Source organism: Streptomyces sp. NPDC001530 (assembly GCF_042894545.1).
Taxonomy (GTDB): Bacteria; Actinomycetota; Actinomycetes; order Streptomycetales; family Streptomycetaceae; genus Streptomyces.
In genome coordinates, this window is sequence record NZ_JBIAVS010000015.1 from 1 (window position 1) to 57,243 (window position 57,243).

General features: G+C 70.3%; 49 protein-coding genes, 1 tRNA gene and 1 rRNA gene (1 of these 51 only partly in view). 33 read left to right on the forward strand and 18 right to left on the reverse strand.

Features of this window, described 5'->3' with window-relative positions:
• The 3 genes from rrf to ACFY0T_RS29435 all read left to right on the forward strand — a co-directional run.
• A 5S ribosomal RNA gene (gene rrf / locus ACFY0T_RS29425) occupies positions 1-95 on the forward strand; the annotation flags it as partial.
• Between the two features lie 114 nt (positions 96-209).
• Positions 210-872, forward strand: coding sequence for a DegT/DnrJ/EryC1/StrS family aminotransferase (locus ACFY0T_RS29430; RefSeq protein ID WP_388877537.1), 663 nt, complete (start codon positions 210-212; stop codon positions 870-872).
• 84 nt (positions 873-956) lie between these two features.
• Positions 957-1,032: transfer RNA gene (locus ACFY0T_RS29435), tRNA-Thr, on the forward strand.
• 48 nt (positions 1,033-1,080) lie between these two features.
• Here the strand turns inward: ACFY0T_RS29435 and ACFY0T_RS29440 are convergent.
• Positions 1,081-3,828, reverse strand: coding sequence for a SpoIIE family protein phosphatase (locus tag ACFY0T_RS29440; protein WP_388876873.1), 2,748 nt, complete (start codon positions 3,826-3,828; stop codon positions 1,081-1,083).
• 342 nt (positions 3,829-4,170) lie between these two features.
• Here ACFY0T_RS29440 and ACFY0T_RS29445 point away from each other — a divergent pair, with 342 nt between their 5' ends.
• From ACFY0T_RS29445 to ACFY0T_RS29490, 10 genes are all read left to right on the forward strand, one after another.
• Positions 4,171-9,672, forward strand: coding sequence for a HAMP domain-containing protein (locus ACFY0T_RS29445; RefSeq protein WP_388876877.1), 5,502 nt, complete (start codon positions 4,171-4,173; stop codon positions 9,670-9,672).
• A gap of 342 nt (positions 9,673-10,014) precedes the next feature.
• A complete protein-coding gene (locus ACFY0T_RS29450) occupies positions 10,015-10,698 on the forward strand; it encodes a two-component system response regulator (protein ID WP_388876880.1) in 684 nt (227 codons plus the stop codon).
• A 269-nt stretch (positions 10,699-10,967) separates the two neighbouring features.
• The gene (locus tag ACFY0T_RS29455) at positions 10,968-13,697 is read left to right on the forward strand and encodes a DNA translocase FtsK (protein WP_388876883.1); all 2,730 of its coding nucleotides are present in this window, start codon (positions 10,968-10,970) and stop codon (positions 13,695-13,697) included.
• A 265-nt stretch (positions 13,698-13,962) separates the two neighbouring features.
• On the forward strand, positions 13,963-14,817 hold the full coding sequence (locus tag ACFY0T_RS29460; RefSeq protein WP_388876886.1) for a helix-turn-helix domain-containing protein: 855 nt from the start codon (positions 13,963-13,965) through the stop codon (positions 14,815-14,817).
• Between the two features lie 92 nt (positions 14,818-14,909).
• Positions 14,910-16,382 (forward strand): 30S ribosomal protein S12 methylthiotransferase RimO, encoded by a 1,473-nt coding sequence (gene rimO / locus ACFY0T_RS29465; protein WP_388876888.1) that lies wholly within the window; start codon positions 14,910-14,912, stop codon positions 16,380-16,382.
• Complete coding sequence (gene pgsA, locus ACFY0T_RS29470; RefSeq protein ID WP_388876891.1) at positions 16,379-17,101, forward strand: CDP-diacylglycerol--glycerol-3-phosphate 3-phosphatidyltransferase; 723 nt, start codon at positions 16,379-16,381, stop codon at positions 17,099-17,101. Before rimO ends, pgsA begins: the two co-directional genes overlap by 4 nt.
• A complete protein-coding gene (locus tag ACFY0T_RS29475; protein ID WP_388876894.1) occupies positions 17,098-17,643 on the forward strand; it encodes a CinA family protein in 546 nt (181 codons plus the stop codon). The genes pgsA and ACFY0T_RS29475 overlap by 4 nt, the downstream gene beginning before the upstream one ends.
• Positions 17,644-17,752: 109 nt before the next feature.
• On the forward strand, positions 17,753-18,130 hold the full coding sequence (locus ACFY0T_RS29480) for a helix-turn-helix domain-containing protein (RefSeq protein WP_028802355.1): 378 nt from the start codon (positions 17,753-17,755) through the stop codon (positions 18,128-18,130).
• A 325-nt stretch (positions 18,131-18,455) separates the two neighbouring features.
• A complete protein-coding gene (locus tag ACFY0T_RS29485) occupies positions 18,456-18,926 on the forward strand; it encodes a Dps family protein (RefSeq protein WP_388877540.1) in 471 nt (156 codons plus the stop codon).
• Positions 18,927-19,024: 98 nt separating this feature from the next.
• Positions 19,025-19,246, forward strand: a complete 222-nt coding sequence (locus tag ACFY0T_RS29490) for a hypothetical protein (protein ID WP_388876898.1) — start codon at positions 19,025-19,027, stop codon at positions 19,244-19,246.
• Between the two features lie 197 nt (positions 19,247-19,443).
• Here ACFY0T_RS29490 and ACFY0T_RS29495 read toward each other — a convergent pair whose 3' ends face one another.
• The 3 genes from ACFY0T_RS29495 to ACFY0T_RS29505 form a co-directional block, all read right to left on the reverse strand.
• Entirely contained in the window at positions 19,444-20,205 is a 762-nt protein-coding gene (locus ACFY0T_RS29495; protein ID WP_388876901.1) for an SDR family NAD(P)-dependent oxidoreductase, read from the reverse strand.
• Between the two features lie 32 nt (positions 20,206-20,237).
• Positions 20,238-21,095: an Fpg/Nei family DNA glycosylase gene (locus ACFY0T_RS29500; protein ID WP_388876904.1), complete on the reverse strand. Its 858-nt coding sequence runs from the start codon at positions 21,093-21,095 to the stop codon at positions 20,238-20,240.
• A gap of 104 nt (positions 21,096-21,199) precedes the next feature.
• On the reverse strand, positions 21,200-26,236 hold the full coding sequence (locus ACFY0T_RS29505) for an ATP-dependent helicase (RefSeq protein WP_388876907.1): 5,037 nt from the start codon (positions 26,234-26,236) through the stop codon (positions 21,200-21,202).
• A 322-nt stretch (positions 26,237-26,558) separates the two neighbouring features.
• Between ACFY0T_RS29505 and ACFY0T_RS29510 the strand changes: the two genes are divergently transcribed.
• The 4 genes from ACFY0T_RS29510 (at position 26,559) to ACFY0T_RS29525 (ending at position 29,922) form a co-directional block, all read left to right on the forward strand.
• The gene (locus ACFY0T_RS29510) at positions 26,559-27,605 is read left to right on the forward strand and encodes an AraC family transcriptional regulator (protein WP_388876910.1); all 1,047 of its coding nucleotides are present in this window, start codon (positions 26,559-26,561) and stop codon (positions 27,603-27,605) included.
• On the forward strand, positions 27,557-28,240 hold the full coding sequence (locus ACFY0T_RS29515) for an AzlC family ABC transporter permease (RefSeq protein ID WP_388877543.1): 684 nt from the start codon (positions 27,557-27,559) through the stop codon (positions 28,238-28,240). Before ACFY0T_RS29510 ends, ACFY0T_RS29515 begins: the two co-directional genes overlap by 49 nt.
• Positions 28,237-28,545, forward strand: coding sequence for an AzlD domain-containing protein (locus tag ACFY0T_RS29520; protein ID WP_388876912.1), 309 nt, complete (start codon positions 28,237-28,239; stop codon positions 28,543-28,545). Before ACFY0T_RS29515 ends, ACFY0T_RS29520 begins: the two co-directional genes overlap by 4 nt.
• 117 nt (positions 28,546-28,662) lie before the next feature.
• Positions 28,663-29,922 carry a PucR family transcriptional regulator gene (locus ACFY0T_RS29525; RefSeq protein WP_388876915.1) on the forward strand — a complete coding sequence of 420 codons (1,260 nt, stop codon included), beginning with the start codon at positions 28,663-28,665 and terminating at the stop codon, positions 29,920-29,922.
• Between the two features lie 2 nt (positions 29,923-29,924).
• On the opposite strand, the gene ACFY0T_RS29530 is transcribed toward ACFY0T_RS29525, so the two are convergent.
• Positions 29,925-30,869, reverse strand: coding sequence for a hypothetical protein (locus ACFY0T_RS29530; protein WP_388876918.1), 945 nt, complete (start codon positions 30,867-30,869; stop codon positions 29,925-29,927).
• Positions 30,870-30,949: 80 nt separating this feature from the next.
• On the opposite strand from ACFY0T_RS29530, the gene ACFY0T_RS29535 reads away from it, so the two are divergent.
• The gene (locus ACFY0T_RS29535; protein WP_189188176.1) at positions 30,950-31,144 is read left to right on the forward strand and encodes a DUF3046 domain-containing protein; all 195 of its coding nucleotides are present in this window, start codon (positions 30,950-30,952) and stop codon (positions 31,142-31,144) included.
• A gap of 60 nt (positions 31,145-31,204) precedes the next feature.
• Positions 31,205-32,419 carry an AI-2E family transporter gene (locus ACFY0T_RS29540; RefSeq protein WP_388876922.1) on the forward strand — a complete coding sequence of 405 codons (1,215 nt, stop codon included), beginning with the start codon at positions 31,205-31,207 and terminating at the stop codon, positions 32,417-32,419.
• Between the two features lie 31 nt (positions 32,420-32,450).
• Here the strand turns inward: ACFY0T_RS29540 and ACFY0T_RS29545 are convergent, their stop codons facing one another.
• A complete protein-coding gene (locus ACFY0T_RS29545) occupies positions 32,451-33,245 on the reverse strand; it encodes a hypothetical protein (protein ID WP_388876925.1) in 795 nt (264 codons plus the stop codon).
• Positions 33,246-33,591: 346 nt separating this feature from the next.
• On the opposite strand from ACFY0T_RS29545, the gene recA reads away from it, so the two are divergent.
• The 4 genes from recA (at position 33,592) to ACFY0T_RS29565 (ending at position 39,050) form a co-directional block, all read left to right on the forward strand.
• Complete coding sequence (gene recA / locus ACFY0T_RS29550; protein ID WP_388876928.1) at positions 33,592-34,716, forward strand: recombinase RecA; 1,125 nt, start codon at positions 33,592-33,594, stop codon at positions 34,714-34,716.
• Positions 34,717-34,719: 3 nt separating this feature from the next.
• Positions 34,720-35,634, forward strand: a complete 915-nt coding sequence (recX, locus tag ACFY0T_RS29555) for a recombination regulator RecX (RefSeq protein WP_388876931.1) — start codon at positions 34,720-34,722, stop codon at positions 35,632-35,634.
• Positions 35,635-35,832: 198 nt separating this feature from the next.
• Complete coding sequence (locus ACFY0T_RS29560) at positions 35,833-36,519, forward strand: ArsR/SmtB family transcription factor (RefSeq protein ID WP_388876934.1); 687 nt, start codon at positions 35,833-35,835, stop codon at positions 36,517-36,519.
• Positions 36,516-39,050, forward strand: coding sequence for an FtsX-like permease family protein (locus ACFY0T_RS29565; RefSeq protein ID WP_388876937.1), 2,535 nt, complete (start codon positions 36,516-36,518; stop codon positions 39,048-39,050). Before ACFY0T_RS29560 ends, ACFY0T_RS29565 begins: the two co-directional genes overlap by 4 nt.
• A 123-nt stretch (positions 39,051-39,173) precedes the next feature.
• Here ACFY0T_RS29565 and ACFY0T_RS29570 read toward each other — a convergent pair whose 3' ends face one another.
• From ACFY0T_RS29570 to ACFY0T_RS29610, 9 genes are all read right to left on the reverse strand, one after another.
• Positions 39,174-39,572, reverse strand: coding sequence for a rhodanese-like domain-containing protein (locus tag ACFY0T_RS29570; RefSeq protein ID WP_388876940.1), 399 nt, complete (start codon positions 39,570-39,572; stop codon positions 39,174-39,176).
• Positions 39,569-40,102 (reverse strand): cysteine dioxygenase, encoded by a 534-nt coding sequence (locus tag ACFY0T_RS29575; protein ID WP_388876943.1) that lies wholly within the window; start codon positions 40,100-40,102, stop codon positions 39,569-39,571. Before ACFY0T_RS29575 ends, ACFY0T_RS29570 begins: the two co-directional genes overlap by 4 nt.
• 105 nt (positions 40,103-40,207) lie before the next feature.
• Positions 40,208-40,396, reverse strand: a complete 189-nt coding sequence (locus ACFY0T_RS29580; protein WP_388876946.1) for a putative leader peptide — start codon at positions 40,394-40,396, stop codon at positions 40,208-40,210.
• A gap of 398 nt (positions 40,397-40,794) precedes the next feature.
• The gene (locus tag ACFY0T_RS29585) at positions 40,795-42,513 is read right to left on the reverse strand and encodes an FAD-dependent monooxygenase (protein WP_388876949.1); all 1,719 of its coding nucleotides are present in this window, start codon (positions 42,511-42,513) and stop codon (positions 40,795-40,797) included.
• Between the two features lie 172 nt (positions 42,514-42,685).
• Entirely contained in the window at positions 42,686-42,841 is a 156-nt protein-coding gene (locus tag ACFY0T_RS29590; RefSeq protein WP_388876952.1) for a hypothetical protein, read from the reverse strand.
• 437 nt (positions 42,842-43,278) lie between these two features.
• The gene (locus tag ACFY0T_RS29595) at positions 43,279-44,187 is read right to left on the reverse strand and encodes an amino acid ABC transporter permease (RefSeq protein WP_388876955.1); all 909 of its coding nucleotides are present in this window, start codon (positions 44,185-44,187) and stop codon (positions 43,279-43,281) included.
• Positions 44,184-44,849: an amino acid ABC transporter permease gene (locus ACFY0T_RS29600; RefSeq protein ID WP_388877545.1), complete on the reverse strand. Its 666-nt coding sequence runs from the start codon at positions 44,847-44,849 to the stop codon at positions 44,184-44,186. The genes ACFY0T_RS29595 and ACFY0T_RS29600 overlap by 4 nt, the downstream gene beginning before the upstream one ends.
• Positions 44,850-44,924: 75 nt before the next feature.
• Positions 44,925-45,770: a glutamate ABC transporter substrate-binding protein gene (locus tag ACFY0T_RS29605; protein WP_388876958.1), complete on the reverse strand. Its 846-nt coding sequence runs from the start codon at positions 45,768-45,770 to the stop codon at positions 44,925-44,927.
• Between the two features lie 81 nt (positions 45,771-45,851).
• Entirely contained in the window at positions 45,852-46,628 is a 777-nt protein-coding gene (locus ACFY0T_RS29610; RefSeq protein ID WP_388876961.1) for an amino acid ABC transporter ATP-binding protein, read from the reverse strand.
• A gap of 283 nt (positions 46,629-46,911) precedes the next feature.
• Here ACFY0T_RS29610 and ACFY0T_RS29615 point away from each other — a divergent pair, with 283 nt between their 5' ends.
• Both ACFY0T_RS29615 and ACFY0T_RS29620 read left to right on the forward strand, forming a co-directional pair.
• Positions 46,912-47,598: a response regulator transcription factor gene (locus ACFY0T_RS29615; RefSeq protein WP_388876964.1), complete on the forward strand. Its 687-nt coding sequence runs from the start codon at positions 46,912-46,914 to the stop codon at positions 47,596-47,598.
• Positions 47,599-47,607: 9 nt separating this feature from the next.
• Positions 47,608-49,014 carry an ATP-binding protein gene (locus ACFY0T_RS29620; RefSeq protein WP_388876968.1) on the forward strand — a complete coding sequence of 469 codons (1,407 nt, stop codon included), beginning with the start codon at positions 47,608-47,610 and terminating at the stop codon, positions 49,012-49,014.
• Positions 49,015-49,041: 27 nt separating this feature from the next.
• Here ACFY0T_RS29620 and ACFY0T_RS29625 read toward each other — a convergent pair whose 3' ends face one another.
• Entirely contained in the window at positions 49,042-50,037 is a 996-nt protein-coding gene (locus ACFY0T_RS29625) for a TAXI family TRAP transporter solute-binding subunit (RefSeq protein ID WP_388876971.1), read from the reverse strand.
• Positions 50,038-50,120: 83 nt separating this feature from the next.
• Between ACFY0T_RS29625 and ACFY0T_RS29630 the strand changes: the two genes are divergently transcribed.
• Genes ACFY0T_RS29630 through ACFY0T_RS29645 form a run of 4 tightly spaced genes read left to right on the forward strand, consistent with a single transcriptional unit; the run spans position 50,121 to position 53,157 of the window.
• Positions 50,121-50,525, forward strand: a complete 405-nt coding sequence (locus ACFY0T_RS29630) for a MazG nucleotide pyrophosphohydrolase domain-containing protein (RefSeq protein ID WP_388876974.1) — start codon at positions 50,121-50,123, stop codon at positions 50,523-50,525.
• Between the two features lie 39 nt (positions 50,526-50,564).
• Positions 50,565-52,088 (forward strand): tRNA (N6-isopentenyl adenosine(37)-C2)-methylthiotransferase MiaB, encoded by a 1,524-nt coding sequence (gene miaB, locus ACFY0T_RS29635; RefSeq protein WP_388876977.1) that lies wholly within the window; start codon positions 50,565-50,567, stop codon positions 52,086-52,088.
• 36 nt (positions 52,089-52,124) lie between these two features.
• Positions 52,125-52,394 carry a hypothetical protein gene (locus tag ACFY0T_RS29640; RefSeq protein WP_388876980.1) on the forward strand — a complete coding sequence of 90 codons (270 nt, stop codon included), beginning with the start codon at positions 52,125-52,127 and terminating at the stop codon, positions 52,392-52,394.
• 34 nt (positions 52,395-52,428) lie between these two features.
• Positions 52,429-53,157 carry a class III extradiol dioxygenase subunit B-like domain-containing protein gene (locus tag ACFY0T_RS29645; RefSeq protein WP_388876983.1) on the forward strand — a complete coding sequence of 243 codons (729 nt, stop codon included), beginning with the start codon at positions 52,429-52,431 and terminating at the stop codon, positions 53,155-53,157.
• A 299-nt stretch (positions 53,158-53,456) separates the two neighbouring features.
• On the opposite strand, the gene ACFY0T_RS29650 is transcribed toward ACFY0T_RS29645, so the two are convergent.
• Both ACFY0T_RS29650 and ACFY0T_RS29655 read right to left on the reverse strand, forming a co-directional pair.
• On the reverse strand, positions 53,457-53,720 hold the full coding sequence (locus ACFY0T_RS29650) for an antitoxin (RefSeq protein WP_388876986.1): 264 nt from the start codon (positions 53,718-53,720) through the stop codon (positions 53,457-53,459).
• Between the two features lie 24 nt (positions 53,721-53,744).
• Positions 53,745-54,002, reverse strand: a complete 258-nt coding sequence (locus ACFY0T_RS29655; protein WP_388876989.1) for a hypothetical protein — start codon at positions 54,000-54,002, stop codon at positions 53,745-53,747.
• A gap of 183 nt (positions 54,003-54,185) precedes the next feature.
• Here ACFY0T_RS29655 and miaA point away from each other — a divergent pair, with 183 nt between their 5' ends.
• The 4 genes from miaA to ACFY0T_RS29675 all read left to right on the forward strand — a co-directional run.
• Entirely contained in the window at positions 54,186-55,124 is a 939-nt protein-coding gene (gene miaA, locus ACFY0T_RS29660) for a tRNA (adenosine(37)-N6)-dimethylallyltransferase MiaA (RefSeq protein WP_388876992.1), read from the forward strand.
• Positions 55,125-55,231: 107 nt separating this feature from the next.
• Positions 55,232-55,771, forward strand: a complete 540-nt coding sequence (locus tag ACFY0T_RS29665) for a hypothetical protein (protein WP_388876994.1) — start codon at positions 55,232-55,234, stop codon at positions 55,769-55,771.
• Positions 55,772-55,870: 99 nt separating this feature from the next.
• Positions 55,871-56,740: a diaminopimelate epimerase gene (dapF, locus tag ACFY0T_RS29670; RefSeq protein ID WP_388876997.1), complete on the forward strand. Its 870-nt coding sequence runs from the start codon at positions 55,871-55,873 to the stop codon at positions 56,738-56,740.
• A gap of 412 nt (positions 56,741-57,152) precedes the next feature.
• A protein-coding gene (locus ACFY0T_RS29675) for a RelA/SpoT family protein (protein ID WP_388877000.1) crosses the window boundary here: on the forward strand, positions 57,153-57,243 show its start. The gene runs 2,159 nt beyond the window's last position; 91 of the gene's 2,250 nt are visible here — the first part of the coding sequence; it begins with the start codon at positions 57,153-57,155; its stop codon lies beyond the right edge, outside the window.

Genomic DNA, 57,243 nt, shown 5'->3' on the forward strand with positions numbered 1-57,243 from the left:
AAACGCCCGGTTACATTCCGAACCCGGAAGCTAAGCCTCACAGCGCCGATGGTACTGCAGGGGGGACCCTGTGGGAGAGTAGGACGCCGCCGAACAATTATTCAAAGAGCTGGTCACTGAACTTCGGTTCAGGGACCAGCTCTTTTTTGTTTTGCGTCACTTGGCGTTCACATTGCGCGACCAGCATCCGCAGCATGGGTACTGCTGCAATGCTCAGGGCCGCGGGTGTCGGCGCCGGTGACGAGGTCATCGTGCCGGCGTTCGGGAACGTCGAGGTCGCCGAGGCCGTGACGCAGGCCGGCGCGACGGCCGTGTTCGCCGACATAGACCCGTCGACGTACTGTCTCGACGCAGGCGCGGTCGACGCCGTCGTAACTCCCCAGTCGGTGGCGCTGGTTGTCGTGCACCGCTTCGGTCGCTCGGCCGACATGGTGCGGCTGCGGGAGGTCGGGAAGCGGCATGGCCTTCTGGTGCTGGAGCAGGGCGAGTCCGAGGCGCCGTACGACGAGATCGCGCAGCGCCGGGAGCGGGCCGCCTACCTTGACGGGCGGTTGAATGGCGTGCGGACGCCCGACGGCGGCGACGGGCACACGTACCAGCAGTACGTCGTGCGGGTGCCGGGCAATGGGCGGCCGGATCGGGACGCCTTCGCACGGGCCGTGAGGGCCAGGGGAGTTGAGTGCCGGGTGCCGGTGAAGACGCCCGTGCACCGCATGCCCGCTTTCCGTCGGGACGTGCATCTTCCGGAGACCGAGCGGGCCGCGGACGAGACCCTCGCGCTGCCCGTGGACGGGTCGCTGACGAAGCGGGAGATGCAGCGAATCGTCTCTGCATGCAACGCTCTCGGTGGACTGCTTCAGCCTGCCTTCTGACCCAACGAGCGCGGTTGGGAGCACGCTTCTGTTCGGGGTATGATCTATTCCGTTGCCGCGAGGAAAACCTCGAAAAGGCGACTGGCCCCCATAGCTCAGTCGGCAGAGCGTCTCCATGGTAAGGAGAAGGTCAACGGTTCGATTCCGTTTGGGGGCTCCAGCAGAAAGGCCCCCGCCCTATCGGGCGGGGGCCTTTTGCATGCCCTCATCAGTCCTTGTGGAGCCCCGGCACCCGCATCGCCAGAATCGCCATGTCGTCGGACGGGGCGTCGGAGGCGAAGCGCTCGACCGCGCGCATGATGCGGGCGGCGACCGCGCCTGCCGTGAGGCCCGTGCAGGTCGTGAGGACGTCCGTGAGGCCGTCGTCGCCCAACATGCGTGTGCCCTCGCGGCGTTCGGTGACGCCGTCCGTGACGCACAGCAGGACGTCGCCCGGATCCAGCGTGACCGTCTGCTCGTACAGCTCCAGGTCCTCCATGACGCCGAGGAGCGGCTGGGGTTCGGCGGCCGGTTCGACCGTGCCGTCCTGGCGCAGGCGCAGCGGGAGCGGGTGGCCGGCGCAGACCACCTTCAGGACCGCCGAGCCGTCCTCCTGGGGCCACAACTCGCCGTACAGGAGCGTCAGGAAGCGGCTGCGGGCGCCCTCGTCGAGGATCGCGGAGTTCAGGCGCTCCAGGACGGCCGGGCCGCCGTAGCCCTCGCGGGCCAGCAGCCTGAGCGCGTGCCGGGCCAGGCCCGTGACCGCCGCCGCCTCCGGGCCCGTACCGCAGACATCGCCGATGGCGAAGCCGTACGCGCCGTCGCGGATCGGGAAGAGATCGTAGAAGTCGCCGCCGACCTCGTTGCCCTCGCCTGCGGCGCGGTAGATGACCTCGACCTCGACGCCCTCGATGTGGGGGAGCTCCGGAGGCAGCAGGCTGCGCTGGAGGGACTGGCTGATGGCCATGCGCTCCGAGTACAGGCGGGCGTTGTCGAGCGCCAGGGCGGCCCTGCGGGACAAGTCCTCGGCCAGCTCCAGGATTTCCTGGCGGAAGTGTTCGTCCGACGGCTTGCCGAGCGTCAGCATGCCGATGACGCGATTGCGGGCCACCAGGGGGAGTACGACCGTCTCGCCGCCGACCGCCGAGGCCGTCGCCAGTGTCGTACCGATGCCGGACGTCACCGTCGCGGGCTCGCCCAGGCCCAGGCGGCGCATGGAGGTGCGCAGGGCGGCCTCATGGGCCGCTTCGGCGGGTGCCGACCAGACGCGGGCGCCCGGGGTGGGGACCGGGTCCGGTGGGGCGATCTTCGACAGCAACGCCTTGAGGCCGTCGATGCGTTCCTCGTCCTCGTGCAGGACGTAGGAGAGATACGGATCCGAGGCCTGGTCGGCGATCGTGTAGACGGCGCACCAGGTGGCCAGGGTCGGGACCGTCATCTGGGCCATGAGGGCCAGTGTCTGGTCGCGGTCCAGGGTGCCGGCGAGGAGGTCGGAGGCCTCCACGAGGAAGGACAGCGAGCCGCGGCGCAGGCGTTCCAGCTCGCCCAGGCGGGCCGATTCCACCGCCAGTGCGATGCGGTCGGCGGCGAACTGCAGGCGCAGGGCCTCCTCGTTGGAGTATCGGCCGGGCGATTCGGCCGCGACGCCGAGGGAGCCGGTGAGGCGGCCCTCGACCTTCAGCGGGACCGTGACGACCGAGCGCATGCCCGTACCGCTGAGGAGGGGGACGGCGCCCGGGACGACCGTCAGGTCCTCGTGCACGGCGGGCATGCGGGCCGAGCCGTAGCGGCCGGGGCCCGCCTCGACGGGGACGCGGGCGAAGCGCTGGCGGGCGGAGGGGAGGCCCGTCGAGGCTCGTACCTCCAACTCCGTTTCGTCGTCGGTCGCGAGGAGCAGGAAGGCGGAGTCGCCGTCGAGCATGTCGCGGGCACGCTCCACCGTGCGCTGGAGGAGGCCGTCCAGGTCGTCGGGGGCCGGAGAGCCGATGAAGACCTCGAAGGGGTCGGAGGCCTGACCTTCGGAGCTGGTGGTCGTGTCGGTGGCCGAGACGCGCAACGGGGTCTGCAGGACGGCGCGTTCGTGGTCGCGTACGAGGAGACAGACCGTGGAGGGTTCGCCGCCCGTGTCACGGACCCGGAGGTGTGAGGCGTAGACGGGAGTTACCCGGCCGTTGGCGCCGCGGATGCCGTAACTGCCTTCCCAGCGCGAGAGTTGGAGGGCCTCGGCGATGCCGGTGCTGGTGCCGGGGGTGTGCGGCCAGGCCGCGAGGTCGGTGAGGGGCTTGCCGGTGACCTGCTCGGCGTCGTACCCGAAGAGTTCCTCCGCGTCCTCGTTCCAGGCGTTGATGGCGCCGGCGCGGTCGATCTGGACGACCGCGACGCGGACGCGGCCATCGGCGAGGGGGAGGAGATCGGCGGGAAGGGAGGGGCCGGCGGCGCGGGTGCCCACCGGGCGCTCGGGGAGGTGGAGCTGGAACCAGACCTGCTTGTGGGTGGGCGTGTACTCGACGCCCCAGCGGCCGGCCAGCGCCGCGCAGAGTTGAAGGCCGCGGCCGCCCTCGCGGTCGGGGCTGCCCATGTTCACAGCCGTCGCCTGGAGTGGAATTTCACGTTCCGGGTAGCGGTCCGCCACCTCGATGCGTACGCCGTCGTCGCTGCGCAGACACAGGACATCCGCGGAGGTGCCCGCATGAACGACAGCGTTGGTGACGAGTTCGCTGGTGAGGACCACGGCGTCGTCGACGATGTCGGCGAAGCCCCAGCCCTGGAGGGTGTCGCGGACGAAGGAGCGGGCGGTCGCGACCGATCGCCCCACGGGATCGAAACTGGCGGCCGCGCGCGCGGTGATCACAGAACTCCTTGTCCGGTTGTCGGCGATCAGGGTTCCGTGGCCGACCTGCTCCTGCTGTGGCAAAGCGTGGTTCCCCGTCGGCCGAGGATCCTGGGAGGGTCCCCCAGGATGCAGTCCGGTGGTCATGGTGCGGTGCCCCTCCGATGCCTGCCCGCTCGTGCTCGTGCCACCGCCCAGGCCGGACGGGACCGGCACGGCTGGACAGCCGCATGCAAGGTTACTTACCTTCGCCGTCCATGCGGATGCCGGTCACCAGTGTTTCCGTCCGAAGAGGTGCGGTCTTTTCCGTCCGGACGGTGTGCGGACGATGTGCGAAGCTGCCGAACTGTTATGGCCTGGTTCAGCCAGGGTGAAACACTGGGCAAGCTCCAGGAGAAGGTCCGGGCAGGCTGAGTGCCTTCCAGCACGCCGAGCAGAAGTACCCGAGTACGCCGAGCAGTAATGGTCGACCCTTGCGGGAGGGACACAGTGGAGTCTGGCGCAGCGACGCGGGGCACTAACACGCGCGCGAAAGGCGGACAGTCCCTGAACAACGTGCGCACACCGCGCAATGGCACCACTGAGGTGGACACGGCGGTCCTGAACCGGCTGCTGGCCGCCCTGGTGTCGATGCGGGACGGGAACTTCCGCAAGCGGCTCACGGTCTCCGGCGACGGTGTGATGTCCGAGATCGCGGCGGTCTTCAATGAAGTGGCCGACCGCAATCTGCATCTGACGGGCGAGCTGTCGCGCGTACGGCGCATGGTGGGGCGTGAGGGAAAGCTCACGGAGCGGCTGGAGACGGGTGCCTGCGAGGGCTCCTGGGCGGCCGCGATCGACGCCTCGAACGCGCTCGTGGACGATCTCGTACGGCCTGTCTCCGAGGTCGGCCGGGTGCTGTCCGCGGTCGCCGAGGGTGACTTGTCGCCGCGCATGGAGCTGCGGGCGCAGGCCGCGGACGGCAACGGACATCCGCTGCGCGGGGAGTTCCTCAAGGTCGGGCGGACGGTCAACAATCTGGTCGACCAGCTGTCGACGTTCACCGACGAGGTCACGCGGGTGGCCAGTGAGGTGGGCACCGAGGGCAAGCTGGGCGGGCAGGCCCGGGTGCGCGGAATGTCCGGTTCGTGGAAGGACCTCACGGATTCGGTCAACACCATGGCGTACCGGCTGACGGCCCAGGTACGTGACATCGCTCTCGTGACGACGGCGGTCGCCAAGGGTGACTTGTCCCGGAAGGTCACGGTTCACGTGGCCGGCGAGATGCTGGAGCTCAAGAACACCGTCAACACGATGGTGGACCAGCTGTCCTCCTTCTCCTCCGAGGTGACGCGAGTCGCGCGCGAGGTGGGCACCGAGGGCGAACTCGGCGGCCAGGCGCAGGTGCCCGGTGTGGCCGGTGTGTGGAAGGACCTCACCGATTCGGTGAACCTGATGGCCGGAAACCTTACGGCCCAGGTGCGGGGTATCGCGCAGGTGACGACGGCGGTCGCGAGTGGTGACCTGTCGCAGAAGGTGACTGTTTCCGCGCGCGGTGAAGTCGCGCAGCTCGCCGAGACGATCAACCAGATGACCGAGACACTGCGGACGTTCGCCGACGAGGTCACGCGCGTGGCCAACGAGGTCGGCGGCGAGGGGCGGCTCGGCGGCCAGGCGAACGTGCCGGGCGCGGCGGGGACGTGGAAGGACCTGACGGACTCCGTCAACACGGTCTTCCGGAACCTCACCACCCAGGTGCGCGACATCGCCGCGGTGACCACGGCCGTGGCCAACGGTGACCTCTCCCAGAAGGTCACCGTCGACGTCGCCGGCGAGATGCTGGAGCTCAAGAACACCGTCAACACGATGGTCGATCAGCTGTCGTCCTTCGGCGACGAGGTCACGCGGGTGGCGCGCGAGATCGGTGTCGAGGGTGAACTGGGCGGCCAGGCACAGGTTCCGGGCGCGGCGGGGACGTGGAAGGACCTGACGGACTCCGTCAACACGGCGTTCCGGAACCTCACCGGACAGGTGCGCAACATCGCGCAGGTGACGACGGCGGTCGCCAACGGTGATCTGTCGCAGAAGGTCACGGTGGATGTCTCCGGCGAGATGCTGCAGCTGAAGAACACCGTGAACACCATGGTGGATCAGCTGTCCTCGTTCGCCGACCAGGTGACGCGGATGGCCCGTGACGTGGGTACGGAGGGCCGCCTCGGCGGTCAGGCCCGCGTGGACGGCGTATCCGGTACGTGGAAGGAACTCACCGACTCCGTCAACTTCATGGCGGGGAACCTGACTTCACAGGTACGGCAGATCGCCCAGGTCACCACGGCGGTGGCCCGGGGCGATCTCTCCCAGAAGATCGACGTGGACGCGCGCGGCGAGATCCTGGAGCTGAAGAACACCATCAACACGATGGTCGACCAGCTCTCCGCCTTCGCCGACCAGGTGACCCGGGTGGCCCGCGAAGTGGGTACGGAGGGCCGCCTCGGCGGTCAGGCGCAGGTGCCCGGCGTCGCCGGTGTGTGGCGCGACCTGACCGACTCCGTGAACGGCATGGCCGGCAACCTCACCGCGCAGGTACGGAACATCGCGCAGGTCGCGACCGCGGTGGCCCGGGGTGACCTGTCGCAGAAGATCGACGTGGACGCGCGCGGCGAGATCCTGGAGCTGAAGAACACCCTCAACACGATGGTGGACCAGCTCTCGAACTTCGCCGAGCAGGTGACGCGGGTGGCCCGCGAGGTGGGCACGGAGGGCATGCTCGGCGGGCAGGCCGAGGTGCAGGGTGTCTCCGGCACCTGGAAGGACCTCACGCAGTCCGTGAACTTCATGGCGAACAACCTGACCATTCAGGTGCGCAACATCGCCGAGGTCACCACCGCGGTCGCCAAGGGCGACCTGTCGAAGAAGATCACCGTCGACGCCAAGGGCGAGATTCTCGAACTCGTCACCACCGTCAACACGATGGTCGACCAGCTGTCGTCCTTCGCCGAGCAGGTGACGCGGGTGGCCCGTGAGGTGGGCACCGAGGGCATCCTCGGCGGACAGGCGCACGTGCCCGGTGTCACGGGCATCTGGAAGGACCTCAGCAACAACGTCAACCTGATGGCCAACAACCTGACCATGCAGGTGCGCAACATCTCGCAGGTCGCCGCGGCCGTCGCCAACGGCGACCTGACCCGTACGGTGACGATCGAGGCGCGCGGGGAGGTCGCGCAGCTCGCCGACACCTTCAACACCATGGTGAAGACCCTGAGTTCGTTCGCCGACCAGGTCACCAAGGTGGCCCGCGAGGTGGGCACGGACGGCATCCTCGGCGGGCAGGCGCACGTACCGGGGGTCGCCGGTACGTGGAAGGACCTCACCGAGTCCGTGAACGGCATGGCGTCCAACCTGACCGGCCAGGTGCGCAACATCGCGATGGTCACCACCGCCATCGCCAAGGGCGACCTGACCAAGAAGATCGACATCGATGCCCGCGGCGAGATCCTGGAGCTGAAGACCACCATCAACACGATGGTCGACCAGCTGTCGTCGTTCGCCGAGGAGGTCACCCGAGTCGCCCGCGAGGTGGGTACCGAGGGGCAGCTGGGCGGCCAGGCGCGCGTACGCGATGTCGACGGCACCTGGCGCGACCTCACCGAGTCGGTGAACGAGATGGCCGGGAACCTGACCCGGCAGGTGCGTGCCATCGCGCGCGTGGCGACCGCGGTGACCCGCGGCGACCTCAACCTGAAGATCGACGTGGACGCCTCGGGCGAGATCCAGGAACTTCAGGACTACATCAACAAGATGATCGCCAACCTGCGCGACACCACGATCGCCAACAAGGAGCAGGACTGGCTCAAGGGCAACCTCGCCCGTATCTCGGCGCTGATGCAGGGGCGGCGCGACCTCGACGACGTGGCCTCGCTGATCATGAGCGAGCTGACGCCCGTCGTCTCCGCACAGCACGGCGCGTTCTTCCTCTCCATGCCGCTCATCGACGGCAAGGAGTCGGGCGCCGAGGACGAGGACGCGTACGAGCTGCGCATGCTCGGGTCGTACGGCTACTCGATGGGCTCCATGCCGACGTCGTTCCGGCCCGGCGAGGCGCTGATCGGGACGGCCGCCAAGGAGAAGCGCACGATCCTCGTGGAGAACGCGCCGAGCGGCTACCTGAAGATCTCGTCCGGGCTCGGCGAGGCGCCCCCGGCGCAGGTGATCGTGCTCCCGGTGCTCTTCGAGGGGACCGTGCTCGGTGTCATCGAGCTGGCGTCGTTCACGCCGTTCACGCAGATCCAGAAGGACTTCCTGAACCAGATCGCCGAGATGATCGCGACGAGCGTGAACACCATCTCCGTCAACACGAAGACGGAGGTGCTGCTCAAGCAGTCGCAGGAGCTCACCGAGCAACTCCGTGAGCGCTCGGCCGAGTTGGAGAACCGGCAGAAGGCCCTCCAGGACTCCAACGCGGAACTGGAGGAGAAGGCCGAGCTGCTGGCCCAGCAGAACCGCGACATCGAGGTCAAGAACACCGAGATCGAAGAGGCCCGGCAGGTCCTGGAGGAGCGCGCCGAGCAGCTCGCGGTCTCCATGCGCTACAAGAGCGAGTTCCTGGCGAACATGTCGCACGAGCTGCGTACGCCGCTCAACTCCCTGCTGATCCTCGCCAAGTTGCTGGCCGACAACGCGGACTCGAACCTCACCCCGAAGCAGGTCGAGTTCGCCGAGACGATCCACGGCGCCGGCTCCGATCTGCTCCAGCTGATCAACGACATCCTCGACCTGTCGAAGGTCGAGGCGGGCAAGATGGACGTGTCGCCGACCCGCATCGCGCTCGTCCAACTCGTCGACTACGTAGAGGCCACTTTCCGTCCGCTGACCGCAGAGAAGGGCCTCGACTTCTCCGTACGGGTCTCCCCGGAGCTGCCCGCCACGCTGCACACCGACGAACAGCGGCTCCTCCAGGTGCTGCGCAACCTGCTCTCCAACGCGGTGAAGTTCACCGACTCCGGAGCGGTCGAGTTGGTGATCCGGCCCGCCGGGGCGGACGTGCCGGTGGCCATCCGGGAGCAGCTCCTGGAGTCCGGTTCGCTGCGGGACGCGGACGCCGATCTGATCGCGTTCTCCGTGACGGACACCGGCATCGGGATCGCGGCCAGCAAGATGCGGGTCATTTTCGAGGCCTTCAAGCAGGCGGACGGCACGACGAGCCGGAAGTACGGCGGTACGGGTCTGGGGCTGTCCATCTCGCGGGAGATCGCCCGGCTGCTGGGCGGTGAGATCCACGCGCAGAGCGAGCCGGGCCGCGGCTCCACCTTCACGCTGTATTTGCCGCTGCACCCGAGCGAACTGCCGCCGCAGGGCTACGGGCAGCTCGCGCCGGCTCTGGAGGCCGGGGAGCTGCTGGCCTCCGAGGCGGAGCTGTCCGGGGCGGACATCGAGACGCCGGCCGAGGTGAAGTCGTACCAGGAGACGCAGAACGGGCCCGCCGCGCTCTTCAGGAGGCGTCGCAGGGCGGTGTCCGCGGCCGAGCAGCGCAGCGCGCTGCCGGGGCAGCCCAACGGCGCCACGGGCGCCGCTCAGGAGCAGTGGGCGGCCGCGGGCCAGCAGGACGCGGCACCGCAGGCGCACCGCGGCATCCGGTTCGAGGGCGAGAAGGTGCTGATCGTCGACGACGACATCCGCAACGTGTTCGCGCTGACCAGCGTCCTCGAGCAGCACGGGCTTTCGGTGCTGTACGCCGAGAACGGCCGCGAGGGCATCGAGGTCCTGGAGCAGCACGACGATGTCACGGTCGTCCTGATGGACATCATGATGCCCGAGATGGATGGATACGCCACGACGACGGCGATTCGCCGGATGCCGCAGTTCGCCGGGCTGCCGATCATCGCGCTCACCGCGAAGGCGATGAAGGGCGACCGGGAGAAGGCCATCGAGTCGGGCGCTTCCGACTACGTGACGAAACCGGTCGATCCCGATCACCTGCTCTCCGTGATGGAGCGGTGGATGCGTGAGGAGTGACAAGCTCGCGTCCGGCGAGCCGGTCGCTACGCGGTGTCAGCGACCGGACCGTCGGGCCGTGCGTGCCGAAGCGGCGGCGTGGCGGGCCCGGCGGTGCATAACTGACTGTGGCCGAAGCCGTGTAGAAGTCCGGGATTCGGGGAACCTTCTGGTCTCCCGCTACGTTTCTGCTACGTGCACAGTGACATCGCGGTGACAGGGTGTGGCGACGGGCGGGGTGCGGCTACCATGACCGGCACAAGGACGGGCGGCGCAAGGGAGTCGTCCCCTGGGGCGGCGCCCGGTGCTTCCCCAAGTCCTGCGGACAGGGGAGGCCCCATGCCGGGGCGAGGAGGGCGGGCCATGGTGCAGAAGGCCAAGATCCTCCTGGTCGATGACCGGCCGGAGAATCTGCTGGCGCTGGAGGCGATCCTCTCCGCGCTCGATCAGACACTGGTGCGGGCATCGTCCGGGGAGGAAGCGCTCAAAGCACTACTCACGGACGACTTCGCGGTCATTCTGCTGGACGTCCAGATGCCGGGCATGGACGGTTTCGAAACCGCCGCGCACATCAAGCGGCGAGAACGGACCCGGGACATCCCGATCATCTTCCTCACCGCCATCAACCACGGCCCGCACCACACCTTCCGGGGGTATGCGGCGGGTGCGGTGGACTACATCTCCAAGCCGTTCGACCCATGGGTGCTGCGCGCCAAGGTCTCCGTGTTCGTCGAGCTCTACATGAAGAACTGCCAACTCCGGGAGCAGGCGGCCCTGCTGCGGCTCCAGTTGGAGGGCGGCGGCAAGGCGGCGCTCGGCGGGAGCAAGGAGCCCGCCGGACTCCTCGCCGAACTCTCTGCGCGGCTCGCGGCCGTTGAGGAACAGGCCGAGGCGCTGTCCAAGCAGCTCGACGACGACTCGGCCGACGCGGCGGCAGTGGCGACCGCGGCCCATCTCGAACGCAAACTCACCGGGTTGCGCAGGGCACTGGACGCATTGGAGCCGGGCACGGGGAGCGGGGCACCGTCGGTGCCGTCGCAGAACTGAGCTTTCCCCAAGGGGTGCTGGGCCGTGCGTCTGGCGTGACTCGGGCGGTGCCTGGGCCGCGGGTCCGGCACGAGTTGGATGGTGCTGGGCCGCGGGTCCGGCGTGAGTTGGATGGTGCTGGGCTGTGCATCCGGCACGAGTTGGACGGTGCTGGGGTCGCGCGTCCGGCGTGAGTCGGCGTCAGTTTCCTGACCCGCCAGGGGCGACACGAACGGGTGAAGCAGTAGGCACACGTGTCCGCTGTCGTCTCCACCGGTAACCTCACACACATGGCCTCACGTCAGTCCGCAGCCAAGAAGCCGCCCGCGAAGAAGGCGGCCGCTCCGACGAAGGCTCCGGCGAAGAAGGCCCCCGCGAAAAAGGCAGCCGCCAGGAAGGCGCCCGCCAAGAAAGCCGCGGCGAAGAAGCCCGCTCCCGCGCCGGCGCCCAACCCGACCGCGGGCGTGTACAAACTCGTACGCGCCGTGTGGCTGGGCTTCGCGCACGCCGTCGGCGCGATGTTCCGCGGCATAGGGCGGGGCGCGAAGGGGCTCGACCCGGCGCACCGCAAGGACGGTGTCGCGCTCCTGCTGCTCGGCCTCGCGCTGATCGTCGCGGCGGGTACGTGGTCCAATCTGCGCGGCCCCGTGGGCGACCTCGTCGAGATGCTGGTGACCGGCGCCTTCGGCCGCCTCGATCTGCTCGTCCCGATACTGCTCGGCGTCATCGCGGCCCGGCTCATCCGGCACCCCGAGAAGCCCGAGGCCAACGGCCGCATCGTGATCGGCCTGTCCGCGCTCGTGATCGGCGTGCTCGGCCAGGTCCACATCGCGTGCGGGGCGCCCGCGCGCAGCGACGGCATGCAGGCGATAAGGGACGCCGGCGGGCTCATCGGCTGGGGCGCGTCCACCCCGCTGACGTACGCGATGGGCGACGTCCTGGCCGTACCGCTGCTGGTGCTCCTCACGATCTTCGGACTGCTGGTCGTCACGGCGACCCCGGTCAACGCGATTCCGCAGCGGCTGCGGCTGCTCGGCCAGAAGCTGGGTGTCGTCCAGGCCGACGTCGACGAGGACGAGCTCAGCCAGGACGACGAGCGCTACGACGAGCAGTGGCGCGATGCGCTCCCCACGCGCTCCCGGAAGCGCTCGCGCGCCCCTGAGGCGTACGACCCGGACAGCGCCGAGCAGGAGGCGCTCACCAAGCGCCGGAGCCGCCCCAGGCGGCCCGCCGTGCAGCAGCCCGACATGAGCCGGCCGATGGACGCGGTGGACGTCGCCGCGGCCGCCGCTGCCGCCCTCGACGGTGCCGTCCTGCACGGCATGCCGCCCTCGCCGCTGGTCGCCGACCTGACCCAGGGCGTCACCGTGGAGCGCGACGGCTACGAGGAGACGACGCCGGTACCGGCCGCGCGCTCCAAGGGCACCAAACCGCCCAAGCAGGAAGCCCTGCCGGTGGAGTCCGTCGTGCCCGACCTCACCAAGGCCGCGCCCGACGCGCCGCGCGAACTGCCCCCGCGCGCCGAGCAACTGCAGCTGTCCGGCGACATCACCTACGCCCTGCCGTCGCTCGACCTCCTGGAGCGCGGCGGCCCCGGCAAGACGCGCAGCGCCGCCAACGACGCGGTGGTCGCCTCGCTCCAGAACGTCTTCATGGAGTTCAAGGTCGACGCCGCCGTCACCGGCTTCACACGCGGTCCGACGGTCACGCGCTACGAGGTCGAGCTCGGCCCCGCCGTGAAGGTCGAGCGGATCACGGCGCTCACCAAGAACATCGCGTACGCCGTCGCCAGCCCCGACGTGCGGATCATCAGCCCGATCCCCGGCAAGTCGGCGGTCGGCATCGAGATCCCGAACACCGACCGGGAGATGGTCAATCTCGGTGACGTGCTGCGCCTCGCGGACGCCGCCGAGGACGACCACCCCATGCTGGTCGCGCTCGGCAAGGACGTCGAGGGCGGCTATGTGATGGCCAACCTCGCCAAGATGCCGCACGTCCTCGTCGCCGGAGCCACTGGTTCCGGTAAATCCTCGTGCATTAACTGCCTGATTACGTCGGTCATGGTCCGCGCGACTCCCGAGGACGTCCGCATGGTCCTCGTCGACCCCAAGCGGGTCGAACTGACCGCGTACGAGGGCATCCCGCACCTGATCACGCCGATCATCACCAACCCGAAGCGGGCCGCCGAGGCGCTGCAGTGGGTCGTACGGGAGATGGATCTGCGCTACGACGACCTCGCGGCGTTCGGCTTCCGGCACATCGACGACTTCAACGAGGCCATCAGGAACGGCAAGGTGAAGCTGCCCGAGGGCAGTGAGCGCGAGCTCCAGCCGTACCCGTATCTGCTGGTCATCGTCGACGAGCTCGCCGACCTGATGATGGTCGCGCCGCGCGACGTCGAGGACGCCATCGTGCGCATCACGCAGCTCGCGCGCGCGGCCGGCATCCACCTGGTGCTCGCCACGCAGCGGCCGTCCGTCGATGTCGTCACCGGTCTCATCAAGGCGAACGTGCCCTCCAGGCTTGCGTTCGCCACCTCCTCGCTCGCCGACAGCCGCGTCATCCTCGACCAGCCGGGCGCCGAGAAACTGATCGGCAAGGGTGACGGGCTCTTCCTGCCGATGGGCGCCAACAAACCCACCCGCATGCAGGGCGCCTTCGTCACCGAGGACGAGGTCGCGGCCATCGTCCAGCACTGCAAGGACCAGATGGCGCCGGTCTTCCGGGACGACGTCACCGTGGGCACCAAGCAGAAGAAGGAGATCGACGAGGACATCGGCGACGACCTCGACCTGCTGTGCGCGGCCGCCGAACTGGTCGTCACCTCCCAGTTCGGGTCCACCTCGATGCTCCAGCGCAAGCTGCGCGTCGGATTCGCCAAGGCCGGACGGCTGATGGACCTCATGGAGTCCCGCGGCGTCGTCGGTCCCAGCGAGGGCTCCAAGGCGCGTGACGTTCTTGTGAAGGCCGACGAGCTGGATGGAGTGCTCGCCGTGATTCGTGGGGAAGCTGAAGCATAAGGAAATCGGGACAGGTCGGTCACGCGACGGGTGGGTCGGCGGCAATAAAGTATTCAAACGTGACCCACCCGTAAGTGATCGGCGAGCAACCGTTTCCCTTCGTCGTACGTCAAGTTGAGCGAGGGGACACGTCCATGTCCCAACATCGGGATGACCGGCCATTCTGATGGCGTACAAAGTCCTACCGCCCGGTTGCCCCACCCTTTCGTACCCCCCCTAGACTGAACCTCCAGCACAGGTGGCTACACGCTCGAAAGGCGCCCCCGTGTCCATCGGCAACTCCCCTGACGGCAACTTCCCTGAAGACGAGCGTCCGTTCGAAGACGACCGCGAGGCCGAGCAGCTCTCGATCGGCCGTGCCCTGCGGCAGGCACGCGTCGAAGCCGGGCTGACCGTCGACGACGTCAGCAACGCCACCCGGGTCCGCATCGCCATCGTCCAGGCGATCGAGCAGGACGACTTCGCCCCTTGCGGCGGCGACGTCTACGCGCGCGGTCACATCCGGACCCTGGCCCGTGCCGTCCACCTCGATCCGGCCCCGCTGCTCGCCCGGTACGACGCCGAGCACGGTGGGCGCCCCGCACCGACGCCCGCGGCCCCGCTCTTCGAGGCGGAACGCATCCGCCCCGAGCGGCGCGGGCCGAACTGGACCGCCGCCATGGTCGCCGCGATCGTCGCCGTGATCGGCTTCGTCGGGTTCACCGTGGTCAAGGGCAGCGACAGCGGGGACGGCACGAAGACGCAGGTGGCCGAGGGGTCCACGCCGACCACCAGCAAGCCCGTGGCCAAGCCGACCGACACCAAGCCGGCCGACCCGAAGCCGGACCCGTCCGACAGCGCCATCGCGGCCGCCCCGCAGGACAAGGTGACCGTGCAGGTCAGCGCCGTGGACGGGCGCAGCTGGATCTCGGCCAAGGACCACAACGGCCGGATGCTCTTCGACGGGCTGCTCAAGAAGGGCGACTCCAAGACTTTCCAGGACAACTCGAAGATCAACCTCATCCTCGGTGACGCCGGCGCGATCCAGCTGTATGTGAACGGCAAGAAGATCGAGGACGACTTCCAGCCCGGCGCGGTCGAGCGCCTCACGTATACGAAGGGCGACCCCCAGGTCGGGTAAACGGTCCGAAGGGGTAAGCAGGTACGGGGTTGGCCAAGATCGGCCAACCCCGTCGACGTGGGCTGTCAGTGGGACGAAGTAGTCTTGAGCCCATGCCTGAACGCCGTACCGTCGCACTCGTCACCCTTGGCTGCGCCCGTAACGAGGTGGACTCGGAGGAGCTCGCAGGCCGCTTGGAGGCGGACGGCTGGCACCTTGTGGAGGACGCCGAGCAAGCGGACGTCGCCGTCGTCAACACCTGTGGCTTCGTCGAGGCCGCCAAGAAGGACTCCGTCGACGCCCTCCTCGAAGCCAATGACCTCAAGGGCCATGGCAGAACCCAGGCCGTCGTGGCGGTGGGCTGCATGGCCGAGCGGTACGGCAAGGAGCTCGCCGAAGCGCTGCCCGAGGCCGACGGCGTGCTCGGTTTCGACGACTACGCCGACATCTCCGACCGCCTCCAGACCATCCTGAACGGCGGCATTCACGCCTCGCACACCCCGCGCGACCGGCGCAAGCTGCTGCCGATCAGCCCCGCGGAGCGGCAGGAGTCGGCCGCCGAGGTCGCGCTGCCCGGGCACGGCCCGGTCGACCTCCCGGACGGACTCGCGCCCGCCTCGGGCCCCCGTGCACCCCTGCGCCGCCGACTGGACGGCTCACCCGTCGCCTCGGTGAAGCTCGCCTCCGGCTGTGACCGGCGCTGCTCCTTCTGCGCCATCCCGTCCTTCCGCGGCTCGTTCATCTCGCGCCGCCCCAGCGACGTACTGAACGAGACCCGCTGGCTCGCCGAGCAGGGCGTCAAGGAGATCATGCTGGTCTCCGAGAACAACACCTCGTACGGCAAGGACCTGGGCGACATCCGCCTCCTGGAGACCCTGCTGCCCGAACTGGCCGAGATCGACGGCATCGAGCGCGTGCGGGTCAGCTATCTCCAGCCCGCCGAGATGCGCCCGGGACTCATCGACGTCCTGACCTCGACGCCGAACATCGCGCCCTACTTCGACCTGTCCTTCCAGCACTCCGCGCCCGACGTGCTGCGCGCGATGCGGCGCTTCGGCGACACCGACCGCTTCCTGGAACTGCTCGACACCATCCGCTCCAAGGCCCCGCAGGCCGGTGTGCGGTCCAACTTCATCGTGGGTTTCCCCGGCGAGACCGAGGCCGATCTCGCGGAGCTGGAGCGCTTCCTCACGGGCGCGCGCCTCGACGCGATCGGCGTCTTCGGGTACTCCGACGAGGAGGGCACCGAGGCGGCGACGTACGAGAACAAGCTCGACGAGGACGTCGTGGCCGAGCGCCTCGCGCGCGTGTCCCGGCTCGCCGAGGAACTGGTCGCGCAGCGTGCGGAGGAGCGCGTGGGCGAGACCGTGCACGTGCTCGTCGAGTCGATCGACGACGAGGAGGGCGCGGTCGGCCGCGCCGCCCACCAGGCGCCCGAGACGGACGGCCAGGTGCTGTTCACGAGCGGCGCAGGTCTGACCGTCGGCCGTATCGTCGAGGCCAAGGTGGTCGGTACGGAAGGTGTCGACCTGGTGGCCGAGCCGCTCCCGGGCTCGCTCCCGTGTACTGAGGAGGCGGGCAGATGACCGGAGTCCCGGCATCCGCAGCGGGCGGCTCTCCCAGCGCGAAAGGTGCGGCGGGGGCACCTGGCGCATCCGGTGCTCCGGGGGGCGCGAAGCCGGCTCGGGGCGGGAAGCTGGGCGCTGCGGCCGTCAACCAGGCCAGCCTCTGGAACATCGCCAACATCCTGACCATGATCCGGCTCGTCCTCGTGCCGGGCTTCGTGGCCCTGATGCTGGCCGACGGCGGATACGACCCCGCCATGCGCGCCTGGGCCTGGGCGGCCTTCGCCGTCGCCATGATCACCGACATCTTCGACGGCCATCTGGCCCGCACGTACAACCTCGTCACCGACTTCGGGAAGATCGCCGACCCCATCGCCGACAAGGCGATCATGGGCGCGGCCCTGATCTGTCTGTCCTACCTCGGCGATCTGCCCTGGTGGGTGACGGGAGTGATCCTCGGGCGTGAGCTCGGCATCACCCTGCTGCGCTTCCTGGTGATCCGCTACGGGGTCATCCCGGCGAGCCGCGGCGGCAAGATGAAGACGCTGGCCCAGGGCACGGCGGTCGGGATGTACATCCTGGCGCTGACGGGATGGCTGGCCACTCTGAGGTTCTGGGTGATGGCCGTGGCGGTCGTCCTGACCGTGGTCACCGGGCTCGACTATGTGAGACAGGCCATTGTGCTGCGCAGGCGCGGAATCGCCGAGCGGCAGGCGGCGGCCGAGGAGGCGGAGAGGTGAGTTCCACGGCCGCCGAAGTGCTGCGACTACTCAGAGTGAGGGGCGAGACGCTCGCCGTCGCTGAGTCGCTCACCGGTGGTCTGGTGGCCGCGGAGATCACGGCGGTGCCGGGTGCCTCGAAGGCCTTCCGCGGCTCAGTGACCGCGTACGCCACCGAGCTCAAGCACCAGCTGCTCGGGGTCGACGCCACTCTGCTGGCCGAGCGCGGCGCGGTGGATCCGCAGGTCGCGGCCCAGATGGCGGTCGGCGTGCGCAAGGCGCTCGGCGCGGACTGGGGGATCGCGACCACGGGCGTCGCCGGTCCCGAGCCCCAGGACGGACAGCCGGTCGGCACCGTCTTCGTGGCCATCGAGGGGCCCTCTGAAGCATCTCCTTATGCCGCTGGTGGCGGGAAAGTGATACCGCTGAGGTTGAACGGCGACCGGGCGGAAATCCGTATGGAGAGTGTACGGAGCGTACTCGTACTGCTCCTGAAGGAGCTTGCGGGCGAACAGACCGGGAATGAGCGGGCACAGGATACGGAACAGAACGGGGGGTTTTGATGTTTGCAGCCCTGAGTGAACACGACATCGCTCCCCGCACGGCCGCGGCGCAAGGCGGTACGGTGGGGCGTGAAGGATGCGGCTACGCGGTCCGAGGAGGGAGCCACCGATGATTCTGCTCCGTCGCCTGCTGGGTGACGTGCTGCGTCGGCAGCGCCAGCGCCAGGGCCGTACTCTGCGCGAAGTCTCCTCGTCCGCCCGAGTTTCACTCGGCTATCTCTCCGAGGTGGAGCGGGGGCAGAAGGAGGCATCCTCCGAGCTGCTCTCCGCGATCTGCGACGCGCTGGACGTACGGATGTCCGAGCTCATGCGGGAAGTGAGCGACGAGCTCGCCCTCGCCGAGCTGGCACAGTCGGCTGCGGCCACCGAACCGGTGCCCGCACCGGTGCGTCGCCCGATGCTCAATTCCGTATCGGTGACCGGTGTGCCACCGGAACGGGTCACGATCAAGGCGCCTACGGAGGCGGTCGACGTCGTCGCCGCCTGACCCTCACGAGCTCTTGCTCATGAGTTGAGGATGCTTGTGCGAAGCCCCGGCCGGGGCTTTTCCGGGGAGACCTGGAGAAGTGCGGCCGGGGTTTTTGCGCTGTGCGGGTGTCCTGTATGGGTCCATTTGCCGGTATCCGGTGTGACGGCCATGGTGGAGGGACACGGCGGGGACCGGCCAGCGGAATGCCGGTAGTACGTCGAGATCGTCTTGGACGCCGAGATCGTCGTGCGCGTTGTGGCCGTCGTGGTCATTGCGGTCGTTGCGGTCATCGTGATCGTCCCGGTCGTCGCCATCGCGTGATCGTCGTCATCGGAGGATGCGGATGTACGTCGTGAAGAGCCCCTTGTCCGACGCGGACCTGAAGACCGTGGCCGAGGCCCTGCAAGGCGCCCTGGTCGACCTGTTGGACCTCTCCCTCGTGGCGAAGCAGGTCCACTGGAATGTGGTGGGACCGCGCTTCCGCTCCATCCACCTCCAGCTCGACGAGGTCGTGGACAGCGCGCGGCTGCACTCCGACACCGTGGCCGAGCGCGCCTCGACGCTGGGTGTCCCGCCGGACGGCCGGGCCGCGACCGTGGCCGCCAGCAGCGGCATCGGCAAGACGCCCGAGGGCTGGGTCAAGGACACCGACGCCGTGAAGACCCTCGTGGACGCCCTGGGCGCGGTGATCGCGCGCATGCGGGAGCGGGTGCAGGCGACCGGGGCGGCGGATCCGGTGAGCCAGGACATCTTCATCGGGATCACTGCCGACCTGGAGAAGCACCACTGGATGTTCCAGGCGGAGAACGGGTGACCGCCCTCGGGTGCTGCCCATGGTGCGCCTGTGTGCCGCTGGTGCGCCCTGCCGGTGCGTGAGGGCCGCGGTCTAGCGTCGGGCTGGAGGTGGGCGGCATGGCAGGGCGGATAGTGCGCTGGGGGGCCGCACTGGGCCTCGGTGCGCTGTGGTGGTGGAGCGTGCTCCGGCTCGCGCTGGTGCCCGATGCCGGGGTGCTGGAGGGCGCGGTCGCTGCCGGGGGGTGGGGGCTGAGCCTGCTGCCGGTGCACTGCGTGCCGAAGGCCCGGGCGGTGGGGGCCGCGGGGCCGGATCGGTGGCGGGAGTCCGGGCGGGGGTGATGGGCTCGCGGGGCGTGCGGGGCGCGCGGGGCGTACGCAGGGCGGGCGGTAGGGGAGCCGGGCGTAGGGGGGTGCTGGAGGCGCACGGGAGGGCGGTCGTAGCGTGCGGGCGCGTGGGGTGCGGGAGGGCGGTGGTAGCGCTGGGCGAGCGGAATGCCGGCGTGCATGGTTGGGGGCAACGGCGCGTGGATGACGGGCTACCAAGGCATGGCGACCCCTCCGTTGGGGCGGAGGATCTGGCCCGTCGTGAACGTCGAGGCGTCCGAGGCCAGGTGCAGTACGGCGTGGGCGATGTCCTCCGGTTCACCGACCCGGCTCAGCGGTGACAGCCGTGCCATGAACGCCTCCGTCTGCGCCTGTGCCTCCCCGTGGCGGTCGGTCATCGGTGTACGGATCCAGCCGGGCGCGACCGCGTTGACGCGGATGCCGTGCGGGCCGACCTCGGTCGCCAGAGTCTTCGTCAGTTGCACGACGGCCGCCTTCGCCGCGCCGTAGCAGAGCAGGCCGGGGCCGCCGGTGTCGACGGCACCCGACGCCATCGTGATGATGGTGCCGCGGATGCCCTTCGCGATCATGAGGCGGGCGGCTTCCTGGCAGGCGTACAGCACGCCCTTGAAGTTGACGCTCAGTACCCGGTCGAGGTCCTCGTCCCGGGTCTCCAGGACCGGGCTGCTGTGCATGATCCCGGCGATCGCCGCCATGACGTCCAGGCGTTCGCAGGATGCGACGGCCTGCTGGACCTGGGAGCGGTCGGTGACGTCCAGCGGGTGGGTGTGCGCGGTGCCGCCCTGGCCCTTGATCAGGGTCGCCGTCTCGTGCAGGCCGTGCGCGTCGCGATCCGCGCAGTGGACGGCGGCGCCCGCCTCCGCGAACAGAACGGCCGAGGCGCGGCCGATGCCGCTGGCGGCGCCAGTGACGAATGCGGTGCGTCCGGTGAGGTCGTACGCCTTGAGGGGCATGAAGGGACGGTACGAGGATTTCTGACGGATCGTCAATTAGTCGTGCGCCGGGGACTCATACGGCGTTGGGCGGCGCCTCGCGGCGGGGTGGTGCCCGGCGGCGTGGGCCCTGCCTGACATGCCGGGCACCAATAGGTGGGGCGCTCGCGGGATCCGTCGCCCTGGTCCGCCGAACGGATCGGGGTGCGGCAGCGCAGGCACGGGCGGGGTGTGCGGCCGTACACGAAGAGGTTCTGGTCGCGGCGGCCCGTGGTGCTGCGGGCCGGACGGTCTCGGTTGGCTTCGAGGAGCTTCTTGGCGAGGGCGGGCAGCTGGGCGGCGCGGTGGGCGGGCAGCTCGCCGATGGGGAGCCAGGGGGTGACGCCGAGGAGGAAGCACAGTTCGCTCTTGTAGACGTTGCCGATGCCGGCGAGATTGCGCTGGTCGAGCAGGGCCTCGCCGAGGGGGCGGGCCGGGTCGCGCAGAAGGTTCTCCAGGGCTTTGTCGGGGTCCCAGTCCGGGCCGAGGAGGTCGGGGCCGAGGTGGCCGACGGCGCGGTCCTCGTCGGTGCTGCGGAGCAACTCCAGTACGGGGAGCCGGTAGCCGACGGCCGTGCGGTCCGCGGTGCCGAGGATGACCCGGATCTGATGCGCGGGGCCGCCGCTCCAGCGCTGGCCGGTGGCGTACACCTTCCACGAGCCGTCCATCCGCAGATGCGAGTGCAGCGTCAGCCCGCCCTCGATCCGGGTGAGGAGGTGTTTGCCGCGCGGGGTGACGTCCAGGACGACGCGACCAGTGAGGTCGGCGGTGGCGTACTTGGGCACCCGCAGGTCGGAGCGGGTCAGCACCTTGCCCGCGAGGGCTGTGTGCAGTCGCCTCGCGGTCTGCCAGACGGTATCTCCTTCGGGCATGGGTCCAGGGTGGCACGGGGCGGACAAGGCGTGTCGCGGCACTGCGGGGGGCGCCGAGCCAGGGCGTGCCGGGCGCCTGCGGGTGACGCGTGGGCCGGGTGGGGTCAGGCGCGGAGGCGCAGTCCGCGGGGGGTCGCGATGAAGCCTGCTCCTTCCAGGAGGGTGCCGAGGGGGGATGTCAGCGCGGAGGCGCCGTTGACGCGCTCCACCGTGACCGTGCCGAGGGAGCCCGCACGGGCCGCCGCGGCGAGGGCTTCGGCGGCGGTACGCAGTTGTGTGTCCTCCATGACCGCGCCGTCCGGTTCGGCGGGCCAGGCCAGCAGGGTCTTGCCGCCGCGCTCCATGTACATGGCCAGCTCACCGTCGACGAGCACGACCAGGGAGCCCGCCTTGCGGCCCGGCTTGTGCCCGGCGCCGGTCGGGGGCTCGGGCCAGGGAAGGGCCGCGCCGTAGGCGTTGGCGGGGTCGGCGGCGGCCAGAACCACGGCTGACGCGGTCGCGCGGGTGCGGGAGCCGGTGCGGCTGGCCGAGAAGGCTGGGCCGTTGGGGTAGGCGGGGTTAGTGGCGGGGGTGGCGGCATTGCGGTGGGCAGAGCGGGCGGAGAAGGCCGAGTCGGGCGAGAAGCCGTGGTCGTCGGGGGAACCAGAACGGTCGGGGAAGCCGGAGCCGTCGGGGAAGCTGGAACCGTCGGGGAAAGCGGAGCCGTCCTGGAAGCCGGAGGCGTCCGCCGGGCCGAGGTCGGGTGGGTAGCCGAGGGTGTCCATCGGGTCTTGGCGGCCAGGGAAGCCCGAGGCGTGCGTAGAGGTGCGGTCGCCGGGGAAGCCGGGACCGCGGTCGCCCGGGAATCCGAGGGTGCCGGGGAATCCGTTCGGGAGGCTCGGGTCCGACAGGGCTTCGCCCCGGTCGCGCGCGTTCGCCGCCGCGCGCAGCCGGTCCACCGCGCCGTCCATCGCGAACTGGGCGGCGCCGAGACCCTCGACCACATAGCCGCGGCGCGCCTGGCCGCTGTCCTCGAAGGCGGACAGGATGCGGTACACCGCGGAGAAGCCGCCCTCGACGCCCTCCGCTGCGACGGCGCCCCGGGTCACCACACCGTGCCGGTCGAGCAGGGTGCGGGCCAGGGCGTGGGCGCGCACGGTGGCGTCGGGTTCACGGGCGGGGAGCAGCGACCAGCGGCCTGCCACGGTCGGCGGGCCGGTACGGGACTGGGGGCGCGCGGCGCCGGTCAGGGAGCCGTAGCGCCCGCGCGGGACCGAGCGCTTGGCGCGGTGGGCCGTGGACCCCGCGGTGCGGCCCGAGCCCAGGAGGGAGCGCATCGGCGCGAGCGTGTCGTTCGTGAGGCGTCCGGACCAGGCCAGGTCCCAGACGGCGTCGGCCAGTTGGGGATCGGTGGCGTCGGGATGCGTGGTGGCGCGCACCTGGTCGGCGATCTGGCGGAAGAACAGTCCGTAGCCCCCGGAGAGGGCGTCCAGTATCGACTGGTGGAGCGCGGTCAGCTCCAAGGGGTGCGGGGCCGGCAGGAGCAGTGGGGCCGCATCCGCCAGATACAGCGAGACCCAGCCGTCCTTGCCGGGCAGTGCGCCTGCCCCGGCCCAGACGACCTCCCCGGCGGCCGTGAGCTCGTCGAGCATCGCGGGGGCGTAACCGGCGACCCGGGACGGCAGGACGAGCTTCTCCAGCGCGGACGCGGGCACGGACGCGCCCTGCAACTGCTCGATGGCGCGCACCAGTCCGTCGATTCCGCGCAGCCCGTGCCCGCTGCCCACGTGCTGCCACTGCGGCAGGAACTGCGCGAGCGCGGCGGGCGGCACCGGCTCCAGCTCGTGGCGCAGAGCCGCCAGCGAACGGCGCCGCAGCCTGCGCAGCACCGCGGCGTCACACCACTCCTGGCCGATGCCCGCCGGATGGAACTCCCCTTGTACGACACGGCCGCTCGCGGCAAGTCGCTGCAGCGCTCCGTCCGTCACGGCCGTACCGAGGCCGAAGCGGGCGGCGGCCGTTGTCGAGGTGAACGGGCCGTGGGTGCGCGCGTACCGCGCGAGGAGGTCGCCGAGCGGGTCCTTCACCGGCTCGGTGAACGCCTCAGGGACACCGACGGGCAGCGCCGTACCGAGTGCGTCGCGCAGGCGGCCGGCGTCCTCGATCGCCGCCCAGTGGTCGGCCCCGGCGATCCGGACCCGGATGGCGCGGCGGGCGCCTGCCAACTCCTGGGCCCACTGCGGCTCGGCGCCCCGCTCGGCCAACTCGGCCTCCGTGAGCGGGCCCAGCAGGCGCAACAGGTCGGCGACACCTTCGGTGTCCTTGGCGCGACGGTCCTCCGTGAGCCACTGGAGCTCCCGCTCCAGCTCGGTCAGGACGTCGGCGTCGAGGAGCTCGCGCAGCTCGGCCTGGCCCAGCAGCTCGGCCAGCAGCCGTGAGTCCAGGGACAGGGCGGCGGCGCGCCGCTCGGCGAGCGGTGAGTCACCCTCGTACAGGAACTGGGCGACATATCCGAAGAGCAGGGAGCGGGCGAACGGTGACGGCTCCGGTGTGTTGACCTCGACGAGGCGCACCTTGCGGGACTCGATGTCGCCCATCAGCTCCGTGAGGCCCGGGACGTCGAAGACGTCCTGGAGACATTCGCGGACCGCCTCCAGGACGATCGGGAACGAGCCGAACTCGCTGGCCACTTGGAGCAGTTGGGCGGCGCGCTGCCGCTGCTGCCACAGCGGGGTGCGCCTGCCGGGGTTGCGGCGCGGCAGTAGCAGCGCGCGGGCGGCGCACTCGCGGAAACGGGACGCGAACAGCGCGGAGCCGCCCACCTGGTCGGTGACGATCTGGTCGACCTCGCCCTTGTCGAAGGCGACGTCCGCCGCGCCGACGGGCGCCTGCTCCGCGTCGTACTCCGTGCCCGCCTTCATGGGGGTCTGGTCGAGCAGATCCAGGCCCATCAGATCGGCGTCGGGCAGCCGCAGCACGATGCCGTCGTCGGCGTGCATGACCTGGGCGTCCATGCCGTACCGCTCGGAGAGCTTGGCGCCCAGCGCGAGGGCCCAGGGGGCGTGGACCTGGGCGCCGAAGGGGGAGTGCACGACGACGCGCCAGTCACCCAGCTCGTCGCGGAAGCGTTCGACGACGATGGTCCGGTCGTCCGGGATGTGCCCGCACGCCTCGCGCTGTTCGGCCAAGTACGAGAGCACGTTGTCGGCGGCCCAGGCGTCGAGTCCCGCGGCGAGCAGTCGCAGCCGGGCGTCGTCCTTGGGGAGTGAGCCGACTTCGCGGAGGAACGCGCCGACCGCGCGGCCCAGTTCGAGCGGGCGGCCGAGCTGGTCGCCCTTCCAGAAGGGCAGCCTGCCGGGGACGCCGGGTGCGGGGGAGACCAGGACGCGGTCGCGGGTGATGTCCTCGATGCGCCAGGAGCTGGTGCCGAGCGTGAAGACGTCGCCGACGCGGGACTCGTAGACCATCTCCTCGTCGAGCTCGCCGACCCGGCCGCCGCCCTTCTTGGGGTCGGCCCCCGCAAGGAAGACCCCGAAGAGTCCGCGGTCGGGGATGGTGCCCCCGGAGGTGACGGCGAGGCGCTGCGCGCCGGGGCGCCCGGTGACCGTACCGGCGACGCGGTCCCACACCACGCGGGGCCTGAGCTCCGCGAAGGCGTCGGACGGATAACGGCCCGCGAGCATGTCGAGCACGGCGGTGAACGCCGACTCCGGAAGGGAGGCGAAGGGAGCCGCCCGGCGGACCGTGGCGAGCAGGTCGTCGACCTGCCAGGTGTCGAGCGCGGTCATGGCGACGAGCTGCTGGGCCAGCACGTCCAGGGGATTGGCGGGGACCCGGAGGGACTCGATGGAGCCGGTGCGCATCCGCTCGGTGACCACGGCCGCCTGGACCAGGTCGCCGCGGTACTTGGGAAACACGACGCCGGTGGAGACCGCGCCCACCTGGTGACCCGCGCGCCCCACGCGCTGGAGGCCGGAGGCCACGGACGGCGGCGACTCCACCTGGACGACGAGGTCCACCGCGCCCATGTCGATGCCCAGCTCGAGGCTGGAGGTGGCGACGACCGCGGGCAGGCGGCCCGCCTTCAAGTCCTCCTCGACCAGGGCCCGCTGCTCCTTGGAGACGGAGCCGTGGTGCGCGCGGGCGATGACGGGCGGAGCGCCCTGGGCCGCGCCAGAGCCGCCCATCAACTGCGCCGGGGCATGGGCCTCCTCCAGGGGCTCGCCGGTCGCCCGCTCGTATGCGATCTCGTTGAGTCGATTGCAGAGGCGCTCCGCCAGGCGGCGCGAGTTGGCGAACACGATCGTCGAACGGTGGGACTGGACGAGGTCGGTGATCCGCTCCTCGACGTGCGGCCAGATGGAGGGCTTCTCGGCGCCCTCATTGCCATCGGCGACCGGGGAGCCGCCCAGCTCGCCCAAGTCCTCCACCGGGACGACCACGGAGAGGTTGAACTCCTTGCCGGACGGCGGCTGGACGATCTCCACCTTGCGCCGGGGCGAGAGATAGCGCGCGACCTCGTCCACCGGACGCACGGTGGCGGACAGGCCGATGCGGCGGGCGGGCTTGGGCAGCAGCTCGTCGAGGCGCTCCAGGGTGAGCGCGAGATGGGCGCCGCGCTTGGTGCCGGCGACCGCGTGCACCTCGTCCAGGATCACCGTCTCTATGCCCGTCAACGCGTCGCGCGTGGCCGACGTCAGCATCAGGAACAGTGACTCGGGGGTCGTGATCAGGATGTCCGGCGGGCGCGTGGCCAGCGCGCGGCGCTCGGCGGGCGGGGTGTCACCGGAGCGGATGCCCACCTTGACCTCGGGCTCGGGCTGCCCGAGCCGCACCGCCTCCTGCCGGATGCCGGTCAGCGGGCTGCGCAGATTCCGCTCCACGTCCACCGCAAGGGCCTTCAGCGGCGAGACGTAGAGCACCCGGCAGCGCTTCTTGGGGTCCGCCGGCGGCGGGGTCGAGGCCAGCTGGTCGAGCGCGGCGAGGAACGCGGCCAGGGTCTTGCCGGAGCCGGTCGGGGCGACGACCAGGACGTCCGAGCCCGCGTCGATGGCCGCCCATGCCCCGGCCTGGGCCGCGGTGGGCGCGGAGAAGGCCCCCGTGAACCAGCCGCGGGTCGCGGGGGAGAAGCCGTCGAGGGCTCGGTGTGCGGAGCTGACCATGCGTCCATCCTGCACCCGGCCACTGACAATGGCGCTGACCTGCGGGAACGCGTCCGCTGGGGGAGCCGTGGCGCCTGCGGTGGGTGGTGGGTCGGGGCCGGACCGGGGATGTCCGTCCTCCGCCTGACGCGGAATCGGGTGGTTTGCACGTGCCGGCGTTGACGCGCGAGCCGCCCCGGGCGGACATCCCGGCCCGGCCCCTACTCCCGGTGGGCGGCTGCGGCTCGTGGGGGGGCGTCTGGGCAGCAGCCCCCGGCGTCATCGGCTGCCGTTTGGTCGGGCGTCCTCAGTGGCCCCTGCCATGGTCGCGGAGAATGAAGGCATGGCTGGTTCGGGGCAGGAGCGGGCACGGCACTGGCAGTACGCGGAACTGCCCGGTGTCGATCTGCTGCGGGCCAGCTACGTCGAGAAGAAATTCGTGCGGCACACCCATGAGAACTTCGTGATCGCCGCCATCGCCGACGGTGTCGAGGTCTTCCACCACGGGGGCGCCGACCAGTACGCGGGCCCGGGCGCCCTGGCCCTCGTCAACCCGGACACCCCGCACACCGGCCGCGCGGGCGTCCCCGAAGGCTGGCGGTACGGGGCGGTGTACCCGTCGCCGGAGCTGGTGGCCGAGATCGCCACCGAGACCACCACCATCCGCGGCACCCCCGGATTCACCAGTCCGGTGCTCGACGACCCGTACGCGGCGCACCTGGTCCACCAGGTGCTGCGGGCCGCAGAGGAGGGCAACGCGCTCGCCGCCGACACCCTGTTGCGGGTCGCCGTGACCCGGCTGCTGCGCCTGAACGGGGGCCCGCTGCCGCAGCGGGCCGTGCACACCGCGGGCGCCCGCGTCGCCGCACGCGCGCGTGCCGTGCTGGAGGAGCGGATGGCCGAGCCCCCGACCCTGGAGCGGCTCGCCGCCGACCTCGGCACCAGTCCGTTCGCGCTGCTGCGCGCGTTCCGGGACGCCTACGGCATGCCACCCCACACCTGGCTGACCGACGCGCGCGTACGCCGGGCACGCCACCTCCTGGACGCCGGTTCCGCGCCCGCCGAGGCGGCCGTCGCCGTCGGCTTCACCGACCAGCCGCACCTCAATCGGCACTTCAACCGGATCGTGGGCGTGCCCCCGGGCGCCTACCAGCGCGAGCGCAAGAACGTACAAGACGGTGCCGGGCGACTCCTCGTACCGTCCAGGGCGTGGCAGATCAGACAGCTCTCGCAGGCATACGCGGTGAAGACGGCGGACGTAGTGGAGACAGCGGACGTGGTGGAGTCGGCGGACGCGGTGGAGACGGCGGAAAGCCCGACGCCGCCGTCGTCCGGGACGCCCTGGGGGTCGGGGTCGCCGTCGGACTGTCGGGTTTCGCCTTCGGAGTGACCTCGGCCGGCAGCGGGCTCACGCTGCTGCAGACCTGCGCGCTCAGTCTCCTGGTGTTCACCGGCGCCTCGCAGTTCGCACTCGTGGGCGCGCTCGCGGCCGGGGGCAACCCGATCACGGCGGCCGCGGGCGCCTTCTTCCTCGGGGTGCGCAATGCCTTCTACGGGCTGCGCCTGTCGCAACTGCTCGCCCTCCCGCGCGCGGTGCGTCCGTTCGCCGCGCAGTGGGTCATCGACGAGACCACGGCAGTCGCGCTCGCCCAGCCCACCCGCCGCAGCGTCCGGATCGGCTTCACCGTCACCGGGCTCTCGCTCTACGTGCTGTGGAACCTCACCACCCTGCTCGGCGCCGTCGGGGCCGAGGCCATCGGCGACACCGACGCGTGGGGACTGGACGCCGCCGGACCAGCGGTCTTTCTTGCGCTGCTCGCGCCCATGCTGAAGACCACCACGGAGCGTGCGGTCGCGGGTATCGCGGTCCTGCTGGGGCTCGGTCTGCTGCCCGTGCTGCCCGCCGGAGTTCCCGTCCTGGTGGCCGCTCTGGCCGCTCCGGTCGTCCTCTACGTAGAGGGGCGCCGCAATGTGAAGACCGGCAGTGTGAAGACCGCCAACGACGCACCAAGGGAAGACCGTTGAACATCTGGATCGCCATCGGCGCGACCGCCGTCGGCTGCTACGCCGTCAAGCTCGTCGGGCTGCTGGTCCCCGCCGGCGTACTGGAGCGGCCACTGGTCCAGCGCCTCGCCGCCCTGCTGCCCGTCGCCCTCCTCGCCGCCCTCACGGCGCAGCAGACGTTCGCCGACGGTCGTGTCCTGGTCGTGGACGCGAAGGCCGCGGGACTGGCCGCGGCGGCCGTCGCACTGATCCTGCGGGCTCCCTTCCTGGTGGTGGTCGCCGCGGCCGTGGTGGTGACGGCGGGGGTGCGGGCGATGACGGGCTGACGTCCGGGCACGCAACCGCCGGCGGCTCGCACGCGCGCGTGCGAGCCGCCGGCGTCGTCGTCCAAGGCCTGCGGTCGAAGGGAGGACCCTCGAAGCGGCACAGACTGCCTGGGTCCTGTGACGCGTCCAAGCCGCCCGGTATGCCCGCAGGAGCCCGCCGAGCCCCTCTCCGCTGCCGCCAGGGCGCTCGCGCTGCGCTGTGAGCCCCGGGTCAACGAGCTGGCCCGGCGCATGGCCCGCGAGTCCTTCGAGGTGCTCCCCGGCTACGCGGAGCTCCCGGACCACGTGAAGGACCTGGAGATCGCCGCGACGGCGCGGCGCGGCATCCGCCTGTTCCTGCGCCGCGTCGGCGACCAGGACCTCGCGCACGCCAACCTGCGCCTGTTCCGCGAGCGGGCCGCTCAGAGTGCCGAGGAGGGCATGCGCACTGCACCTGTTGCTGCGCACGCACTCGCTCGGCGCATACGTCTCGGCGCATACGTGCTGTGGCGGGCGCTGCGCGAGACGGCACAGCCCGGAGAGGAGGCTGCCCTCGTAGAGTCGGTCGACCTCCTCCTGGAGTCGCACCACAGGGTCGTGGGCGCGGTGGCCGAGACGTACGTGGACGAGCGCACCGCTCTGGAGGTCGACGCACGCGCCCAGCGCCGTTCCTTGGTACGCGGACTACTGGACGGCGTGCTCAAGCCCGGACACATCCTCCTGGACGAGCTGCGCCTGGAAGGGCCCGCCCTGGTACTCGTCCTCGACCTCGGAGTGTCTGCAGAGGGCGCCGTGGGCGAACGGCGGCGACGGCGCAGGGCGCAGACCGTCCTGGACCACGCCTTCGGTACGGAAGTGGCGGCGCTCTTGGGCACGGGCCTGGGCCGTGCTGTCGTACCCAAGGAGTGCGAGCCACGGAACGACCTCGCCGAGCGGCTGAGCAAGGCCCTGGGACACCGGTCAGGGTCGCGCACGTGCCGGCCGCCGGACCCGCCGACATCCCCGGAGGCAGCTCGCACCGCGACGGAGATCCTGCGCGTCACGCGCGCGTGCGGGCTGCCGCCCGGACTGCACCGCCTGGAAGACGTCCTTCTTGAGTTCCATCTCTTGCGTCCCGATCCCAGCAGTCACAAGATCGCCGTCCTGCTGGATCCGGCCGCCGACCGCCCCGAGCTCGTGAAGACCCTGCGGACCCACCTTGCTCATCAGCAGGACCGCAGGGCCACCCCCACAGCGCTGGGACTGCACCCGAACACGGTCGACAACCTGCTCGCCAAGATCGGGGACCAGACCGGCATCGACCTGTCGTCATCTCGAGGGGCGGCCCTGGCGATCGTGGCACTGCTCCTCAGGGACACCGGGGCCACGCCGGCCGACGGCCTGTCCACGCGCCCCTGACGTCAGCCGATGGACCGTCCGTACGCCCGCAGCGTGCGCAACGCCTCGATCGTGACCATGGGGCGGCACTCCAGGGCGGTGCCCGGAGCCCACTGACGCCAGTGGATCGGCCAGCCGCCGTCCTCCTGCTGTTCGTTCGCCAAGTGGTCGAGCGAGCGTGCCATCTCCTCGTCGGTGAACCACGCGCGCGCGAGCGAGTCGGGAGTCTTCGCGTAGTCGTGCGGGAAGTGGTGCTCACCCGGCGCGTAACCGGGCGCTACCGGAAACTCCTCAAGGCGCTCCGGGTCCAGCACCGCGAGCCGGTGCTCGCGCACCAGGCGCCCCAGACGGTCGGCCAGCGCCTCCGCGCGCGGGCGGTCGGGGGCGGAGTCCAGGAAGGCGACGGCGGCCTCGATCTCGTACGGATGGGACTTCTCCAGGGACTCGACCGCCTGCCAGCAGAAGTCGGTGGCCCGGAACAGCCAGGCGTGCCACACCTCATTGCGGTGCAGCAGGCCCACCACGGGCCCGGTGGCGAGGAGTTCGCTCGGCGGGTCGTCGACGATCGGCACGAAGGGAGCCGTCGGATAGCCGCGTTGGCTGGGATGGATCGCCGGCAGCGCGCCGTCTGCGGTCGACACGGAGGTCAGATAGCGGCACACGCGTTCCACGCGCTGTCCGCCGCAGCGCCCGATCGAGTCCAGCACGCGCAGCGCGTGCCCGGTGTGCAGCGGCTGGCTGACCGGGCCGCGCAGATCGGGTTCGAGCGCGTGACCGTACCCTCCGTCCTCATTGCGGTAGGCGGCCAGCGCGGTCTCCACCGCGTCGGCGCCGCCGCTGAGGAAGTGGTAGGCGAACCGGCGCTGCTCCAGCACGCGCGCGGTGAGCCAGACGAAGTGCTCGGCGCGTGAGAGCGGGGAGTGCGCCGGGGGCGTCGGGGGGAGTGGGGATGCTCCTGTTTCGGCCATGCGTCAGACCGTAGGACGGAAAGCGGTCTCGGCAAGCGGTCCCGGCTCGGGCCCACTCTCAGGGGCGGGATACTGGAGTCATGCGGTTGACGGTCTTCTGGCAGCGGATGGCAGATCACTTCGGTGCGGGGTACGCCGACACCTTCGCGCGCGATCACGTGATGACGGAGCTCGGCGGGCGCACCGTGCACGAGGCTCTGAACGCCGGCTGGGAGGCCAAGGACGTGTGGCGCGTGGTGTGCACGGCCATGAACGTTCCGTACGAAAACCGCTGACGGGCCACGAAGATCCGAGGGCGGGGACCGATTGTCGGCGGCGTGGGTGAAACTTGCACCGTGGCCCCGACAGACGAGACCGCACAGGTCGCCCAGCAGGCATCACCCTTCGGCACGACGCCGCCCACCCCGCCCCCGGACGGGGACGCCGCCGCGCAGGGCGTGCGCATGCCGCGCTGGCTGCCGCGCGCCATGGTGCTCGCCCTCGCGCTCGTCGCCGTCTTCCAGCTGGGCAGTTGGGCGTTCCACCAGCTCATAGGCCTGTTGATCAACATTCTCATCGCGTTCTTCCTGGCACTCGCCATAGAACCCGCGGTGAGCTGGATGGCCTCGCGCGGCATGCGCAGGGGACTGGCCACTTTCCTGGTCTTCCTCGGCGCGATGATCGCGATCGCCGGATTCATCACGCTGCTCGGCTCGATGCTCGCGGGCCAGATCATCAAGATGATCGAGGGCTTCCCCGCCTACCTCGACTCGGTCATCAACTGGATCAACACCCACTTCCACACCGACCTGAGACGGGTGGACATCCAGGACAGCCTGCTCCACTCCGACTGGCTGCGGAAGTACGTGCAGAACAGCGCCACGGGTGTCCTGGACGTGTCCGCGCAGGTGCTGGGCGGCCTCTTCAAGCTGCTGACGATCGCGCTGTTCTCGTTCTACTTCGCCGCCGACGGACCGCGGCTGCGGCGCGCGCTGTGCTCCGTGCTGCCGCCCGCCCGGCAGGCCGAGGTGCTGCGTGCGTGGGAGATCGCCGTCGACAAGACCGGCGGTTATCTGTACTCACGCGGTCTGATGGCGCTGATCTCCGGCATAGCCCACTACATCCTGCTGGAGTCCCTGGGTGTGCCCTACGCGCCCGTGCTCGGCGTCTGGGTGGGCCTGGTCTCGCAGTTCATCCCCACCATCGGCACCTATCTCGCGGGTGCCCTGCCGATGCTGATCGCCTTCACGATCGACCCCTGGTACGCGCTGTGGGTACTCATCTTCGTCGTGATCTACCAGCAGTTCGAGAACTATGTGCTGCAGCCCAAGCTGACCGCCAAGACCGTCGACATCCACCCCGCGGTCGCCTTCGGGTCGGTCATCGCGGGCACCGCGCTCCTCGGAGCCGTCGGCGCGCTGATCGCCATCCCCGCCGTCGCCACTCTGCAGGCCTTCCTCGGCGCGTACGTGAAGCGGTACGACGTCACGGACGACCCCCGGGTGCACGGACACCGGGCAAGAGGCCAAGGCGGTCTCTTCGCGCGCGTGCGGCGGCTGCTCACCAGGTGACGTTCACCAGGTGACGCTCAGCGGGTGATGTTCACCAGGTGAGGACCGCCCACACGCCGGCGCCTACGACGGCCGCCGCGTAGCAACCGACCGCGGCATACATGACCCGCTGCCTGATCCGGTCGCTCCAGGATGTACGGGACAGCAGCCAAGCCAGCGCGGGGAGCACCAGCACGGCGTGCAGGCTCACCCCGTGCAGGGGCTTGAGCGGGGCCGTCGAGTGATACGCCGCCTCCTGGTTGCCGGTCCGGGTGAGGACCACCCCGCGCGCGATCATCGCGGCGCCCGACAGCAGGGCGACGAGCAGGATCGCGAACCCGGAGCGCAGCGCGAGCGGCATTCCCAGGGGGCCTGCGGGACGGTTCCGGAACGAGGCGACCGCGAACACGGTCAGCAGCACCACAAGAACGCCGCCACCCACCGCGAGCGTCATGGACACCGCCGTGTCGAAGCCGGTCTCCATGTTGAGATGCGAGGGCACCCGGCGCCACGCCTGCAGGGTGATCCCGCCGACCTCCACCACGCAGTCGGCGGCGAAGACCACGAGCAGCGTGGTGCGCAGCCGCGTCCCGACACGCAGATACGACGTGATCCACGTGATCGCGATCAGTGTCAGACCGAAGGAGAGCCCGAAGGTGACGGGCTTGCGCCAGGAAACGGGCCCGTCCCAGGGACCGCCGTCGACGGCGAAGACCACCAGATGCACGAGCCCCGAGAGGGCGAGCAGGGCGCCCGTCGCGTAGCAGAGCCGTTGGGCCGGGCGGACCGTGAGATACGAGGGAGCCAGCGTGAGCTTCAGGGGTGTCCGGGACCTCGTGGTTTCCATGGGTCAAGCCTCGTGAGCGGGCCCCACGCCGTCGTCGTACGGCCGAAGACACCCGCCGTACGCCCGGGAGAGTAGCCCGGCGCCGGATGTGTGCGGGCGGGGAATCCCGGCGCTGTCAGACCGCGAACGTACTCTCGGAAGTGCCGAGTGGTGCGCTTGACACGAAAATCGAACATCCATTCTTATGGAGGTTCCGGCGAGGTTCTCGGCGGGCGTTTCGACACGGTTTTCATGGAGATGTGCCCGAGTTATCCACAGGCCGGACGGGCGTCGGGGCGCATTGTCAGTGGCAGGCGTTAGCGTCTTTGACGTGAAGCGATCGACTCAAGCAAACCGGGTGGAACCCATGGCAGGAACCGACCGCGAGAAGGCGCTCGACGCCGCGCTCGCACAGATTGAACGGCAATTCGGCAAGGGCGCCGTGATGCGCCTGGGCGAGCGGCCGAATGAGCCCATCGAGGTCATCCCCACCGGGTCGACCGCACTCGACGTCGCCCTCGGCGTCGGCGGCCTGCCGCGCGGCCGAGTGGTGGAGGTGTACGGCCCGGAGTCCTCCGGTAAGACGACCCTGACCCTGCATGCGGTGGCGAACGCGCAGAAGGCCGGCGGCCAGGTGGCCTTCGTGGACGCCGAGCACGCCCTCGACCCCGAGTACGCGAAGAAGCTCGGTGTCGACATCGACAACCTGATCCTGTCGCAGCCGGACAACGGCGAGCAGGCTCTGGAAATCGTGGACATGCTGGTCCGCTCCGGCGCCCTCGACCTCATCGTCATCGACTCGGTCGCCGCCCTCGTGCCGCGCGCGGAGATCGAGGGCGAGATGGGCGACTCGCACGTGGGTCTGCAGGCCCGTCTGATGAGCCAGGCCCTGCGGAAGATCACCAGCGCGCTCAACCAGTCGAAGACCACCGCGATCTTCATCAACCAGCTCCGCGAGAAGATCGGCGTGATGTTCGGCTCCCCGGAGACCACGACGGGTGGTCGGGCGCTGAAGTTCTACGCCTCGGTGCGGCTCGACATCCGCCGCATCGAAACGCTGAAGGACGGCACCGACGCGGTCGGCAACCGCACCCGCGTCAAGGTCGTCAAGAACAAGGTCGCGCCGCCCTTCAAGCAGGCCGAGTTCGACATCCTCTACGGGCAGGGCATCAGCCGCGAGGGCGGCCTGATCGACATGGGCGTGGAGCACGGCTTCGTCCGCAAGGCCGGCGCCTGGTACACGTACGAGGGCGACCAACTCGGCCAGGGCAAGGAGAACGCGCGCAACTTCCTGAAGGACAACCCCGACCTCGCCAACGAGATCGAGAAGAAGATCAAGGAGAAGCTGGGCGTCGGTGTAAGGCCCGAGGAGCCCACCACCGAGCCGGGCGCAGACGCTGCGGTCTCGGCTGCCCCGGGCGAGGCTGCGAAGACGGCGCCCACTCCGGCGACCAAGACGGCCAAGCCCAAGGCCACGACGGCCAAGAGCTAGTCCATGACGCGACGAACCGACTGGGCCGAGTACGCCTACCCTGTCGCCCCCAAGGGGCCAGGGCAGGGGTACGACGGGGGCGACGGCGGCTCGGTCGGAGACGGTGACAGGGCGTACGGGGGCGCGGGGGCGTACGACGGGGGGATCTACGGCGCCGAGCAGCTCCACGGCAGGGATCCGGACGCCGACTCCGACGGCGAAGGCTCGGTGGACGGCGGCTCGCGGAGCGGTGACGGCCTGACGGGCGGTCATGGTTCGCCGGGCGGTGGCTCGCGCCGAGGCGGCGGTCGGCGCGGTGATGGCGGGCCACGTGGTGGACGGGGGCGCCGGAGGCGTGGCGGTTTCGGTGAGCCGTCCGGCGACCCACAGGACGGAGGCACCCCTTCCTCGTCGAGGGCCGAGAAGGGGGAGCCCCCAGGGGACCCGGCTGAGCGGGCGCGGGCGATCTGCCTGCGCCTGCTCACCGGGACCCCGCGCACGCGAAAGCAGCTCGCCGACGCACTGCGCAAGCGCGAGATCCCGGACGACGTGGCGGACGAGGTGCTGTCACGGTTCGAGGAGGTCGGCCTGATCAACGACAGTGCCTTCGCGGACGCCTGGGTGGAGTCCCGGCACCACGGCCGGGGGCTGGCCAGGCGGGCGCTCGCGCAGGAGCTGCGGACCAAGGGTGTGGACTCGACGCTGATCGACGAGGCCGTCGGCCAGCTCGACTCCGAGCAGGAGGAGGCGACCGCGCGCGACCTGGTCGCCCGCAAGCTGCGCTCCACGCGCGGCCTCGACCGCGACAAGCGGTTGCGGCGCCTCGCGGGCATGCTCGCCCGCAAGGGCTACTCGGAGGGCATGGCCCTGCGCGTGGTCCGTCAGGCGCTGGAGGAAGAGGGCGAGGACACGGAGGGGCTCGGGGACGAAGGGTTCTGAGCCGCGCAGCACTCCGATCGCGGGCCCTGAACACGGTAGACGCGCGGGGGCGCCGATCGCGTTCAGGGCCCGGACCCATTCCCCGGACGGGCGGGTGAATCGGCTCAACTCCCCGTGCCCGGGGTGGGGTTAACCCCCGGCTGAAGGCGCCGGGCCGCCGCAATGCACAGACACGTGTGCACAGACGACTGTGTACGCATGGCACAGGAACCCGGCGCACAGGCGAAAGCAGCCCCGAAGGCGCCGCACGCCCCCACCGAGCTCTCCGACCTGGCCACGCTCAAGGCCCTCGCGCAGCCCCGTCGGCAGCGCATGCTCCAGCACCTCACCGTGCACGGCCCCGCCACATCGGCGACGCTCGCCCGCGCGCTGGGTCTGAACACGGGAGCCACCAGCTACCACCTGCGCGAGCTCGCGCGCTACGGCTTCGTGGAGGAACAGACCGAGGCGAACGGCCACGGCCGGCAGCGTTGGTGGCGGGCCGTCCCCGGGGACCGGCGCTTCCCGCCGCGCAGCCGTCAGAGCCCCGAGATGCGGCTCGTCATGGACGAGTTGAACCACCACGCGTACGCCGCCGACCTCGAACTCTTCGAGCAGATGCAGCTCCAAGGAGACGCGGGCGAGGACCCCTGGGCCGACGCCTTCTCGTACTCGCGCGGCAGCATCCGGCTGACGCTCCCCGAACTCCGCGTGTTCTTCGAGGAGTACATCGCACTCCTGAACCGCTACAAGCGCCCGGAAGCCGACACCCCGCCCGAGGCGCGCACGGTCCTCACCCGGTTCCTTGCCTTCCCGGCGCCTGATGCCGCGCCCGAGAGTCAGCCGGCGCCCCACAGCACAGACCACGGCGGACACCACAACAGAAAAGAGAGCGACCCCTCATGATGCTGCGCTACGCCCTGCGGACCGTCCGAGCCCGCAAAGGCGGCTTCCTCGGTGCCTTCCTCGCCCTGATGTGTGCGGCCGCCCTCATCACCGCCTGCGGCACCCTCCTCGAAACGGGTCTGCGCGGCACGATCCGCACCGAACGCTATGCCGCGACCCCGGTCGTCGTCTCCGCGGACCAGAACGTTCACCAGACCACGGTCAAGCACAAGAAGGGCAAGACCAAGGTCAAGCACAAGGCCAAGCCCATCGCCGAACGGGCCTGGCTCCCGGACGACCTCGCCGCACGGCTCCGCCGGGCCCCGGGCGTCGGCCGCGTCATCCCCGAACTGACCTTCCTGGCCCAGCCGTTGACACCCGCCGGGAGCGTCGACGAGGACCGGCCCGCCTACGGCCATGCCTGGGACTCCGCCGCGCTGACCCCGTACACGCTCACCACTGGCACCGCGCCCAAGGCCGACGGCGACCTTGTCATCGACCGTCACTTCGCCGAGCGCGCCCACCTCAAGCCCGGCGACCGCCTCACCGTCCAGTCGACGCAGTCCCCGCGCAGCTACCGGATCACCGGAATCGCCCAGCCCGCCAAGGCCGTACTCCACCAGACCTCCCTCTTCTTCTCGGCCTTCGAGGCCCGGCGTCTGGCCGCGCACCCCGGGCAGGTCACCGCCTTCGGCGTGCTGCCCGCCAAGGGCACGGACACCGTCGCCCTCGCGCAGTCCGTGGCCAAGGCGCTGCACGGCACGACCACGCAGGTCAGCGCGGGGGACGACCGGGGCCCGGTCGAGTTCCTGGACGCGGCCGCCGCCCGGACCAAGCTGGTCAGCATGGGCGGAGCGATGGGCGGCACCTCACTGCTCGTGGCCGTACTGGTGGTCGTCGGCACCTTCGCGCTCTCCGTGCAGCAGCGCCATCGCGAACTCGCCCTGCTGCGAGCCATCGCCGCCACACCGGGGCAGATCCGCGCACTCCTCGGCAGGGAGGCGCTGATCGTTGGGGCGGTCGCCGGTGTGACCGGCGCACTCGCGGGGCTGCCGCTGGGCAGCTGGCTGCACAGCCGGTTCGTCGCCATGGGCGCCGTCCCGGCCACGCTTCAGCACACCGTCAGCGTCTTCCCGCTGTTCGCCGCGGTCACCGCCACACTCCTCGGCGCCTGGGCCGCCGCCCGTATCTCGTCCCGCCGTATCGCCCGGATCCGTCCGGCCGAGGCGCTTTCGGAAGCCCGGGTCGAGCGCACGCGCCCCGCATGGGGGCGCGTCCTCGCCGGTCTCGCGCTGCTCGCCGGTGGCGCCGTCCTCGTCGCCGTGCTCAGCGTGCTGCGCACCGAGCCCGCCTCAACCCCCGTGACCTTCCTGGCCGTCGTGGTCCTCGCCTCCGCCGTGGCCCTGCTCGGCCCGCTGCTGGTCAGGGCGGCCGCGGCCGTACTCGGCGGCCCGCTGCAGCTGACCGGGCCCGGCGGTCGCCTCGCACGCGCCAACCTCCGCGGCAACGCTGCCCGCATGGCCTCCGTCGTCACTCCCCTCACCCTCCTCATCGGTATGACCTGCACGGTTCTCTTCGTCCAGCCGACCCTCGGCGACGCGGCCCGCGCCCAGGCGCGCGAGGGCATCCGCGCCGACTGGGTGCTCGCCGCCCAGGGCCCTGGCGTCCCGGCCGAGGCCGCGCGTCAGCTGCGTACGCACCACGACGTCGTCACCGAAGTGGTCCGTACGACCGTCCGCGTGGGCCTGGACAAGTACGCGGCCCAGGGCGTCACGCCGGCCGGTCTGACCCGCACCTGGGACCCGGACGTCACCGCGGGCACCCTGAACGACCTCAAGGACAGCACCGTCGCCGTCAGCGAACTCGCCGCGGACCAGCGCCACTTGAAGCCCGGCAGCACCCTGAAACTCACGCTCGGCGATGGCACGCCCGCCACGCTCACCGTCGCCGCCGTCTACGCCAAGGGCCTTGGGTTCGGCGACCTCACCTTCGCCCACGATCTGGTCGCCCGCCACGTCGACAACCCGCTCGCCACCTCCGTCCTCGTCAGCACAGCCCGTACACAGACACAACTCGCGACTACTCTCCGTAAGTTCCCGGCGGTCCATGTTCTCGTGCCGGCCACCGCCGACTCGATCCAGGCCGCGCGTCAGCAGGCGAACGCCGAGGTCAACTACCTCGCCATGGGACTCGTCCTGGCCTTCACCGCCATCGCCGTCGTCAACACGCTCGCCATGTCGGTCTCCGAGCGGGTCCGCGAGTTCGCGATGCTCCGCCTCGCCGGGGCGACCCGCCGCCAGGTGCTGCGGATGCTGCGGACCGAGGCGGTTTCGGTGCTGCTGCTCGCCACCGCGCTCGGCAGTGCAATCGCCCTCGCCGTGCTGACCGCCTTCAGCATCGGAATGACGGGCAGCGCGGCTCCGGCGATCACGCCCCTGGTGTACGTGACAGTCGTCGCGGTCGCCGGACTGCTCGCCCTCGTCGCCACCGCGCTGCCGGGCCGGGTCGCGTTGCAGGTTCGCCCCGTCACGGTGGCCACGGCCAAGGAGTAGGGGCAGTACGCAGAGGAGTAAGTGGCAGTACGCAAGGGTGGGCGCCCCTTACATCAAGGGGCGCCCACCCTTGCGTGCGAGGTGAAGAAGCGCCCGTACGGCCCCAGGAATTCTCCCTGCGGCCTAGGCGGCAGTCACCGGGAACCCGGCCGCCTTCCAGGCCTGGAATCCGCCGACCAGATCGGTGGCCCGGTGCAGCCCCAACTGCCGTAGGGACACGGCCGCGAGGCTCGACGCGTACCCCTCGTCGCAGATCACCACGACCCGCAGATCGTGGCTCGTGGCTTCCGGGGCGCGGTGGCTGCCCTGGGGGTCGAGCCGCCACTCCAGTTCGTTGCGTTCGACGACGAGGGCACCGGGGATCAGCCCGTCGCGCTCGCGCAGAGCGGCGTACCGGGTGTCGACCAGAAGCGCCTCGCCCGCCTGCGCGGCTTCGTACGCTTCCTTGGCCTCCACACGGTCCAAGCCCTCGCGGACCTGCCCCAGCAACTCGTCGATTCCCACCGGGCGTTGGGTGATCACTGCCAGTCCTCCGGACGCTCGACGTGTTCCAGGCGCAGCACCTGGCCCGTACGGCTGTAGCGGCGGATCTGCGGGAGCGGCGGGTAGTAGGCGTGCACCGAGATCGCGTGCTCTTCGGTGGACTCGTTGAGCACCTCGTGCACATGGTGGCGGCCGAAGGAGCGGCCCTTGCCCGCCGGCAGCGTCCGTTCCCGGTCGATGCCTTCGGCGAGTTCCAGGGTCTTCCAGCCGTCGGTGGGCAGCCGGGCGGCGAGGGAGTTCTCCTTCAGTTCGCCCGACGCGGCGAAGAAGGCGCCGACCGATTCGGCGTGGTCGTGCCAGCCGGTTCCGGTGCCGGGCGGCCAGCCGATGAGCCAGGCCTCGCTGCCTCCCGGACCTTCGAGACGCACCCAGGTACGGCCCTCGGGGTCGAGCGGGAGCGAGGCGATCAGCTCGGCGTCGGCGGCCGCACGGCGTACGAAGTCGAGCAGGTCGGCCTGGGTGGGAGCTTGCGGGGGTGCGGAGACAGAAGCGGATGCAGAAGGGGACATGGAGAAGGGCGCAGAAAGGGGCACAGACACTCGTACCGTCCTGAAGGTTCGCGTGGGAGCGCGCGGCAGCGCGAAGGCGGCGCGCGAAAGGAGAGGGAGGCGAATTCAGCAGGACGGGCGACACACGCAGCCCGCATAGCGGACGAGGTCCATATGGACCCTCCGCCACAGGCGCACACAGGTGTCGGTCACGATCCGGAGTACACCATGGCGGTGCAGGCCGGTCAACTCACCGCCACTCTGTGGACGCACGGTGACTGAGGCTGCGGTCGATGGTCTGGTTCGGCCGGGCACCGGGCTTCGAAACCCCAGATCGCGGGCGGTCTGGGCGGCGGTCGGCGGACTCGGACGGACGGGATTCGGAGCGGCTCGGACCGGCCGGCTTTCGGGCGGCTCGGACCGGCCGGATCCGGGCGCCGCGGACCGTCACGAGGGCCGCGGGCGGCCCGCTTCCACCGTCGGTCCGGACCGTCACCGCCGGCTCAGCTTGAACCCGGCTACGGGGGGGCTCACCGCGTACTCCGTTGGGGCGAGGTCTCCTCGTACTCGGTTTGGGGCGAGCCCTGTACCGCGTCCATGGGAGCTCACCCCGCTGCTCCGTCCGCGTGGGCTCACCCCGCCGTTCCGTCCGCGTGGGCTCACTCTGCCATTCCGTCCCCGCGGGCTCACCCCGCTGCTCCGTCCCCGCGAGCTCAGCCCGTACCCGCCGTGGCCTCGGCCTTCGTCGGTCCGCCGAGCGTCGCCTCGGCCGCCTCGTACAGATCGGCCGGGCGGACCCCGCTGAGCGCGGTGACCAGGTGGCCGTCGGGGCGGACGAGGAGCACGGTGTGCGCGGCCGCGCCCGGGTAGCTCTCGGCGACCAGCAGCTCGGCGGGGTGCGGCAGCGCGGTCACGGCGGCCGCGAGCCGGGGCATGATCCCGGCGGTCACCCAGTGCTTCCGCTCCCAGACGCCCGTACCCGGAGCGATCAGCACCACGAGCAGCGCCCCGCGCCCGAGCCGCTCCCGTAGCCGTACGAACGAGCCGTCCTCCGCGGTCACCCGCACGTCCACGACGGGCGCGCCGGGTGCCGTGTCCACGGGAGTCTCCGACTCGGAGTGTGGAGGCGCGAGCGGCGAATCGGCGTACGCCCCGGGCGCGCCCAGTGGCCCGCGCCCCAGGTGGCCGTCCGTGAGCAGTGCGTCGTGGCCGCGGGCCGCCCCGGGGACGTAGGCGCGCAGGCCCCCGCCGCCGCGGAGCAGCGGCAGCGCCTGGTCGGCGGCGCGCAGCCGGGCGGCGACGACGGCGCGCCGCTCCATCTGGTAGCTGTCCAGCAGCGTCTCGTGCGGCCCGTGGTGCCAGGCCAGCGCCAGCTTCCAGGCGAGGTTGTCGGCGTCCCGCAGGCCCTCGTCCAGGCCCTGGGTGCCGAGCGCGCCCAGCAGATGCGCGGCGTCCCCGGCGAGGAAGACACGGCCGACCCGCCACCGGCGGGCGAGACGGTGGTGGACGGTGTGCACTCCGGTGTCGAGCAGTTCGTACGCGGGTGTGGAGCCCCCGCTCCAGCCCGCGAGGGTCTCCCGGATGCGCGCCACCAGCAGGTCGGGCGTGACCAGGTCCTTGCCCGGGGGCAGCAGCCAGTCCAGGCGCCACGCGTCGTCGGCGAGGGGGCGTGCGGTCACCTCTCCGGCCGAGGGGCCCGACGTCCGCCACGGAGGCATCCGGTGCAACAACGCCTCACCGGGCCACGGAAGTTCCGTACGCAGTGCCGCCACGGCATGTCGCTCGACGGCGGTACGCCCGGGGAAGCGGATGTCCTGGAGCTTGCGCACCGTCGAGCGCGGTCCGTCGCAGCCGACGAGGTAACTGCCGCGCCACCATGTGCCCTTGGGGCCCCGAGTGTGCGCGGTGACGCCGGACGTCTCCTGCTCGATGGAGTCGAGGCGGCTGTTCACGGCGACCTTGATCAGCCGCTCACGGACGATGGCGTCGCGCAGGGCGCCGGTCAGCGCGTGCTGGGCGATGTGGAGCGGGGCGGGCACCTCGGCGCGTTCGGAATCCTGCGCGCCGCTCTCTGAGCCGTGGGCGACGTTTCCCGAGCCGTAGGCGCCGTCTCGGGCGCTGTGCGCGCCACCCCCGGAAGCGCCCGCGCCGACCCCGGAGCCGTCCGCGCCGAAGACGATCTCGCGCATCACCTGCTTGCGCCGCATCGACCGCCATCCGGCCCAACGGAAACCGGCCTCGGAGAGGGGAAAGTCCGTCAACCGCTCGACGAGCGCGGCCGTGTCCTCGCGCAGCACCACCGTCCGCGCGGGCCGCTGTTCGTCCTTGCCCGGGCCCTCGTCGAGGACCACGGAGGGGACGTCCTGGCGGGCGAGCGCCAGGGCGAGCGTGAGCCCCACGGGCCCCGCTCCGACGATGATCACCGGGTCCACGGCGCGGCGCCCCCTGCCCGCAGCGGTGTCCTGAGGGACCTATGTGAACAGGGAGTTGGGGCAGGGTGCACGATCACAGAACGTATGCAACCCATTGCCGGTGCTTGCGTCAAGTGACGGAGGCAGCGGCGATCATGCCACTGCCTCCGTGCTGTTCATGCCACTTGAATGTTCATCGGAAGCTGGCGCCGTCGGCACCGGTTCCGAAGCTGCCCCCCACCTCGGCGGCGTTGAGCTCCTCCACGTCCTCGGCTCCGAGGACCGCGCCCGTGGTCCGCTTGCTGCGCCGCAGCCTTCCCTCCAGCCAGCTCGCGAAGCTGGTGAGCATGAATGCATTGCCCCTGCCGTCGCAGATCAGGTGGTGCTTACTGCTCGTCTCCTCGCGGTCGACTGGCCCCAACCGATGCCGGTGCCCCTATTTCCCGTGAGAGGGCTCCACGGAGGCTCGCGACCAGTCGAGTTCGCCTGCGGCGATCAGCCTGGCAAGCAGGATGCGGTGCAGCTGGTCGAAGACGCCGACCTCGTGCCACCGACCGAGTCGGCGCCAGCCTGTCTGTCCGGACCGAACCCCGAGTTCCGTCGACAGCAGTTGCCAGATGATGTCATTCCTTAGCACAGTCAGGAGGACCGGCAGGTGCCAGCCGTGGGCAGGAAGCAACTGGATTTCTGCGGTGTACCGTCGGGCTACGAAGGCCTTGGAAACACTGCGTGGGGTGGTGCGCAGTGTGCACCACCCCACGCGAAGAATCCGAGGATCGCTCGAACCTATTCCTTGATGTCGCTCCCAGGCCCAGGCGGGGCATGCCCCACCGTCTCGAGGTCCTCGATCATCTCCACTCCGACCACCGCGCCCGTGCTCTTCTTGCTGCGCCTGAGCCGGCCCTCCAACCAGCTCGCGAAGGTCGTGAGCGAGAAGTTGAGCGCGATGAAGATCACGGCGACGACCGTGAAGCTAGCGATGGTGTTGCCGTAGTAGCCGATCATCGTGTTGGCCGACGCGAGCAGCTCCGGGAAAGTGAGGACTGCGCCGCCCAGGGCAGTGTCCTTCACGATCACGACGAGTTGGCTGACGATGGCCGGGAGCATCGCGGTGACCGACTGCGGCAGCAGGATGAGCCGCATCACCTGGTTCTTGCGCAGACCGATCGCCACCGCGGCCTCGGACTGGCCCTTGGGTAGGGCCAGGATGCCGGCCCGGACGATCTCCGCGAGGACCGAGGCGTTGTACAGGACGAGGCCGGTGACCACCGCGTACAGAGGGCGATCGTCCGTACTGACGTTGGTGTAGTTGGCGTACAGGGCGAGCCCGAAGATCATCAGGACCAGCACGGGGATGGCCCGGAAGAACTCCACCACGATCGAGGCCGGTACCCGGACCCAGACGTGGTCGGAGAGCCGGGCGATACCCAGGACGGCACCGAGCGGCAGTGCGATGATCATGGCCAGCGCTGCGGCCTTCAACGTGTTCTGCAGGCCTGGCCAGATGTACGTGGACCAGGCTTCGGTGCCGGAGAAGAACGGCTTCCACAGCGACCACTCGAGCTGGCCCTTGTCGTCGAGGCTGGTGTACACCCACCACATCAGCGCCGCGAGGGCGACCACGAAGATGCCTGTGAAGAGCACGTTCCGCCGCTTGGCGCGTGGCCCCTGGGCGTCGTAGAGAATGGAACTCATCGCTTCACCGCCACCTTCTTGCCCACCCAGCCGAGGATCAGACCGGTCGGCAGCGTCAGGATCACGAAGCCCAGGGCGAAGACCGCTGAGATCGGGATGAGTTGGGCTTCCTTCTCGACCATCGTCTTCATCAGCGTCGCTGCCTCGGCGACGCCGATCGCGGCGGCCACCGTGGTGTTCTTCGTGAGCGCGATCAGAACGTTCGTCAGCGGGCCGACGGACGAACGGAACGCCTGCGGCAGCACGACCAGCCGGAGCACCTGGGAGAAGCTGAGGCCGATCGCGCGGGCCGCCTCCGCCTGCCCGACCGGCACCGTGTTGATGCCGGACCGCACCGCCTCGCACACGAACGCCGACGTGTAGGCGATCAGACCGAGAACGGCGAGCCGGAAGTTGACCGTGTCGGTGATCTGCGAGCCGAGGTTGACACCCAGGGTCTGGTACAGGCCCAGCGACGTGAAAAGGATGATCACGGTCAACGGAATGTTCCGCACGGTATTCACATAAACGGTGCCGAAACCGCGCATCAGAGGCACGGGGCCGACCCGCATGGCAGCCAGCAGAGTGCCCCAGACCAACGAGCCGACGGCGGCGAGCAGAGTCAGCTGCACCGTCGTCCAGAAGGCCCCCAGCAGGTCGTAACCTTCAAGAAAGTCGAACACGATCTCCCGCGCTTCCGCGTGTAGGGATGCCCCGGTGCGCCGTCGCGGAGGACGGCGCACCTGTCAGGCGTTACTTCAGCTCTTGACGTCGCCGATCTTCGGCGCGGGCTCGTTCTTGTAGTTCGCCGGGCCGAAGTTCTTCTTCACGGCCGTGTCCCAGGAGCCGTCGGAGACCATGTCCTCGAGAGCCTTGTTGATCTTGGCCTTGAGGTCGCTGCCCTTCTCGACGCCGATGCCGTAGTTCTCATTGGTCATCTTGAAGCCGCCCAGCTTGAACTTGCCCTTGTACTGGGTCTGGGAGGCGTAACCGGCGAGGATCGAGTCATCCGTCGTGAGCGCGTCGATGGCGCCGCTCTGCAGACCGGTCAGACATGCCGAGTAGGTCGGGTACTGCTGCAGCTGGGCCTTGGGCGCCAGCTTGTCCTTGACGTTCTGCGCCGAGGTCGAACCGGTCACCGAGCACAGCTTCTTGCTGTTGAGGTCCGACGGCGACTTGATGGAGGTGTCGTCGGCGCGGACCAGAACGTCCTGGTGGGCCAGCAGGTACGGGCCGGCGAAGTCGACCGACTTCTCGCGCTCCGGGGTGATCGAGTACGAGGCGGCGATGAAGTCGACGTCACCACGCTTCAGCATGGTCTCGCGGTCGGCGCTCTTCGCCTCCTTCCACTCGATCTGGTTCGCGCTGTAGCCGAGCTTCTTCGCGACATACGTGGCGACGTCGACGTCAAAGCCGGAGTAGCCCTGCGGCGTCTTCTGGCCGATGCCCGGCTGGTCGAACTTGATGCCGATGGTGATCTTCTTGCCGTCGCCACCGGAGCTCGAGCCGCTGTCGCTGTCGTTGTTGTCACCGCCACACGCGGTCGCGGTCAGTGAGAGGACGAGTGCAGCGGCGGCCGCGGCGGTGACCTTGCGGAGCTTCATGGTGAACATCCTTTGACTGGTGAAGAGATGCGGGCCCGTCAGGGGCGGGTGACGCAGGTCGTCAGAGACGTGATGTGACCGTCAGTGGTGAAGGATCTTCGACAGGAAGTCCTTGGCCCGGTCACTGCGGGGATTGCTGAAGAACTGGTCCGGCACAGCCTCTTCGACGATGCGACCGTCGGCCATGAAGACCACCCGGTTGGCAGCCGAACGAGCGAAGCCCATTTCATGGGTGACGACGATCATGGTCATGCCGTCGCGGGCGAGCTGCTGCATGACCTCCAGGACCTCGTTGATCATCTCCGGGTCGAGGGCCGAGGTCGGCTCGTCGAAGAGCATGACCTTGGGGTCCATCGCCAGCGCCCGCGCGATGGCGACGCGCTGCTGCTGGCCGCCAGAGAGCTGCGCGGGGTACTTGTCCGCCTGCGTGGCCACGCCCACGCGGTCGAGCAGGGCGCGCGCCTTCTCCTCGGCCTGCTTCTTGTCAGCCTTGCGGACCTTGATCTGGCCCAGCATCACGTTCTCGAGCACGGTCTTGTGCGCGAAGAGGTTGAAGGACTGGAAGACCATGCCCACGTCGGCCCGCAGCCGGGCGAGCGCCTTGCCCTCCGCGGGCAGCGGCTTGCCGTCGATCGAGATGTCGCCCGAATCGATCGTCTCAAGGCGGTTGATGGTGCGGCACAGGGTGGACTTCCCGGACCCGGAGGGCCCGATGACCACGACGACCTCGCCACGGGCGATCGTCAGGTCGATGTCCTGGAGCACGTGCAACGCGCCGAAGTGCTTGTTGACGCTCTTCAGGACGACCAGTTCGTCGGTCGCGGCCACAGCGTCCTTGGCCACCGATACTTCGGTCATCGCTTTAAGGCTCCGTCCTCCTCGGTTTCGGAGGACAGTAGTAACCCGGTACGACCAGCGTCATTACATCTGAGGGGAACTTGAGCATCACGATCCGGTAGCAATCGGACACGTGTCGTAGCAGTCGTATGCGGCCGCGTACCGGCTGGGTAACGGAAGCCCTCCGCAACCCGAAGCCACTTGACGCCGTCCTTATCCTTCGGCGTGACTTCCATGGTGCACGCGCGCGTGTAGCGCGTCTACAAGCCGAGACCGTACGACCGATGAACCGAAGGGGGCCGGAATGAGACTGCTCCTTGTCGAGGACGACAACCATGTCGCCGCCGCCCTGTCCGCGGTGCTGGCGCGGCACGGCTTCGACGTCACGCACGCGCGCAGCGGCGAGGAGGCCCTCCAGGCGCTGGTTCCGGAAAGCGACGGGTTCGGCGTCGTCCTGCTCGACCTGGGCCTGCCCGACCAGGACGGCTACGAGGTCTGCGGCAAGATCCGCAAGCGGACCAGCACCCCGGTGATCATGGTCACCGCGCGCGCCGACGTACGCTCCCGGATCCACGGCCTCAACCTCGGCGCCGACGACTACGTGGTGAAGCCGTACGACACGGGGGAACTGCTCGCCCGTATCCACGCCGTCAGCCGGCGCAGCGTCCCCGACGACGCCTCGGCCCCCGGCGACACCGCGCTGCAGCTCGGTCCCGTGCACATCGAACTCCCGAACCGCCAGGTCACCGTGGACGGTTTGGTTGTCCAACTGACCCGCAAGGAGTTCGACCTTCTCGCGCTGCTGGCCCAGCGCCCCGGAGTGGTGTTCCGCCGGGAACAGATCATCAGCGAGGTGTGGCGGACCAGTTGGGAGGGGACCGGGCGCACCCTGGAGGTGCATGTCGCGTCCCTGCGCTCCAAACTGCGCATGCCGGCGCTGATCGAGACCGTGCGCGGCGTCGGGTACCGGCTCGTCGCCCCGACGTCGTAGCGGGCACGGGTGCGCACACGTCTTCTCCCGCTGCTCATCGTCCTGATGGCCGCCGTGCTGCTCGCGCTCGGCCTTCCGCTCGCCGTGAGCGTCGCGGCCGCCCAGCAGCAGCGGGTGGTCGTCGACCGCATCGACGACACGGCGCGCTTCGCGGCCCTCGCCCAGTTCGTCACCGATCCGCCGACCGGCTCCCAAGCCAGCATCATCGACGAACGCGGCGAGACCCTGAGCAAGGAACTCGCCCGCTACTACAGCGTGTACGGCATCCGCGCCGGGGTCTTCTACCGCAATGACAAGCCCATGGCCAATGCCCCGACGAACTGGCTCCTGCCCAAGACCGGTGAAGGGCGCGACGCGTTCAACGAGGCGCTCTTCAGCCGCCGCAGCCACGACCCGGAGCAGGTCTGGCCGTGGCAGCGCAAGCGTCTCGTCGTCGCCTCCCCAGTCATCAGGGACGGTGACGTCATGGCCGTCGTCGTCACGGACTCGCCCACCGGGCAGATGCGTTCGAAGATCCTGCGCGGCTGGCTGCTCATCGGCGCGGGCGAGATCGCGGCGATGCTCATCGCCCTCGGCGCGGCGCTGCGCCTCACCGGCTGGGTGCTCAGACCCGTACGCGTCCTCGACGCCACCACGCATGACATCGCGACCGGACGTCTGAAGTCCCGGGTCGCGGCGGCCGGCGGTCCGCCGGAACTCAGGCGCCTGGCCCGGTCGTTCAACGAGATGGCGGACAACGTCGAGGACGTGCTGGAGCAGCAGCGCGCCTTCGTCGCCGACGCCTCGCACCAGCTGCGCAACCCGCTCTCGGCGCTGCTGCTGCGCATCGAGCTGCTCGCCCTCGAACTGCCAGAGGGCAATGAGGAGATCGCCTCGGTCCGCACCGAGGGCAAGCGCCTCGCCCAGGTCCTCGACGACCTCCTCGACCTGGCGCTCGCCGAGCACGCCGAGGCGGACGTGCGCCTCACCGACATCGGTGCGCTGACGGCCGAGCGCGTGGCGTCCTGGCAGCCGCTCGCCGAGATCAAGGGCGTACGGCTGGCGGGGACCTGCCCGGCCACCACCGCCTGGGCCGACCCGGTCACGCTGTCCAGCGCCCTGGACGCGGTCATCGACAACGCGCTGAAGTTCACCCCCGAGGGGGAGAGCGTCGAGGTGAAGGTGGCCTCGAACGGCGAGGTCTCGACCATCGTGGTCACCGACGGCGGCCCCGGCCTCAGCGACGAGGACCTGGCCCGCATCGGCGACCGCTTCTGGCGCAGCGCGGGGCACCAGAACATCAAGGGCTCCGGCCTCGGCCTGTCCATCTCGCGGGCGCTGCTCGCGGCGGGCGGCGGCTCCATCGCGTACGCCCATCACGAGCCGCACGGCTTGAGGGTGACGGTGACGGTGCCGAGGTCGGCGCCGGCGTCCTGAGACGAGGGACCCCTCAGGAGAGGGATGCTACGGCTTGATCGACCGGTAGTAGCGTCGCGCGCCTTCGTGCAGCGGCAGTGGATCCGTGTAGATGGCCGTTCGCAGGTCCACCAGCTGCGCGGCGTGCACCGCGGCGCCGATGTAGTCGCGGCTGGCGATCACCGTGCGGGTGAGCTCTTCGGTGAGCCCCGCGTCCGCGTCCTCCCGGGTGATCAGGTAGTTCGCCACGGCCAGCGTCTGCACGGACCGGCCGCGCTGCGCCCTGGGATAGGCGTCGGCGGGCATCACCGCGGCCCGGTAGTAGCGGGAGGGGCCGCCCTGCTCGTGGAGCTTCTTGATGAGGTCGCTGCCGATCGGCACCAGCCTGATGTCAAAGCTCTTGGAGAGCTCCAGCACCGCACTCGTCGGCAGGCCACCCGACCAGAAGAAGGCGTCGATCTTGTGCCGCTTGATCAGGTCGGGCATGGTCGCGATGCCGTCGGCCAGCGGCTTGATGTCCTTGTCGGAGTCGAGTCCGGCCGCCTGGAGCACATGGGTCGCTATCAGCCGTACGCCGGAACCACTCGGCCCCACGGCGACCTTCTTGCCCCGCAGGTCCGCCACGGACCGCACGGACGACGATCGCGGGACCACCAGGTGCACATAGTCGTCGTAGAGCCGGGCGCAGCCGCGCAGCCGGCCCGCTCCCGGCTTGTTCTCCAATATGTACGTCTCCACCGCGTCGGCCGCCGCGATGGTGAAGTCGGCCTTCCCCGTGGCCACGCGCCGGACGTTCTCCTGTGACCCGTCGCTGTTCAGCAGCCGTACGTCCACGCGCGGCATGTCCTTGGCGATGGCGCCCTGAAGGAGCGTGCCGTACTTCTGGTAGACCCCGGTCGGCGTGCCCGTGCTGAACGTGATCGTCCCGCTCGGGGACTCCTCGCCCGGCAGCAGCCACCACAGCAGAAGCCCGAAGACCGCGAAAGCGGCCGCCGAGCCGAGCAGCGCGCGGCGCCGGCCGATGCGGGGGAGTGCCTGGAACATGCGCGCGATCCTGCCAGCCCGGGGGCGGTCCTGACCAGGGCAGGGCCGACAAGGGGACCCCGGCGCATCGATAGGGTCGCCGGATGCAGCCCTCTCCCGCCTCCCTGGTCCGTGAATTCCACCTCGCCTTCGGCCTCGACGCCCGCAGCACGCCGACGGAGGTCTCCCCGGAGCTGGCCGCCCACCGCGGTGAACTGCTCGCCGAGGAGGCCGCCGAAGTCGCCGAGGTCTCGGTCACCGGCCCGCTCGACCGGCTGGCGCACGAGCTGGCAGACGTCGTCTACGTGGCGTACGGCACGGCACTCGTCCACGGGATCGACCTCGACGCGGTGATCGCCGAGGTCCACCGGTCCAACATGACGAAGCTGGGCCCCGAGGGCCGGGTCGCCCGCAGGGCCGACGGCAAGGTCCTCAAGGGCGACCACTACCGCGCCCCGGATGTCTCGGAGATCCTGCGCCGCCAGGGCTGGACGGCCGCTGGGGCATAGGGGGCGGGAGGTACTCCGGGCACCGCCTACCCTTGTCACATGAGCAGCGGCGACCGGAGTCAGGCAGTGGACGTTCAGCAATCCAAGACGTACGAAGTGCGCACCTACGGGTGCCAGATGAACGTCCATGACTCCGAACGGCTCTCCGGGCTCCTCGAAGACGCCGGTTACGTGCGCGCCCCCGAGGGGTCGGACGGCGACGCGGACGTGGTCGTCTTCAACACCTGCGCCGTACGGGAGAACGCCGACAACCGGCTGTACGGCAACCTCGGCCGCCTCGCGCCGATGAAGACGAAGCGCCCCGGGATGCAGATCGCCGTCGGTGGCTGTCTCGCGCAGAAGGACCGCGACACCATCGTGAAGAAGGCGCCCTGGGTGGACGTCGTCTTCGGGACGCACAACATCGGCAAGCTGCCGGTCCTCCTGGAGCGCGCCCGCGTCCAGGAGGAGGCGCAGGTCGAGATCGCCGAGTCCCTCGAGGCGTTCCCGTCGACGCTGCCGACCCGCCGCGAGAGCGCGTACGCCGCCTGGGTCTCCATCTCGGTCGGCTGCAACAACACCTGCACCTTCTGCATCGTCCCGGCGCTGCGCGGCAAGGAGAAGGACCGCAGGACCGGCGACATCCTGGCCGAGATCGAGGCCCTGGTCGGCGAGGGCGTCTCCGAGATCACTCTGCTCGGGCAGAACGTAAACGCTTACGGGAGCGACATCGGCGACCGCGAGGCCTTCAGCAAGCTGCTGCGGGCCTGCGGGCAGATCGAGGGCCTGGAGCGCGTGCGCTTCACCTCGCCGCACCCGCGCGACTTCACCGACGAAGTCATCGCCGCCATGGCGGAGACGCCGAACGTGATGCCGCAGCTGCACATGCCGCTCCAGTCCGGCTCGGACACCGTCCTGAAGGCGATGCGCCGCTCGTACCGCCAGGAGCGCTACCTCGGGATCATCGAGAAGGTGCGGGCCGCCATCCCGCACGCGGCGATCACCACCGACATCATCGTGGGCTTCCCCGGCGAGACCGAGGAGGATTTCGAGCAGACCCTGCATGTGGTCCGCGAGGCCCGCTTCGCGCAGGCGTTCACCTTCCAGTACTCCAAGCGCCCGGGGACCCCGGCCGCCACCATGGACAACCAGATCCCCAAGGAGGTCGTCCAGGCGCGCTACGAGCGTCTCGTCGCCCTCCAGGAGGAGATCTCCTGGGACGAGAACAAGAAGCAGGTCGGCCGCACCATGGAGCTGATGGTCGCCGAGGGCGAGGGCCGCAAGGACGGCGCCACGCACCGCCTCTCCGGCCGCGCCCCCGACAACCGCCTCGTCCACTTCACCAAGCCCGACGAAGAGGTGCGCCCCGGCGACGTGGTCACCGTCGAGATCACCTACGCCGCCCCGCACCACCTGCTCGCCGAGGGTGCCGTCCTGAACGTGCGCCGCACGCGCGCGGGGGACGCGTGGGAGAAGCGCAACGCCGCCGAGGCCGCGAAGCCGGCGGGCGTCATGCTGGGGCTGCCGAAGATCGGGGTTCCGCAGCCCCTGCCGGTGGCTACGGGTGGATGCGGGTGCGACTGAGTTCCTGGCACACTGCGTGACAGCATGGAGCGCCACATGTTGCCGCACAGCGTTGAGTTCACCGAGCGGGCTGCACTCGTGCGCGACAGTCTGCCCACGGAGCGGCGGGATCTGCTGGAGCGAGGCCTCGCCATACTGGTGACCGACCCGCGGCACAAGCTCTCGCACCCCGTCGGCGGCAATGAGGCAACCCGCGAGATCGCCCTGTCGCGGAACCTGTTCATCGAGTACGTGATCAGCGACGGCAAGCTCGTGGTGCTCGTCCTCACGCTCATCGATCTCACGGACGTGCTGATCGAGGAGTGACGCTCGACCGTCGCTCGGGGTTACGCTGCCGATCATGCTTGTAGCCGCCGCAGTCTGCCCTTGCCCCCCGGTGCTCGTCCCCGACGTCGCCGCCGGTGCGGCGCCCGAGCTGGACGCCGCGCGCGCGGCGTGCAAGGACGCGCTGGGCGTGCTCGCCGCCTCCCGCCCGGACCTGCTGGTCGTCGTGGGCCCCGCGGAGCAGAGCGGGCGCGGACCGCACCCACAAGGCACGCGGGGCTCGTTCCGCGGATTCGGTGTCGATCTCGACGTACGCCTCGGGGGAGACAAGCCGGGGCCAGTGGCCGCGGAGCGTTCGGAACGTGTGCTTCCGCCCTCGCTCGCCGTGGCCGCGTGGCTGCTGCAACGCACGGGCTGGGCGGACGCCCCCGTCGAAGGTCTCGGGGTGGGGGAACCTCTCGAGGCCGAGCGGTGTATCCAAGTCGGAGGGGAAATCGGTGGCCGGGCGGAGAGGGTGGCACTGCTGGTGATGGGGGACGCCAGCGCGTGCCGGACGCTCAAGGCGCCGGGCTATCTCGACGAGCGGGCGGCGGGCTTCGACGCGGAGGTCGCGCGTGCGCTGGGCGCGGCGGACGTGGCGGCCCTCAAAGCGCTGGATTCCGAGCCGGCGTACCAGCTGAAGGTCTCCGGTCGAGCCCCCTGGCAGGTCCTCGCGGGCGCGGCCGAGGGCGCGGGGCTGGGCGGCGCGCTCCTCTACGACGATGCGCCGTACGGGGTGGGGTATCTGGTGGCGGCCTGGTCGTAACGGTCCTTCTCAAGAAAGTCGCCGCCCGCTGGGCCGTATGTGTCTGAACACGGTCCCGAGCGGATTTGGTCGCCTCAGGCCGAGGCGCTGCGGGCGGTTGTACGGGCCTCAGGACGCCCGTGGGGACTTGGCGGTCAGGGACCGTGTGGGCACCCCGTGGGGACGTGGCCGCCTGGGGTCGCGGCTGACACGGCCCCGAGCCGACTCGGCCCTCTGGGCTTCTGAGGCTGCAGGGGCCTGAACACGGCGGACGGCCGGGAGCGCTGGATGCTCCGCGGCCGTCCGACGATGTGTGCTGCTCAGGAAGCCGGAGGCGGGGGTGGCGCGTCCGGCGGATTCGTGGCGCCGCCACTGTCCTTGTGCGCGAGTCGGTCCATGGCGCCCTTCGCCTTGCCCGTGCCCGTCTGGATCTTGTCGCTGTACTTGTGCTTGGTCTTCTCGTCGACCACCTTCGCGGCCTTGTCGAGACCGTGACTGACCTTGTTCTCGTACTGGTGTGCGAGGTGCGAGACCTTGTCCTTGGCAGGCGCCAGCTTGGCTTTCAAATCGTGCAGGAGACCCATGGTCCACCTTCCCTCGCGGGACAGTTACTTGCGGGCGCCTTCGCCGGCCTCGTTGTCGGCGGCCTTCTCGGCGGTCTGCTGCTGGGGGATCTCGACGTCCTCCCCGGTGGCGGCCTCGGCGGTCTCCTCCGTCGCGGCCTCACCCTCGGTCTCGGACGAACCCTTCACTTCTTCCGCCACCTCTGCCTCGGTCTCGGCCGTCAGTGTGTCGGCCTGCGCCTCGGCGGTTGACGCCTCCTCCGTAGCCTTCGACCTCCGGAGAAGTCGTGCAAAAACGCCCATATCCGCTCCATACGTTACTCGTGAGGGCGAAATCCCGCGTTGCCCAGTGCGTCCCATTGCGTCGCCCGGGTCACCGGTCCTCGAAAACCGGCGGCTGGAACCTCGCAACAGGCAACGACCCCGGACGCGTGACGTCACGTAGCTCGTTCGAGGAGAGGCTGTGAGGTTTGCGAGACTAGGGCGGTGAGTAGCGCACCCCCCGCCCCCCGGGTCATCGCCGTCGTCGGACCGACCGCCGCAGGAAAGTCCGATCTGGGCGTTTTCCTCGCCCAACGTCTCGGAGGTGAGGTCGTCAACGCCGACTCCATGCAGTTGTACCGAGGGATGGACATCGGCACCGCCAAGCTGACGCCCGAGGAGCGTGGAGGGATCCCGCACCACCTCCTGGACATCTGGGACGTGACGGTCACGGCCAGCGTCGCCGAGTACCAGCGGCTCGCCCGCGCCCGCATCGACGCACTGCTCGCCGAGGGCCGCTGGCCGATCCTGGTGGGCGGCTCCGGGCTGTACGTCCGTGGGGCCGTCGACAACTTGGAGTTCCCCGGCACCGACCCCGAGGTACGGGCTCGCCTGGAGGAGGAGCTCACGCTGCGCGGTTCCGGCGCGCTGCACGCGCGTCTGGCCATGGCCGACCCCGAGGCCGCCCACGCGATCCTGCCCAGCAACGGTCGCCGTATCGTCCGCGCCCTCGAAGTCATCGAGATCACCGGAAAGCCCTTCACCGCCAATCTCCCGGGCCACGACTCGGTGTACGACACGCTCCAGATCGGCGTCGACGTGGCGCGCCCCGAGCTCGACGAGCGCATCGCGCGCCGGGTCGACCGGATGTGGGCGGCGGGGCTCGTCGACGAGGTGCGTGCCCTTGAGACGCAGGGCTTGCGCGAGGGGCGCACGGCCTCGCGCGCGCTCGGCTACCAGCAGGTGCTCGCGGCGCTCGCGGGGGAGTGCACCGAGGAAGAGGCGCGTGCCGAGACCGTGCGCGCCACCAAGCGCTTCGCGCGCCGTCAGGATTCGTGGTTCCGGCGCGACCCGCGGGTGCATTGGCTCAGTGGGGCTGCGGCGGATCTCACGGAACTCCCCGAGCTCGCGCTGGCGTTGGTCGAACGACCGGTTACAGCCTGATCACGTCATGGCATCGGGACGCTCCGGCCGTCATCCCGGCCTCCTGTGCCGTGCCATCATCGAGCTTCGATCGACCAGTGAAGTCCGAGTTGGGAGGGCGCGTGGCGATGGAGGCCAGCCCTCGCGACACTGCACGAGACACCGAACCCGGTGTCGATCCGGACGGAGATCGTCTGAGCATCGATCCGGGCGTCGATCCTGGCATTGAGATGGATCTGGGCGGGGAGCGTCTGAGTTCCGACGGCCCCGAGGACACCCCGGGCGGGGTGACCGCCGACGGGCCCGCGCCCGACGAGATGTCCCCGGAGCCCGAGGTCGAGGTCGAGCTGCGCCCGCAGCGCCGGCTGCGCCTCTGGCAGCTCGCACCCATCGTGGCGCTGGCCGCGACCGGCTCGCTGATGTTCGCCTTCCCGCTCGCCTTCGAGTTCGGTGACGGCGGTGCCGTGGTCGCCATGCTCGGCCTGCTGATCTGCTCGTGCGCCGCGGGCTGGGGCATGATGGCCGCCCGCCGGGTCGGCTACACCTGGCCAGGGTTCCCGCAGCGCGGCTCCGGCCGCCGTCTGGACTGGCGGGTCGTGCTCACCTACGTCGTGGTGGTCGCGGCGGTGGCGGTGCTCGCGGTGTGGCGCGTGGCTCGGCTGCGCTGACCCCAGGCAGGGCTTGGCGGCGCTGACCCCAGGCAGGGCCCGGCTGCGCCGACGCCCCACGTGGGCCGGAGTGTCGTACCGACCCCGTACGATCGAGGAATGAGCACGCGGATTGCCTTCCTCAAGGGCCACGGGACCGAGAACGACTTCGTGATCATCCCGGACCCGGAGAACGTCATCGACCTGCCCCCGGCCGCCGTCGCGGCCCTGTGCGACCGCCGCGCGGGCATCGGTGGCGACGGTCTGCTGCATGTCGTACGGTCCGCCGCGCACCCCGAGGCCAAGAAGATGGCGGCCGAGGCGGAGTGGTTCATGGACTACCGCAACGGCGACGGCTCGGTCGCGGAGATGTGCGGCAACGGGGTGCGTGTGTTCGCGCGCTACCTCCAGCGCGCCGGACATGTGGCCGAAGGGGACATCGCGGTCGCCACACGCGGCGGCGTGAAGACCGTCCACCTCGCCAAGGACGGAGACGTGACCGTCGGCATGGGCAAGGCGCTCCTCCCCGAAGGGGACGTCACCGTGAGTGTCGGCGAGCGCAGCTGGCCCGCGCGCAACGTCAACATGGGCAACCCGCACGCCGTCGCCTTCGTGGACGACCTCGCGCACGCCGGCAACCTGTTCGCGCCGCCGCCGTTCAGGCCGACGTCGGCGTACCCGGACGGGGTCAACGTCGAGTTCGTGGTTGACCGGGGGCCGCGGCACGTGGCCGTGCGGGTCCACGAGCGCGGCGCCGGTGAGACCCGCTCGTGCGGCACGGGCGCGTGCGCGGTGGCCGTCGCCGCGGCCCGGCGCGACGGCGCCGACCCGGCCGTGACCGGGACCCCGGCGACGTACACCGTTGACGTACCCGGCGGACGCCTGGTGATCACCGAGCGGGCGGACGGCGAGATCGAGATGACGGGCCCGGCGGTGATCGTCGCCGAGGGCGAGATCGACGCGGAGTGGCTCGCCGCGGCGCGCCGCTGAGCCTTCCTGGGGTTCGCACCGCGCACGCCTGAGCCTTCGCGGGGCTCGGCGCCGTACTTTCCCCAGCCTCTCGACGTCGTGGGTCGCTCGAGCCTTCCTGGGACTCGGCGTCGTGCCCGGCCCCTCGACGCGGTGCGTCGCCAGAGCTTCCCTCAGGCTGGGCTCCGCGCACCCCTGAGCCGGCGCGCGCCGCGGCGTCGTACCTCCCGCCCCTTCCAAAAAGTTCGAAACCGTAAACCCCTGAACCTTCCCTCGAATGGGTGATCCGTTTCACGCTCGGCGAGAGGCGGTCAGCCGGGCGTGGTGGGCTCGGTAGCATCAAGCACCGGCCCGGACGGGGGATCGACGCCATCCCCTGAGCCGTGTTCGCCATGGGGCACCCGTCCGCCGGTCTACGCAGCCGGAGGTGCCCATGAGTGCGGAGGCGACGAATCCCGCGACGCCAGGCCCTGCAATGCCCTCGCCCAAGCTCTCGGCTTCGCTCGAGCAGGGGGTACCCCCAT

Coding starts and splice junctions, on each gene's coding strand:
- ACFY0T_RS29480 (WP_028802355.1), top strand. CDS start 17,753: ATGATTCTGCTCCGTCGCCTGCTGGGTGACGTGCTGCGTCGGCAGCGC.
- ACFY0T_RS29625 (WP_388876971.1), bottom strand. CDS start 50,037: ATGTTCCAGGCACTCCCCCGCATCGGCCGGCGCCGCGCGCTGCTCGGC.
- ACFY0T_RS29645 (WP_388876983.1), top strand. CDS start 52,429: ATGCTTGTAGCCGCCGCAGTCTGCCCTTGCCCCCCGGTGCTCGTCCCC.
- ACFY0T_RS29650 (WP_388876986.1), bottom strand. CDS start 53,720: ATGGGTCTCCTGCACGATTTGAAAGCCAAGCTGGCGCCTGCCAAGGAC.
- ACFY0T_RS29490 (WP_388876898.1), top strand. CDS start 19,025: ATGGCAGGGCGGATAGTGCGCTGGGGGGCCGCACTGGGCCTCGGTGCG.
- ACFY0T_RS29440 (WP_388876873.1), bottom strand. CDS start 3,828: ATGACCACCGGACTGCATCCTGGGGGACCCTCCCAGGATCCTCGGCCG.
- recX (WP_388876931.1), top strand. CDS start 34,720: ATGACGCGACGAACCGACTGGGCCGAGTACGCCTACCCTGTCGCCCCC.
- ACFY0T_RS29565 (WP_388876937.1), top strand. CDS start 36,516: ATGATGCTGCGCTACGCCCTGCGGACCGTCCGAGCCCGCAAAGGCGGC.
- ACFY0T_RS29500 (WP_388876904.1), bottom strand. CDS start 21,095: ATGCCCGAAGGAGATACCGTCTGGCAGACCGCGAGGCGACTGCACACA.
- pgsA (WP_388876891.1), top strand. CDS start 16,379: ATGACCGGAGTCCCGGCATCCGCAGCGGGCGGCTCTCCCAGCGCGAAA.
- ACFY0T_RS29655 (WP_388876989.1), bottom strand. CDS start 54,002: ATGGGCGTTTTTGCACGACTTCTCCGGAGGTCGAAGGCTACGGAGGAG.
- ACFY0T_RS29495 (WP_388876901.1), bottom strand. CDS start 20,205: ATGCCCCTCAAGGCGTACGACCTCACCGGACGCACCGCATTCGTCACT.
- ACFY0T_RS29595 (WP_388876955.1), bottom strand. CDS start 44,187: ATGAGTTCCATTCTCTACGACGCCCAGGGGCCACGCGCCAAGCGGCGG.
- ACFY0T_RS29535 (WP_189188176.1), top strand. CDS start 30,950: ATGCGGTTGACGGTCTTCTGGCAGCGGATGGCAGATCACTTCGGTGCG.
- ACFY0T_RS29430 (WP_388877537.1), top strand. CDS start 210: ATGCTCAGGGCCGCGGGTGTCGGCGCCGGTGACGAGGTCATCGTGCCG.
- ACFY0T_RS29560 (WP_388876934.1), top strand. CDS start 35,833: ATGGCACAGGAACCCGGCGCACAGGCGAAAGCAGCCCCGAAGGCGCCG.
- ACFY0T_RS29545 (WP_388876925.1), bottom strand. CDS start 33,245: ATGGAAACCACGAGGTCCCGGACACCCCTGAAGCTCACGCTGGCTCCC.
- recA (WP_388876928.1), top strand. CDS start 33,592: ATGGCAGGAACCGACCGCGAGAAGGCGCTCGACGCCGCGCTCGCACAG.
- ACFY0T_RS29485 (WP_388877540.1), top strand. CDS start 18,456: ATGTACGTCGTGAAGAGCCCCTTGTCCGACGCGGACCTGAAGACCGTG.
- ACFY0T_RS29605 (WP_388876958.1), bottom strand. CDS start 45,770: ATGAAGCTCCGCAAGGTCACCGCCGCGGCCGCCGCTGCACTCGTCCTC.
- ACFY0T_RS29455 (WP_388876883.1), top strand. CDS start 10,968: ATGGCCTCACGTCAGTCCGCAGCCAAGAAGCCGCCCGCGAAGAAGGCG.
- ACFY0T_RS29590 (WP_388876952.1), bottom strand. CDS start 42,841: ATGCTCACCAGCTTCGCGAGCTGGCTGGAGGGAAGGCTGCGGCGCAGC.
- ACFY0T_RS29665 (WP_388876994.1), top strand. CDS start 55,232: ATGGAGGCCAGCCCTCGCGACACTGCACGAGACACCGAACCCGGTGTC.
- ACFY0T_RS29510 (WP_388876910.1), top strand. CDS start 26,559: ATGGCTGGTTCGGGGCAGGAGCGGGCACGGCACTGGCAGTACGCGGAA.
- ACFY0T_RS29530 (WP_388876918.1), bottom strand. CDS start 30,869: ATGGCCGAAACAGGAGCATCCCCACTCCCCCCGACGCCCCCGGCGCAC.
- ACFY0T_RS29640 (WP_388876980.1), top strand. CDS start 52,125: ATGTTGCCGCACAGCGTTGAGTTCACCGAGCGGGCTGCACTCGTGCGC.
- ACFY0T_RS29450 (WP_388876880.1), top strand. CDS start 10,015: ATGGTGCAGAAGGCCAAGATCCTCCTGGTCGATGACCGGCCGGAGAAT.
- miaB (WP_388876977.1), top strand. CDS start 50,565: ATGAGCAGCGGCGACCGGAGTCAGGCAGTGGACGTTCAGCAATCCAAG.
- ACFY0T_RS29630 (WP_388876974.1), top strand. CDS start 50,121: ATGCAGCCCTCTCCCGCCTCCCTGGTCCGTGAATTCCACCTCGCCTTC.
- ACFY0T_RS29610 (WP_388876961.1), bottom strand. CDS start 46,628: ATGACCGAAGTATCGGTGGCCAAGGACGCTGTGGCCGCGACCGACGAA.
- ACFY0T_RS29505 (WP_388876907.1), bottom strand. CDS start 26,236: ATGGTCAGCTCCGCACACCGAGCCCTCGACGGCTTCTCCCCCGCGACC.
- ACFY0T_RS29575 (WP_388876943.1), bottom strand. CDS start 40,102: ATGTCCCCTTCTGCATCCGCTTCTGTCTCCGCACCCCCGCAAGCTCCC.
- ACFY0T_RS29615 (WP_388876964.1), top strand. CDS start 46,912: ATGAGACTGCTCCTTGTCGAGGACGACAACCATGTCGCCGCCGCCCTG.
- dapF (WP_388876997.1), top strand. CDS start 55,871: ATGAGCACGCGGATTGCCTTCCTCAAGGGCCACGGGACCGAGAACGAC.
- rimO (WP_388876888.1), top strand. CDS start 14,910: ATGCCTGAACGCCGTACCGTCGCACTCGTCACCCTTGGCTGCGCCCGT.